55 protein-coding genes (2 of these 55 cut by a window edge) are annotated in these 57,671 nt (G+C 66.9%); 16 read left to right on the forward strand and 39 right to left on the reverse strand.

What is annotated here, in order from left to right:
- The 3 genes in view from AC4ELH_RS00840 to AC4ELH_RS00850 are tightly spaced (at most 13 nt apart) and all read right to left on the reverse strand, a layout consistent with a single transcriptional unit that may run on beyond the window.
- On the reverse strand, positions 1 to 145 hold the beginning of the coding sequence (locus AC4ELH_RS00840; protein ID WP_498882990.1) for a CoA transferase. It extends 1,082 nt beyond the left edge of the window; 145 of the gene's 1,227 nt are visible here — the first part of the coding sequence; its start codon is at positions 143 to 145; its stop codon lies beyond the left edge, outside the window.
- A 13-nt stretch (positions 146 to 158) separates the two neighbouring features.
- Entirely contained in the window at positions 159 to 2,306 is a 2,148-nt protein-coding gene (locus tag AC4ELH_RS00845; RefSeq protein WP_498882991.1) for a thiamine pyrophosphate-dependent enzyme, read from the reverse strand.
- A complete protein-coding gene (locus tag AC4ELH_RS00850) occupies positions 2,307 to 3,080 on the reverse strand; it encodes an HAD-IIA family hydrolase (protein WP_498882992.1) in 774 nt (257 codons plus the stop codon). It lies immediately after the preceding gene.
- Positions 3,081 to 3,185: 105 nt separating this feature from the next.
- Here AC4ELH_RS00850 and AC4ELH_RS00855 point away from each other — a divergent pair, with 105 nt between their 5' ends.
- Positions 3,186 to 3,443 (forward strand): hypothetical protein, encoded by a 258-nt coding sequence (locus AC4ELH_RS00855; protein WP_064886967.1) that lies wholly within the window; start codon positions 3,186 to 3,188, stop codon positions 3,441 to 3,443.
- A gap of 58 nt (positions 3,444 to 3,501) precedes the next feature.
- Here the strand turns inward: AC4ELH_RS00855 and AC4ELH_RS00860 are convergent, their stop codons facing one another.
- Positions 3,502 to 4,887 (reverse strand): aspartate aminotransferase family protein, encoded by a 1,386-nt coding sequence (locus AC4ELH_RS00860; protein ID WP_498882993.1) that lies wholly within the window; start codon positions 4,885 to 4,887, stop codon positions 3,502 to 3,504.
- A 13-nt stretch (positions 4,888 to 4,900) separates the two neighbouring features.
- Positions 4,901 to 6,403: a CoA-acylating methylmalonate-semialdehyde dehydrogenase gene (locus AC4ELH_RS00865; RefSeq protein WP_064959879.1), complete on the reverse strand. Its 1,503-nt coding sequence runs from the start codon at positions 6,401 to 6,403 to the stop codon at positions 4,901 to 4,903.
- A 114-nt stretch (positions 6,404 to 6,517) separates the two neighbouring features.
- Between AC4ELH_RS00865 and AC4ELH_RS00870 the strand changes: the two genes are divergently transcribed.
- The 4 genes from AC4ELH_RS00870 to AC4ELH_RS00885 are packed head-to-tail and all read left to right on the forward strand — an operon-like array spanning position 6,518 to position 10,739.
- Complete coding sequence (locus tag AC4ELH_RS00870; RefSeq protein WP_498882994.1) at positions 6,518 to 8,122, forward strand: PucR family transcriptional regulator; 1,605 nt, start codon at positions 6,518 to 6,520, stop codon at positions 8,120 to 8,122.
- Between the two features lie 27 nt (positions 8,123 to 8,149).
- Positions 8,150 to 8,536 (forward strand): DUF2237 family protein, encoded by a 387-nt coding sequence (locus AC4ELH_RS00875; protein WP_064886971.1) that lies wholly within the window; start codon positions 8,150 to 8,152, stop codon positions 8,534 to 8,536.
- A gap of 19 nt (positions 8,537 to 8,555) precedes the next feature.
- Complete coding sequence (locus AC4ELH_RS00880; protein WP_498882995.1) at positions 8,556 to 10,010, forward strand: protein adenylyltransferase SelO; 1,455 nt, start codon at positions 8,556 to 8,558, stop codon at positions 10,008 to 10,010.
- A 39-nt stretch (positions 10,011 to 10,049) separates the two neighbouring features.
- Positions 10,050 to 10,739 (forward strand): dienelactone hydrolase family protein, encoded by a 690-nt coding sequence (locus tag AC4ELH_RS00885; RefSeq protein ID WP_498883056.1) that lies wholly within the window; start codon positions 10,050 to 10,052, stop codon positions 10,737 to 10,739.
- On the opposite strand, the gene AC4ELH_RS00890 is transcribed toward AC4ELH_RS00885, so the two are convergent.
- The 5 genes from AC4ELH_RS00890 to rplS all read right to left on the reverse strand — a co-directional run bounded on the left by AC4ELH_RS00890 (position 10,726) and on the right by rplS (position 14,421).
- Positions 10,726 to 11,928, reverse strand: a complete 1,203-nt coding sequence (locus tag AC4ELH_RS00890) for an amidohydrolase (protein ID WP_498883057.1) — start codon at positions 11,926 to 11,928, stop codon at positions 10,726 to 10,728. The two genes, AC4ELH_RS00885 and AC4ELH_RS00890, sit on opposite strands and share 14 nt — an antisense overlap.
- 68 nt (positions 11,929 to 11,996) lie before the next feature.
- The gene (locus AC4ELH_RS00895; RefSeq protein WP_003881082.1) at positions 11,997 to 12,302 is read right to left on the reverse strand and encodes a DUF2469 domain-containing protein; all 306 of its coding nucleotides are present in this window, start codon (positions 12,300 to 12,302) and stop codon (positions 11,997 to 11,999) included.
- Complete coding sequence (locus tag AC4ELH_RS00900) at positions 12,299 to 13,111, reverse strand: ribonuclease HII (RefSeq protein WP_498883058.1); 813 nt, start codon at positions 13,109 to 13,111, stop codon at positions 12,299 to 12,301. Before AC4ELH_RS00900 ends, AC4ELH_RS00895 begins: the two co-directional genes overlap by 4 nt.
- A 22-nt stretch (positions 13,112 to 13,133) precedes the next feature.
- On the reverse strand, positions 13,134 to 14,021 hold the full coding sequence (gene lepB, locus AC4ELH_RS00905) for a signal peptidase I (RefSeq protein ID WP_463806732.1): 888 nt from the start codon (positions 14,019 to 14,021) through the stop codon (positions 13,134 to 13,136).
- Positions 14,022 to 14,079: 58 nt separating this feature from the next.
- Positions 14,080 to 14,421: a 50S ribosomal protein L19 gene (gene rplS / locus AC4ELH_RS00910; protein ID WP_029372100.1), complete on the reverse strand. Its 342-nt coding sequence runs from the start codon at positions 14,419 to 14,421 to the stop codon at positions 14,080 to 14,082.
- Between the two features lie 323 nt (positions 14,422 to 14,744).
- Between rplS and AC4ELH_RS00915 the strand changes: the two genes are divergently transcribed.
- Positions 14,745 to 15,704, forward strand: a complete 960-nt coding sequence (locus tag AC4ELH_RS00915) for a serine hydrolase (protein ID WP_498882998.1) — start codon at positions 14,745 to 14,747, stop codon at positions 15,702 to 15,704.
- A gap of 82 nt (positions 15,705 to 15,786) precedes the next feature.
- Here AC4ELH_RS00915 and trmD read toward each other — a convergent pair whose 3' ends face one another.
- From trmD to AC4ELH_RS00945, 6 genes are all read right to left on the reverse strand, one after another.
- Complete coding sequence (gene trmD, locus AC4ELH_RS00920; protein WP_064959873.1) at positions 15,787 to 16,464, reverse strand: tRNA (guanosine(37)-N1)-methyltransferase TrmD; 678 nt, start codon at positions 16,462 to 16,464, stop codon at positions 15,787 to 15,789.
- 11 nt (positions 16,465 to 16,475) lie between these two features.
- Positions 16,476 to 17,003: a ribosome maturation factor RimM gene (gene rimM / locus AC4ELH_RS00925; RefSeq protein ID WP_448446837.1), complete on the reverse strand. Its 528-nt coding sequence runs from the start codon at positions 17,001 to 17,003 to the stop codon at positions 16,476 to 16,478.
- A gap of 10 nt (positions 17,004 to 17,013) precedes the next feature.
- Complete coding sequence (locus AC4ELH_RS00930; RefSeq protein WP_003881089.1) at positions 17,014 to 17,256, reverse strand: RNA-binding protein; 243 nt, start codon at positions 17,254 to 17,256, stop codon at positions 17,014 to 17,016.
- Between the two features lie 8 nt (positions 17,257 to 17,264).
- On the reverse strand, positions 17,265 to 17,732 hold the full coding sequence (gene rpsP, locus AC4ELH_RS00935) for a 30S ribosomal protein S16 (RefSeq protein WP_064881782.1): 468 nt from the start codon (positions 17,730 to 17,732) through the stop codon (positions 17,265 to 17,267).
- 249 nt (positions 17,733 to 17,981) lie between these two features.
- The gene (locus AC4ELH_RS00940) at positions 17,982 to 18,401 is read right to left on the reverse strand and encodes a nuclear transport factor 2 family protein (RefSeq protein WP_055112870.1); all 420 of its coding nucleotides are present in this window, start codon (positions 18,399 to 18,401) and stop codon (positions 17,982 to 17,984) included.
- 19 nt (positions 18,402 to 18,420) lie between these two features.
- The gene (locus tag AC4ELH_RS00945; RefSeq protein WP_064881784.1) at positions 18,421 to 19,656 is read right to left on the reverse strand and encodes an osmoprotectant NAGGN system M42 family peptidase; all 1,236 of its coding nucleotides are present in this window, start codon (positions 19,654 to 19,656) and stop codon (positions 18,421 to 18,423) included.
- 75 nt (positions 19,657 to 19,731) lie between these two features.
- On the opposite strand from AC4ELH_RS00945, the gene AC4ELH_RS00950 reads away from it, so the two are divergent.
- From AC4ELH_RS00950 to AC4ELH_RS00960, 3 genes are all read left to right on the forward strand, one after another.
- Complete coding sequence (locus AC4ELH_RS00950) at positions 19,732 to 20,616, forward strand: D-alanyl-D-alanine carboxypeptidase family protein (RefSeq protein WP_463806734.1); 885 nt, start codon at positions 19,732 to 19,734, stop codon at positions 20,614 to 20,616.
- 86 nt (positions 20,617 to 20,702) lie between these two features.
- A complete protein-coding gene (locus AC4ELH_RS00955) occupies positions 20,703 to 21,518 on the forward strand; it encodes a D-alanyl-D-alanine carboxypeptidase (RefSeq protein ID WP_448446842.1) in 816 nt (271 codons plus the stop codon).
- An 83-nt stretch (positions 21,519 to 21,601) separates the two neighbouring features.
- Positions 21,602 to 23,182: a diflavin oxidoreductase gene (locus tag AC4ELH_RS00960; protein WP_498882999.1), complete on the forward strand. Its 1,581-nt coding sequence runs from the start codon at positions 21,602 to 21,604 to the stop codon at positions 23,180 to 23,182.
- A 75-nt stretch (positions 23,183 to 23,257) separates the two neighbouring features.
- Here AC4ELH_RS00960 and AC4ELH_RS00965 read toward each other — a convergent pair whose 3' ends face one another.
- The 6 genes from AC4ELH_RS00965 to ftsY form a co-directional block, all read right to left on the reverse strand.
- Complete coding sequence (locus tag AC4ELH_RS00965) at positions 23,258 to 24,319, reverse strand: metal-dependent hydrolase family protein (RefSeq protein ID WP_498883000.1); 1,062 nt, start codon at positions 24,317 to 24,319, stop codon at positions 23,258 to 23,260.
- A 3-nt stretch (positions 24,320 to 24,322) separates the two neighbouring features.
- Positions 24,323 to 25,876: a signal recognition particle protein gene (gene ffh / locus AC4ELH_RS00970; RefSeq protein WP_498883001.1), complete on the reverse strand. Its 1,554-nt coding sequence runs from the start codon at positions 25,874 to 25,876 to the stop codon at positions 24,323 to 24,325.
- A gap of 116 nt (positions 25,877 to 25,992) precedes the next feature.
- Entirely contained in the window at positions 25,993 to 28,500 is a 2,508-nt protein-coding gene (locus tag AC4ELH_RS00975; protein WP_498883002.1) for a [protein-PII] uridylyltransferase, read from the reverse strand.
- Between the two features lie 83 nt (positions 28,501 to 28,583).
- Entirely contained in the window at positions 28,584 to 28,922 is a 339-nt protein-coding gene (locus AC4ELH_RS00980) for a P-II family nitrogen regulator (RefSeq protein WP_003881099.1), read from the reverse strand.
- Between the two features lie 6 nt (positions 28,923 to 28,928).
- A complete protein-coding gene (locus tag AC4ELH_RS00985) occupies positions 28,929 to 30,284 on the reverse strand; it encodes an ammonium transporter (RefSeq protein WP_498883003.1) in 1,356 nt (451 codons plus the stop codon).
- 178 nt (positions 30,285 to 30,462) lie between these two features.
- On the reverse strand, positions 30,463 to 31,815 hold the full coding sequence (ftsY, locus tag AC4ELH_RS00990; RefSeq protein WP_498883059.1) for a signal recognition particle-docking protein FtsY: 1,353 nt from the start codon (positions 31,813 to 31,815) through the stop codon (positions 30,463 to 30,465).
- Positions 31,816 to 32,229: 414 nt separating this feature from the next.
- Here ftsY and AC4ELH_RS00995 point away from each other — a divergent pair, with 414 nt between their 5' ends.
- Together AC4ELH_RS00995 and AC4ELH_RS01000 are read left to right on the forward strand one after the other, a co-directional pair.
- The gene (locus tag AC4ELH_RS00995) at positions 32,230 to 33,792 is read left to right on the forward strand and encodes a PE-PPE domain-containing protein (RefSeq protein ID WP_498883004.1); all 1,563 of its coding nucleotides are present in this window, start codon (positions 32,230 to 32,232) and stop codon (positions 33,790 to 33,792) included.
- A 289-nt stretch (positions 33,793 to 34,081) separates the two neighbouring features.
- Positions 34,082 to 34,606 (forward strand): hypothetical protein, encoded by a 525-nt coding sequence (locus tag AC4ELH_RS01000; protein WP_463806739.1) that lies wholly within the window; start codon positions 34,082 to 34,084, stop codon positions 34,604 to 34,606.
- 8 nt (positions 34,607 to 34,614) lie between these two features.
- On the opposite strand, the gene smc is transcribed toward AC4ELH_RS01000, so the two are convergent.
- The 3 genes from smc to AC4ELH_RS01015 are packed head-to-tail and all read right to left on the reverse strand — an operon-like array spanning position 34,615 to position 38,941.
- Positions 34,615 to 38,202, reverse strand: coding sequence for a chromosome segregation protein SMC (gene smc, locus AC4ELH_RS01005; protein WP_448446857.1), 3,588 nt, complete (start codon positions 38,200 to 38,202; stop codon positions 34,615 to 34,617).
- Positions 38,203 to 38,228: 26 nt separating this feature from the next.
- Complete coding sequence (locus AC4ELH_RS01010) at positions 38,229 to 38,537, reverse strand: acylphosphatase (protein WP_498883005.1); 309 nt, start codon at positions 38,535 to 38,537, stop codon at positions 38,229 to 38,231.
- Entirely contained in the window at positions 38,534 to 38,941 is a 408-nt protein-coding gene (locus AC4ELH_RS01015; protein WP_064881813.1) for an OsmC family protein, read from the reverse strand. Before AC4ELH_RS01015 ends, AC4ELH_RS01010 begins: the two co-directional genes overlap by 4 nt.
- Positions 38,942 to 39,078: 137 nt before the next feature.
- Here AC4ELH_RS01015 and AC4ELH_RS01020 point away from each other — a divergent pair, with 137 nt between their 5' ends.
- Positions 39,079 to 39,855, forward strand: coding sequence for an Rv0361 family membrane protein (locus tag AC4ELH_RS01020; protein WP_064881815.1), 777 nt, complete (start codon positions 39,079 to 39,081; stop codon positions 39,853 to 39,855).
- A gap of 22 nt (positions 39,856 to 39,877) precedes the next feature.
- Here AC4ELH_RS01020 and mutM read toward each other — a convergent pair whose 3' ends face one another.
- From mutM to AC4ELH_RS01075, 11 genes are all read right to left on the reverse strand, one after another.
- On the reverse strand, positions 39,878 to 40,744 hold the full coding sequence (gene mutM, locus AC4ELH_RS01025; RefSeq protein ID WP_064881817.1) for a bifunctional DNA-formamidopyrimidine glycosylase/DNA-(apurinic or apyrimidinic site) lyase: 867 nt from the start codon (positions 40,742 to 40,744) through the stop codon (positions 39,878 to 39,880).
- 6 nt (positions 40,745 to 40,750) lie between these two features.
- Complete coding sequence (gene rnc / locus AC4ELH_RS01030; RefSeq protein WP_064960672.1) at positions 40,751 to 41,443, reverse strand: ribonuclease III; 693 nt, start codon at positions 41,441 to 41,443, stop codon at positions 40,751 to 40,753.
- Positions 41,440 to 42,057, reverse strand: coding sequence for a YceD family protein (locus AC4ELH_RS01035; RefSeq protein WP_064960673.1), 618 nt, complete (start codon positions 42,055 to 42,057; stop codon positions 41,440 to 41,442). The genes rnc and AC4ELH_RS01035 overlap by 4 nt, the downstream gene beginning before the upstream one ends.
- A gap of 65 nt (positions 42,058 to 42,122) precedes the next feature.
- Positions 42,123 to 42,860 carry a cell division protein SepIVA gene (gene sepIVA / locus AC4ELH_RS01040; RefSeq protein ID WP_055112803.1) on the reverse strand — a complete coding sequence of 246 codons (738 nt, stop codon included), beginning with the start codon at positions 42,858 to 42,860 and terminating at the stop codon, positions 42,123 to 42,125.
- Between the two features lie 117 nt (positions 42,861 to 42,977).
- Entirely contained in the window at positions 42,978 to 43,544 is a 567-nt protein-coding gene (locus AC4ELH_RS01045; protein ID WP_463790247.1) for a hemerythrin domain-containing protein, read from the reverse strand.
- Positions 43,545 to 43,627: 83 nt separating this feature from the next.
- Complete coding sequence (gene coaD / locus AC4ELH_RS01050; RefSeq protein WP_064960675.1) at positions 43,628 to 44,104, reverse strand: pantetheine-phosphate adenylyltransferase; 477 nt, start codon at positions 44,102 to 44,104, stop codon at positions 43,628 to 43,630.
- 40 nt (positions 44,105 to 44,144) lie between these two features.
- Positions 44,145 to 44,699 (reverse strand): 16S rRNA (guanine(966)-N(2))-methyltransferase RsmD, encoded by a 555-nt coding sequence (rsmD, locus tag AC4ELH_RS01055; RefSeq protein WP_498883060.1) that lies wholly within the window; start codon positions 44,697 to 44,699, stop codon positions 44,145 to 44,147.
- The gene (locus AC4ELH_RS01060; RefSeq protein WP_498883006.1) at positions 44,696 to 48,118 is read right to left on the reverse strand and encodes a pyruvate carboxylase; all 3,423 of its coding nucleotides are present in this window, start codon (positions 48,116 to 48,118) and stop codon (positions 44,696 to 44,698) included. The genes rsmD and AC4ELH_RS01060 overlap by 4 nt, the downstream gene beginning before the upstream one ends.
- 34 nt (positions 48,119 to 48,152) lie before the next feature.
- Complete coding sequence (locus tag AC4ELH_RS01065; protein WP_448446868.1) at positions 48,153 to 48,788, reverse strand: vitamin K epoxide reductase family protein; 636 nt, start codon at positions 48,786 to 48,788, stop codon at positions 48,153 to 48,155.
- On the reverse strand, positions 48,785 to 49,624 hold the full coding sequence (locus AC4ELH_RS01070; protein ID WP_448457044.1) for a DsbA family protein: 840 nt from the start codon (positions 49,622 to 49,624) through the stop codon (positions 48,785 to 48,787). Before AC4ELH_RS01070 ends, AC4ELH_RS01065 begins: the two co-directional genes overlap by 4 nt.
- A 27-nt stretch (positions 49,625 to 49,651) precedes the next feature.
- A complete protein-coding gene (locus AC4ELH_RS01075; RefSeq protein ID WP_448446872.1) occupies positions 49,652 to 50,788 on the reverse strand; it encodes an alpha/beta hydrolase in 1,137 nt (378 codons plus the stop codon).
- A 13-nt stretch (positions 50,789 to 50,801) separates the two neighbouring features.
- On the opposite strand from AC4ELH_RS01075, the gene AC4ELH_RS01080 reads away from it, so the two are divergent.
- On the forward strand, positions 50,802 to 51,629 hold the full coding sequence (locus AC4ELH_RS01080) for an aldo/keto reductase (protein ID WP_498883061.1): 828 nt from the start codon (positions 50,802 to 50,804) through the stop codon (positions 51,627 to 51,629).
- A gap of 5 nt (positions 51,630 to 51,634) precedes the next feature.
- Positions 51,635 to 52,477: an aldo/keto reductase gene (locus AC4ELH_RS01085; RefSeq protein ID WP_498883007.1), complete on the forward strand. Its 843-nt coding sequence runs from the start codon at positions 51,635 to 51,637 to the stop codon at positions 52,475 to 52,477.
- Here AC4ELH_RS01085 and AC4ELH_RS01090 read toward each other — a convergent pair.
- The 3 genes from AC4ELH_RS01090 to AC4ELH_RS01100 are packed head-to-tail and all read right to left on the reverse strand — an operon-like array spanning position 52,474 to position 57,052.
- A complete protein-coding gene (locus AC4ELH_RS01090; protein WP_498883008.1) occupies positions 52,474 to 53,181 on the reverse strand; it encodes an HNH endonuclease family protein in 708 nt (235 codons plus the stop codon). The two genes, AC4ELH_RS01085 and AC4ELH_RS01090, sit on opposite strands and share 4 nt — an antisense overlap.
- The gene (gene recG, locus AC4ELH_RS01095) at positions 53,178 to 55,427 is read right to left on the reverse strand and encodes an ATP-dependent DNA helicase RecG (RefSeq protein WP_463790243.1); all 2,250 of its coding nucleotides are present in this window, start codon (positions 55,425 to 55,427) and stop codon (positions 53,178 to 53,180) included. Before recG ends, AC4ELH_RS01090 begins: the two co-directional genes overlap by 4 nt.
- On the reverse strand, positions 55,427 to 57,052 hold the full coding sequence (locus AC4ELH_RS01100; protein WP_498883009.1) for a DAK2 domain-containing protein: 1,626 nt from the start codon (positions 57,050 to 57,052) through the stop codon (positions 55,427 to 55,429). The genes recG and AC4ELH_RS01100 overlap by 1 nt, the downstream gene beginning before the upstream one ends.
- Before the next feature lie 257 nt (positions 57,053 to 57,309).
- On the opposite strand from AC4ELH_RS01100, the gene rpmB reads away from it, so the two are divergent.
- Positions 57,310 to 57,504, forward strand: a complete 195-nt coding sequence (gene rpmB, locus AC4ELH_RS01105) for a 50S ribosomal protein L28 (RefSeq protein WP_003881125.1) — start codon at positions 57,310 to 57,312, stop codon at positions 57,502 to 57,504.
- 70 nt (positions 57,505 to 57,574) lie between these two features.
- A protein-coding gene (locus tag AC4ELH_RS01110; protein WP_131812738.1) for a hypothetical protein crosses the window boundary here: on the forward strand, positions 57,575 to 57,671 show its 5' end (the start). It continues 266 nt past the right edge of the window; 97 of the gene's 363 nt are visible here — the first part of the coding sequence; it begins with the start codon at positions 57,575 to 57,577; the stop codon falls past the right edge of the window.

Genomic DNA, 57,671 nt, shown 5'->3' on the forward strand with positions numbered 1-57,671 from the left:
CCCCGATGGGATCGACGCGCACCACCTCGGCGCCCAACTGGGCCAGGGTCATGCCGGCCAGCGGCACGGCGACGAAACTGGAGATCTCGACGATCCGTACCCCGGCCAGCGGGCGGGTCGGGTCCGGCGTTACGGATTCGGCCATGGGAGTCAAGCTATCAAGCCGGTTCGCCCACCAGTTTCACCGCGGCGGCCTCGATGGTGTCCTCGGACAACAGCACCTCCAGTGCGGCATCGCCCAGCGGGATGAAGCTGTCGGCACTGGAGACCCGCTGCACCCGCCCGGTGAAGCCGTGGTCAGCGAGTTCGGCCAGCACCCCTTCCCCCACACCCCCGGTGCGGCGGGTCTCGTCGACGATGAGCACCCGTCCGGTCGCGTCCGCCTCGCGCAGCATGTCCTCGACCGGCAGCGGCGACAGCCAGCGCAGGTCGACCACCCGGGCGGCGATCCCGGCGCGCTCCAGGCGCGCCGCGACCCGCAGGCTCATCCACAGTCCGTTGGCGAACGTCAGGATGGTCAGGTCGGCGCCGTCGCCGTACGTGCGGGCCGTACCGACACGGACTGGCTGCTGTGGATAGGCCGCCAGCCACTGCTCGTCACCGTCGGCATAGAGATCCTTGCTGTGGTACAAGGCGATGGGTTCGAGGTAAATGCACACCGCACCAGCAGTTTTCGCGGCGGAAACGCAGGTGTGCAGCATCGCCGCGGCGTCGTCGGGCCGGGCCGGCGAGGCGATCACCACCCCGGGAATGTCGCGGATCGCGGCGACCGAGTCGTCGTTGTGGAAGTGACCGCCGAACCCCTTTTGATACCCGTAGCCCGCGATCCGCACCACCATCGGATTGCGGTACTGCCGGTTGGAGAAGAACTGCAGCGTGGCCCCCTCACCGCGGATCTGATCGGCGGCGTTGTGCAGATAGGCCAGGTACTGGATCTCCGGGATCGGCACCAGCCCCGAGACACCGGCGCCCAGGGCCAGTCCCAAGATGGTCTGTTCGTCGAGCAGGGTGTCGAAGACCCGCGCGGAGCCGGCCGCAGCCGGCAGGCCGCGGGTCACCCCGTAGACACCGCCCTTACGGGCGATGTCCTCGCCGAACACGATCGCCTCCGGATGCGCCTGCAGCACCTCCTGCAGCGCCCGATTGATGGCCAGAGCCAGGGTCAGCGGTGGACCGCCGGGCTCACCCGGCGCGACGGCGGAGACCGACTTGGCCTCGTCCAGTGTTTCGCGCAGCGGTTGCATCACCGCCGTCGCACTGTCCAATCGCGGGCGATCGCTGACCTCGCGCGCCAGGCTCATCACCTCGGCCCGTTTGTCCTCATAGCGTTGCAGCACCTGATCAGGCGTCAGAATGCCATGGGCCACAAGTGTTCTCGCGGTGGTCAGCACGGGGTCAAGCTCATAGTCGGCAACGATGTCGGTAGGCCGCCGGTAGGCCTGCTCATAGTCGGACCCGGCATGACCCATCAGCCGTACCGTGCGCAGGTGTAAGAATGCCGGTTTGCGAACGCGCCGGACCCAATCGGCCGCGGCGCGTGCGGTTTCGACCACATCGACAAGGTCGCACCCGTCGGCGGCGAAGTACTGCAACCCCTTGCGGTCCCCGTAGGCACGGGCGATCCAGCCGCGCGGCGTCGGCGTGCTGATCCCGATGCCGTTGTCCTCGCAGACCAACAGCAGCGGCATCGGCAGGCCCTGGTAGGCGGCGTGCAGGGCGGCATTGACGGCGCCGACGGTCGTCGAATGATTGGCCGAGGCGTCACCGAAACTGCACACGGTGACCGCGTCCTCCGGCCATGGGCAGGCCACACCGAGCTTGCGGGTGCGGGCGATCGAAAACGCCACCCCGACCGACCGCGGCAGATGTGACGCGATGGTGGACGTCTGCGGAATGATGTTCAGGTCCTGACGGCCGAACACCTTGTGCCGCCCGCCGGAGATCGGCTCAGCGGTGGCCGCCACCAACCCCAGCAGCACGTCGCGCAGCGGATCGCAGCCGTCGACCTGCGCGGCGCGGGCCAGGTAGAAGCCGCCCGACCGATAGTGCAGCAACGCCGGATCGCTCGGCCGCAGGGCGGCGGCGACAGCGGCATTACCCTCGTGCCCGGACGATCCGATGGTGTAGAAGCCCTGCCCCTGCGAACGCAGCCACCGGGCGGCCAGGTCCAGATGCCTGCTGCCCAGCTGAGCGTCGAAGAGCGCCAAGGGATTCGGCATATCCAGTGCCGGGGCATCCTCTGAGCCCGGCGCGATGAGCGACGCTACCGTCGCGGTGAAGTACGCGTCGATGGGCTCGATGGTCATTCAGATCAGCTCGGTCGCCTCGGCGATCGACGGCAGCACGCGGCTGGGCCGGAACGGATAACGTTCGATGTCGGAGACCGACGTCGAACCGGTGAGCACCAGGATGGTCTCCAGACCCGCCTCGATCCCGGCCACCACGTCGGTGTCCATCCGGTCCCCCACCATCACGGTGTTCTCCGAATGCGCCTCGATCCGATTGAGCGCACTGCGGAACATCATCGGATTGGGCTTCCCGACGAAGTAGGGGTCGCGGCCGGTGGCCTTGGTGATCATCGCCGCCACCGATCCCGTCGCGGGCAACGGGCCCTCGGCCGACGGACCTGAGACATCGGGGTTGGTGGCGATGAATCGGGCGCCGCCGAGAATCAGTCGGACGGCCTTGGTGATCGCCTCGAAGGAGTAGGTGCGGGTCTCCCCCAACACCACATAGTCGGGATCGATGTCGGTCAGGGTGTAGCCGGCCTCGTGCAGCGCGGTGGTCAGCCCGGCCTCGCCGATCACATACGCCGAGCCGCCCGGCTGCTGATCGGCCAGGAACGCCGCGGTCGCCAGTGCGGAGGTCCAGATCGACGTCTCGGGCACGATCAGCCCCGACCGGGCCAGTCGGGCCGCCAGATCACGCGGGGTGAAGATCGAGTTGTTGGTGAGCACCAGAAACGGCCGTTGTTTGTCGGCCAGAGTCTGCAGGAACTCGGCGGCGCCCGGGAGCGCGTGCTCCTCGCGGACCAGGACGCCGTCCATGTCGGTTAGCCAGCACTGGGCAGGTGAACGCACCGGTCCAGTGTCTCAACTCGCCGTGCGGATCAAGCGGCAACGGAGTTATCCACAAGGTGTGGCGATGGCATGGCGGTGACGCCCCCGCCTCCATACGATGGGGCGATGGCAGCCCTCGAAGACCTCGAAGCGCGGGTGGCAGCGCTGGAGGCCTCCCATTTTGACTATCGCGCGGTGCTTGCGGCAGTCAACGCATTGGGTGCCAATCAGCGTGAGCAGGGCCAACGACTCACCTCCGTCGAGGGGCGGCTCACCTCGGTCGAGCGCGAACTGACGGACTTCCGTCAAGAGACCCGAGCCCGCCTGCGCTCAGTCGACGAGCATCTGGCCGAGATCAAGGACCTCATAACCGGCCGGCGCTGAAAGCAACGGCCCGGTGAGCGGAAACCGCACAGCCGGGCCGTTGACTACTCAGCCGAGATCAGTTGGCGTGCTGATCGGCGACGTCGAGCGCGGAGTCCAGGATCGCCAGACCCTCGCGCGCCTCCTGCTCGGTGACGTTGCACGGCGGCACCACGTGGATGCGGTTGAAGTTGGCGAACGGCAGCAGGCCGTTGGCCTTGCACGCGCCGATCACGGCATTCATCGCCGGGCTGGAGCCACCGTAGGGCGCCAACGGTTCGCGGGTCTGCTGATCCGCCACGAGCTCGACCGCCCAGAACACGCCCGCGCCACGCACCTCGCCGACGCTGCGGTGCTTGGCCGCCAACTCGGCCAGGCCGGGTGCCAGCACCTCGGCACCGATCTTGGCGGCGTTCTCGACCATGCCCTCGTCAGCCATGGCGTTGATGGTGGCGACCGCAGCCGCGGTGGCCAGCGGGTGCCCGGAATAGGTCAGCCCACCCGGGTACGGACGATGCGCGAACGTCTCATAGATGGCCGGGCTGATCGCGACACCACCGAGCGGAACGTAACCGGAGTTCACCCCCTTGGCGAAGGTGAGCAGATCGGGCACCACGTCGAAATGCTCAATGGAGAACCACTTTCCACTACGACCGAAGCCGGCCATCACCTCGTCGGCGATGAACACGATGCCGTAGCGGTCGCAGATCTCGCGCACCCCGGCCATGTACCCCGGCGGCGGGACCATGATGCCCGCGGTACCCGGGATCGACTCCAGGATGATCGCGGCGATGGTGGTCGGACCCTCCATCTGGATCAGCTTGTCGAGGTACTCCAGAGCGCGCTGGGATTCCTGTTCCTCGGTTTCGGCGTGGAACGACGAGCGGTAGAGGAACGGCCCGTTGAAGTGCAGGGTGCCGGAATTGCCGCGGTCGTTGGGCCAGCGCCGCGGGTCACCGGTCAGGTTGATCGCGGTGTCGGTGCCACCGTGGTAGGCGCGGTACCGCGACAGCACCTTGTAGCGGCCGGTGTGCAGTCGGGCCATCCGGACCGCGTGCTCGACCGCGTCGGCGCCGCCGTTGGTGAAGAACACCTTGTTCAGCTCACCGGGGGTGCGCTCGGCGATCAGCCGGGCCGCCTCCGAACGTGCCGCGTTGGCGTATTGCGGAGCCACGGTGCAGAGCTTGGCGGCCTGCTCGGCAATCGCGGCAACAACTTTCGGGTGCTGATGACCGATGTTGGTGTTGACCAGCTGGGAGGAGAAGTCCAGCAGCCGGTTACCGTCGCCGTCCCAGACGTACGAACCCTGGGCGGCGGTGATCGTCATCGGCGAGATCTCCTCCTGCGCCGACCAGGAGTGGAACACGTGTGCACGGTCTAGTTCGTAGGCCCGCGCGGCCTCGGCCTTCGCCGCATCGACGGTCAACCCGTTGGGCAGCGTGGCGGACTCTTGAATCGCAGTCATGAGTTGAATTCTCTCACTTGTTCTCGGGGAAGCCGAGGTTGATGCCACCGTGGCTGGGGTCCAGCCAGCGGGTGGTGATGGCCTTGGTGCGGGTGAAGAAGTGCACGCCTTCGGCGCCGTGCGCATGGCTGTCACCGAACAGCGATGCCTTCCAACCACCAAAGCTGTAGTAGGACATCGGAACCGGGATCGGCACGTTAATGCCGACCATGCCGACCTCGACCTCGTTCTGGAACCGCCGCGCGGCGCCACCGTCGTTGGTGAAGATCGCGGTGCCGTTGCCGTACGGGTTGTTGTTGATCAGCTCAAGCGCCTCGTCGTAGGTCTCGACGCGCAGGACCGACAGCACCGGGCCGAAGATCTCGTCGGTGTAGACGCTCATCTCCGGGGTGACGTTGTCGAGCAGGGTCGGGCCGAGCCAGAAGCCACCCGAATCCCGTTGACCCGCCCCGTCCAGGACCGTACGGCCGTCGACGACGACCTTGGCACCGTCGGCCTCGCCCGCGTCGATGTAGGAGGCCACCTTGTCGCGGTGGGCCTTGGTCACCAGCGGCCCCATGTCCGAATCCTTGGTTCCGTCACCGGTTTTGATGGTGGCGGCACGCTCGGCGATCTTGGCGACCAGCTCGTCGGCGACAGGGCCCACAGCGACGGCGGCCGAGATGGCCATGCAGCGCTCACCGGCGGAACCGAATCCGGCGTTGATCATGGCATCGGCCGCGAGATCCAGATCGGCGTCGGGCAGGATCACCGCGTGGTTCTTGGCCCCACCCAGGGCCTGCACGCGCTTGCCTGCCGCGGTGGCAGTGGCGTACACGTACTGCGCGATCGGGGTGGACCCGACGAAGGACACCGCCTTGATCTTGGGGTTGGTCAGCACCTCGTCGACGGCCGTCTTGTCACCCTGCAGGACGTTGAACACACCCTCGGGCAGTCCGGCCTCGGCCCACAGCTGCGCCATCCACAGCGAGGCGCTCGGGTCTTTCTCCGACGGCTTGAGCACCACGGTGTTACCGGCGGCGATGGCGATCGGGAAGAACCACATCGGCACCATGGCGGGGAAGTTGAACGGCGAGATGATGCCGACCGGTCCCAGCGGCTGCAGCACGGAGTGCACGTCGACGTTGGTCGACGCGTTCTCGCTGAATCCACCCTTGAGCAGATTCGGGATGCCGCAAGCGAACTCGACGACTTCCAGACCACGGCTGACCTCGCCGAGCGCATCGGAGAGCACCTTGCCGTGCTCGCTGGTAATAATCTCTGCGAGTTCGCCCTTCCGCTGGTTGAGCAGCTCGCGGAAGGCGAACAACACCGAGGTGCGCTTGGTCAGGGACGTGTCCCGCCAAGCCGGGAACGCCGCGGCGGCGGCGTCGATCACCGCACGCGCGTCATCCACACTGGCCAGCGCGACCTCGCCGGTGACCGCACCGGTCGCCGGGTTGGTCACCGGGGCGGTGGCGGTCGAAGTGCCGGCAAACACCTTGCCGTCGCGCCAATGCTGGATGACATTGCTCATGGATTCCCGAACCTTCCTGTGGCGATAAGTACTGGTACTACTCTGGGCCACCGTCAATACCAGCGGGACGATCATCTTGTAATCCTGATCAGCCGGTTCATTACACTTTGTAAAATGATCCCGACCGTGCGCGACATCGTCAGCCTGCCGGTGGTGCAGGCCGGCGAGCCCGAGGTGCTCAGCGCACAACAGCTGGACCGGCCGGTGCGCTGGGTCCACGTGAGCGACATGCCGGACCTGGCCGGCCTGCTGCAGGGTGGCGAACTGGTGCTCACCACCGGTGCGGCACTGCGTGACGCGCCCCGCGACTACCTGCGACGGATGCACCGGGCAGGAGTGGTCGGCGTGGTCGTCGAACTGGGCACCCGCATCGAATCACTGCCCGACAGCGTCGGGAAGATGGCGCAGACTCTCGGCCTGGCGCTGGTCGTCCTGCACCGACAGACCAAGTTCGTCGAAGTCACCGAGGCGGTGCACCGCCTCATCGTGGCCGACCAGTACGAGGAACTCGAGTTCGCCCACCGCACCCACAAGACCTTCACCGAGCTGAGCATGAAACGGCCGTCGATGGCCGACATCGTGCGCGCGGCCGCCGAGATGATCGATGAATCGGTGGTGCTGGAGGACCTGTCCCGCCAGGTGCTGGCGATCTCACCGCGCAACGAGCCGGCCACCACCGTGCTCGCCGACTGGCAACAGCGATCCCGAGCGATGACGGAACCGTGGGTCACCACGGCCGTCGGCCCCCGCGCCGAAGAGTGGGGTCGGCTGATCGTCCCGCACGCCCCGGCCGCGCCGGACAAGACGAAGATGGTCCTGGAACGCGCCGCACAGGCGCTCGCCCTGCACCGGATGGCCGAAAGGGGCCGGACCGGTCTCGAGCATCAAGCCCAGAGCGGGTTGATCGACGATGTTCTCGGCGGACGAATTGACGACGACCGCGAGGCCGATGCCCGGGCGCTGGCCCTCGGTCTGCGAGCCGGTGGCACCTACCTGCCGGCCACCGTCCGGGTGGGTGCGCCACCGGACCGGCTCGATCCGGTGGGCACCCAACGCCGCAACATCCGCATCCTCGATGCAGTCACTCACAGCGTGAAAGCCCAAGGGCACAGCGCGATCTGCTCGATCCGGCGAGACGGAGAGATCGGCCTCGTGCTGGCGCTGAATCCGCGGCGCGGTTCCAGCACCGAAGTCACCCTGAGCCGGCTGGCCGAGGGCTGGCGTGAGGCCATCGCCCGTGGCGGCGACGCGGACAAGGTCGTCATCGCCGTCGGTGGTGGCGCCGGAGCGTTCGCCGACGCCGTCCACGGGTTGCGCGAAGCTGCCCACGTCGCCGAAGTCGCGGCGTCGATGCCGGATCTGACCCGGCCGTTCGTGCGGGCCTCCGACGTCCGGCTGCGCGGACTGATCACGCTGCTGCTCGACGATCCGCGCGTCCAGATGTTCGCCGAAACCGAACTCAAGTCCGTTCTGATCCACGACGCCGATCAGGGCAGCGACGATCTGGTCGTGCTCCGCGGTTACCTGGAACTCGCGGGCAACAAGTCCGCACTGGCCAAACGTCTGCACATGAGCCGCCCGGCGCTCTACGGCCGGCTGGCCTCGATCGAACGGAGACTCGGCGTCAACCTCGACGACGGTGAATCGATGACGTCGCTGCACGTGGCGCTGCTGGTGCTGGACGCGCAACGCGGTGCCGCCGCACAGCCGCCACGCTGAGAGCACCTCGGGACTCATACTTGTCCGATGGCAGATCGCAATGTGTTGGGCGGCCGGCTCGAGGAGTGCGGCACCGACCCGCTTACCGGCTTCTACCGCGACGGATGCTGCTCGACGGGCGACGCCGACGCGGGCCGGCACACCATCTGCGCCGTCGTGACCACCGAATTCCTGGACCACCAGCGGTCGATCGGCAACGACCTCTCGACACCGGCACCGCAGTACCGGTTTCCCGGCCTGGTGCCCGGGGACCGCTGGTGCGTCACCGCGGTCAACTGGCTGCGCGCGCACAATGACGGCCAGGCGGCCCCGGTGGTACTGGCCGCCACCCATGAGCGCACCCTCGACGTGGTGCCGCTCGACGTTCTTCGGCAGTACGCGGTTGATGTGCCCGACGACCTGGGCAGCCTCTGAGGCTCCGTAGGCTCGAGCCGTGAGCGTCGCACCCGATACGAGCGTCACCCTGGACAACCGCTTCGCCCGCGCGCTTCCCGAGATGGCCGTCGCGTGGCAGGCCGAGCCGGCCCCCGCACTGCGGTTGCTGGTACTCAACGAGGCGTTGGCGGCCGAACTCGGCCTCGACGGCTCGTGGCTGCGCAGCCCCGACGGCCTCGGCCTGCTGTCGGGCACTGCCGTGCCGGACGGAGCCACCCCGGTGGCCCAGGCATACGCCGGGCACCAGTTCGGCGGGTACGTTCCGCGCCTGGGCGACGGCCGCGCGCTGCTGCTGGGCGAATTCGTCGGCGCCGACGACCGCCCCCGCGACCTGCACCTCAAGGGGTCGGGGCGCACGCCGTTCGCCCGCGGCGGGGACGGTCTGGCCGTCGTCGGGCCCATGTTGCGCGAGTACATCGTCAGCGAAGCGATGCACGCCATGGGCATCCCCACCACCCGTGCCCTCGCTGTGGTGGCCACCGGGCGCGACGTCCGGCGCGAGACGCTGCTGCCCGGGGCGGTACTGGCGAGGGTCGCCGACAGCCATCTGCGGGTCGGCAGTTTCCAGTACGCGAGCGCACAGGCACAGACCGTGGGCGACATCGCGCTGCTGCGGCGGCTGGCCGACCACGCCATCGCCCGGCACCATCCCAGCGCGGCCGATGCCGAGAACCCGTACCTGGCGCTGTACGAGGGTGTCGTCGCGGCGCAGGCCACGCTGCTGGCCCAGTGGATGCTCGTCGGGTTCGTCCACGGCGTGATGAACACCGACAACATGACCATCTCCGGTGAGACCATCGACTACGGGCCGTGTGCGTTCATGGAAATCTTCGATCCGGCAACGGTGTTCAGCTCGATCGATCATGGCGGCCGCTATGCCTACGGGAATCAGCCGACCGTCGCCGCGTGGAACCTGGCCCGCTTCGCCGAAACCCTGTTGCCCCTGCTCGCTGACGACGGTGAGCACGCCGTCGAACTCGCCACCCGGGCACTGCGCGAGTTCGGGCCGCAGTTCGACGCCGCGTGGTCGGCTGGGATGCGCGCCAAGCTCGGACTGCCCGACGATGTCGACGATGAAGTGGCCCGCAGCCTGATCGACGACCTGCTCGCGCTGTTGCAGCAGAACCGAACTGACTACACGTCGTTCTTCCGCGACCTCGCACGTGCCAAGCGCGGAGAAGCCGAGATCGCCGGCGGATTCGACGAGTGGCTGGCACGGTGGCAAGCCCTCGGGCCTGACACCGCTGCCATGGACCGGGTCAATCCCATCTACATTCCCCGCAATCATCTCGTCGAAGAAGCGTTGAACGCCGGGACGAACGGCGACATGGAACCCGTCGAGCACCTGATGGACGCGCTCGCTGCGCCCTTTGACGAACGTCCCGGGCTCGAACGGTATGCCGCACCCGCGCCCGACGACTTCGGTACCTACCGCACGTTCTGCGGAACCTGACGACCAGCCGCTACGGTGGGTCGGGTGACGACGATCACGATGAACACACCCGACGGCCCGATCGACGCTCTGCTCGGCCTCCCCAGCGGGGAGGGTCCGTGGCCCGGAGTGGTGATCATCCATGACGCGATCGGCTACGCACCCGACAACGAGGCGATCTCCGAACGCGTCGCGGCTGCCGGCTATCTCGCGCTCACGCCGAATCTCTACGCGCGCGGCGGTCGGGCGCGGTGCATCACCCGGGTGATGCGGGAGCTGCTGACCCAGCGCGGCCGGGCACTCGACGACGTCCTGGCCGCACGCGACCACCTGCGGGCACACCCGCAGTGCACCGGGGCGGTGGGCATCGCAGGTTTCTGCATGGGCGGACAGTTCGCGCTTGTTCTGGGGCCCAAAGGATTTGGAGCGGCAGCACCGTTCTACGGCACGCCGCTGCCGAAGCGGCTCGACCAGACATTGGACGCCTCATGCCCGCTGGTGGCCAGCTTCGGCCGCCGTGACCCGCTGGGCATCGGTGCGGCGGGTCGGTTGCAGCGCGTCGTCGACGCCAAGAACATCCCGGCCGACATCAAGGTGTACCCCGAAGCCGGCCACAGCTTCGCCAACCAGTTGCCCGCGCAGTCGTTACTGCGGATCACCGGCTTCGGCTACAACGAGGCCGCCACCGCCGATGCCTGGTCACGCGTGTTCGCGTTCTTCGGCGAGCACCTGAGCGCTAAAGCCAACTGAGCCCGGCCACCACCAGCGCTTCGGTGCCGGTGTCCAGCGTCGGCTGGAGCACCGGGCCGAACCGCGGTGAATGGTTCACCGGAATGTCCACGCGAGTGCGATCGGCGGACACCGCCGCGCGGAACGCCTCCTCGTCGATCCCGCCGAAGCCCCAATAGGTGTAGGGCGCGCCCAGCGCAGCCGGAATGTCACTGAAGTCTTCACTGGCCGACCCGGCCGGCATCGTCTGTGCCCGGTCGCCGAAATATTCACTGAAGGCGGCCTCGACGCGAGCCGTAACCGCATCGTCGTTGACGGTCAGCGGAAAGTTGGCGTACAACTCGAATTCCGGGTCGCGCGGCGAGTCGGATGCCTGACACTCGGCGATCACCACGCGCCGGATCGCCGCGAGCACCGCGGTGCGCACCGATTCATCGAAGGTGCGCAGGTTCAGTTCGAGTACCGCGTGATCGCCGATGACATTGCTCTTGGTCCCGGCCTGAATGCTGCCGACCGTCAGGACGACCGTCTGGCTCGGATCAACCTCGCGGGACACAATCGTCTGCAACCGGATGACGATCATCGACGCCAGCACCACCGGATCCACCGTGGCCTGCGGCATCGAACCGTGCCCGCCACGACCGTAGACCGTGATCCTCATGCTGTCGGCCGCAGACAACACCGGCCCGCTACGGGTACGCACCTGTCCCGCGGGCGCCGGAAACACATGCTGGGCCAGCGCCACGTCGACTGGGCCGACCAGATCGGCCAGACCGTCCTCGGCCATCCCCCGGGCGCCATCGCCCACCTCTTCGGCGGGCTGGAAAACCGCAATCATGGTGCCGCGCCAGTGATCTGGCGCCTGGGAGAGCAGTTCGGCAGCGCCCAGTAGACACGTCACGTGCACGTCGTGGCCGCAGGCATGCATGACGCCGTCATGCGCGCTCGCGTAGGGCAGCCCCGTCGCCTCCGTCACCGGCAGCGCGTCCATATCCGCCCGCATCAGTACCCGGGGGCCGTCGCCGTTGCCCAGAACACCGACCACGCCGGTTCCACCGACGCCTTCGTGGACGGTCAGCCCCGACCGACGGAGGCGCTCGGCCACCACGCCGGCAGTGCGTTTTTCCTGATGCGAGAGTTCGGGGTTCTGATGCAGATCGCGGTACAGCGGCTCCTGCCAGGCGCGGACCTCGGGTAACCGCGTGAGCACCGCCTCGGCGCGTCGACGAATATCGTCCCCAGTACTGTCCGCCGCCACCGCCGACCCCCTGTCCGCTGTTACTCCGGCAACCGCAGTTCGGGTTTCTCGACCTCTTCGATATTCACGTCCTTGAACGTGATCACCCGCACCTGCTTGACGAACCGGGCCGGCCGGTACATGTCCCACACCCAGGCGTCGGCGAGCCTCAACTCGAAGTAGACCTCGCCCTCGGAGTTACGCGGAATCAGCTCCACGCTGTTGGCCAGGTAGAACCGCCGCTCGGTCTCGACGACATAGCTGAACTGCCCGACGATGTCCTTGTATTCGCGGTAAAGCGAGAGCTCCATCTCGGTTTCATACTTCTCGAGATCCTCGGCGCTCATCTGGTGTGCTGTCCTTCTCGTTGTGCTGGTGCCCTGTCGACCATCTTTGCGTACGCGGTTTCAGCATGCCGCATTGGTGCCATATCCCGCCGCACGTCTGTCATCTCTGCGGCCCGCCGCACATCTACCGTCTCTGCGGCCCGCCGCACATCTACCGTCTCTGCGGCCCGCCGCACGTTCACATACGAGTAGCGGTGCTCCACACACGGCCCCAACTCCGTCAACGCCGCGGAGTGTGCGGGAGTGCTGTACCCCTTGTGCTCGGCGAACCCGTAGCCGGGATGGTGCTGCTCCATCTCGACCATCAGCCGGTCTCTGCTGACCTTGGCCAGCACGCTGGCCGCTGCGATACAGGCGGCGGCGGCATCTCCCCCGATCACCGGCAAGGAGGGCACTGCCAGGCCCGGAACCCGGAACCCGTCGGACAACACGTATCCGGGCCGCAGGGACAACCCCGCCACCGCGCGCCGCATGCCCTCGATATTGGCCACGTGAACACCGAGCCGGTCCACCTCGTCGGAGGGGATGAACACCACGTGATAGGCGAGTGCGTACCGGCGGATCAGGGGGAACAACCGCTCCCGTTCGCGCTCGCCCAGCTTCTTGGAATCGTCGAGCGAGGCCAGGCTGTCCATCCGGTTGGGGCCCAGTACACAGGCGGCCACCACCAACGGTCCCGCACAGGCCCCGCGCCCCACCTCGTCCACCCCGGCAACCGGCCCGAGTCCGTTGCGATACAGCGCTGATTCCAGGGTGCGCAGGCCGGATGACCTCCGGATCACCGGTCGCGGCGGCCACGACGTCTTCACCACTGGAGGCACAGGGCAGCTCCTAGGAGTCGGTCTGCGGGTTCACGCCATTGATACCGCCCCATCGGGACGGCGGCCAGGCGATGAACCGTGCCTTTCCGATCACATTCTCCACCGGAACGGTGCCGACCGCCGGGTCGCCGGTGCACATCACGCGTTCCTGCACGGGGATTTCCCCGGCGTCGGTACGCGGACTGTCGCAATGCGCGCGCGAGTCGGCCGAGTGGGTCCGATTGTCACCCATCACCCACAGGCGATCGGGCGGGACGGTGACCGGACCGAACTGATTGCCCAGACACGGATAGAGATTGGGGTCGACCATCATGGTGGCCGGGTCCAGGTACGGCTCGTTCAGACGTTTGCCGTCGACCGTCAGACCCGTGTCGGCACGACACTGCACCGTCTGGCCGCCCACGGCGATGACACGCTTGACCAGATCGTTCTCATCCGGCGGCACGAAACCGACGAAGGAGAGGGCGTTCTGCACCCAGCGGATCGCGGTGTTGTCCGAGCGGATCGACTTGTATCCGATGTTCCACGACGGCGGGCCCTTGAACACCACCACGTCGCCGGGTTCCGGCTTGGAGAACCGGTAGGTCACCTTGTCGACCATGATCCGGTCACCGACGCAGCCGGCGCAGCCATGCAGCGTGGGTTCCATGGATTCCGACGGAATCAGATACGGACGTGCGATGAACGTCAGCGTCACGTAGTAGAGCACCAGCGCGATGGTCGCCAAAATGGCGATTTCGCGGGCCGTGGAGTGCTTGCCCTTGGGCGACTCGTCCGGCGATTCGTCCTCGGACGCATCCGAAGGCTGACCTGGATCAGAGTCGACGTCCGAATCGGATTCGGAACTTTCCTCCGAGCGCGCGTTGGCAGAGTCGGTAGGTCCGGTCACAGGCACCACAGTAGCGACGGTCGTGACCGGTCCCGCGACGAGAGCATCGTCAGGCGGAGCAGCGCGCTCAGCGCTTTTCCTTGATCTTCGCCTTCTTGCCACGCAGTTCGCGCAGGTAGTAGAGCTTGGCGCGACGCACGTCACCGCGGGTCACGACATCGATGTGATCGATGTTGGGCGAATGCACCGGGAAGGTGCGCTCGACGCCGACGCCGTAGCTCTCCTTGCGGACGGTGAAGGTCTCGCGGATGCCGCCGCCCTGGCGACGGATCACGACGCCCTTGAAGACCTGGATGCGCTCCTTGGAGCCCTCGATCACCTTCACGTGCACGTTGACGGTGTCGCCGGGGCTGAAGGTCGGGATGTCGTCGCGCAGCGACGCCTGATCGACGAAGTCCAGCGTGTTCATCGGTGACACTTCCTTGTTGTTGGCTGCTCCGGGCAGGCGCATACAGATCGCGCAGCCGAAGCTATTTTCGGGTGTATCGGGTTGCATCTCGCAGCGGAACGCGGACAAGCCGGCCCAGTCCTGCGCAGACAACTGCTCAATTGTGCCAGACGGGTCCCCATACCGTGAAATCCGGCGGGTCGGTCCACCCGATTGCCCCGACTCCTGCACCATACTGCGAGCACTACTGAGCAGCGGGCCACCAGCCGGACAGTTAGGCTTCATCCACCGATGCGCCGGTCCTGCAGAGCCCATCGGGGTTTGTTGACGGTTCAAGGAGGACCATGCGACGGGGGCCGTCGAAGCTGAGGATGGCGAGCGCAGCCAGCGTCACCGCAGTAGTGGCGAGTGCCGTGATAGCCGTCGGTTGCGAAGCCCGGGTGTACGGAACTCCCCCGGCCGCACCCGGAGCACTGCCGCAGCTGACCGTCGTCGTCCCCCAGGGCGGCATGGCTCCGCTGCCCGAGCCATCGCCCGGGGAACCCGCCGCTACCTTCCTGGGCCTCGAGGGCCGCGCACAGCAGGCGACCGAGGACGCTGCCGACGCCGGCGCCGAGATCACCGTGCTCCTCCTCGACCGCAACACCGGCCAACTGGTCTCCAACGGAAACGGGACGACCATCGCCATCGCCTCGGTGGTCAAGCTGTTCATCGCCGACGATCTGCTGCTGCAGGAGGCCAAGGGCCAGACAGTCCTGAGCCCCGAGGACCGCGAAAACCTCGACGTCATGCTGCGATCCTCGGACGACAGCGCCGCCGAAGTGTTCTGGTACCGCAGCGGTGGAAGCGCCATCGTCGATCGGGTGGCGGCCCGCTACGGCTTGAGCTCGACCCAGCGGCCGAACGACGGCCGATGGTGGAACACCATCAGCACCGCGGCCGATCTGGTGCGCTACTACGACATGTTGATGAACGGCAGCGGCGGCCTGCCCGCCGAACAGGCCAACGTCATCCTGTCCAACCTGGCCCAGTCCACCCCGGAGGCCATCGACGGAACGCAACCGGACGGCACGTACCCGCAGCGATTCGGCATTCCTGAGGGCCTTTACGCCGAACCGGTCGCGGTCAAGCAGGGCTGGATGTGCTGTATCGGTTCGGACTGGATGCACCTGTCGACCGGCGTGGTCGGCCCCGACCGTCGGTTCATCATGGTGATCGGCTCGCTGCAGCCGACCAACGCCGCCACTGCACGCGACACCATCACCGACGCCGTCAAGACGATGTTCCCCGGCGGCCGGATCTAGCCCACGTTTCCTCGCGAGCAGACACCTAGGTACCCGTTTTCACGCGATTTTGGGTACCTGCGCGTCTGCTCGTCGAGGAAAATCAGCCCAGCAGGTCCGGTCGGCGCTCGCGCGTGCGCTGTAACGACTGCTCGTGGCGCCACGCCGCGACCTTGGCGTGATCCCCCGACAGCAGCACATCCGGCACGTCCAACCCTCGCCAGCTCTGCGGGCGGGTATAGCTGGGCCCTTCAAGCAGGCCGTCGGAATGCGAATCCTGTTGGTGCGATGCCGGATTACCCAGCACATCGGGCATCAACCGGACCACCGCCTCGATCATGACCAGTGCCGCCGACTCGCCGCCGTTGAGGACGTAATCACCGATGGAAACCTCTTCGACCCGCATCCGGCGGGCCGCATCGTCGGCTACCCGCTGGTCGATCCCCTCGTAGCGTCCACAGGCGAACACCAGATGCGACTCAGCACTCCAGCGCTCGGCAACAGCTTGGGTGAACGGGCGTCCTGCCGGTGTCGGCACGACGAGAAGTGTTTCCTCGGAACATATTTCGTCGAGCGCTTCGCCCCACACGGGCGCTTTCATGACCATTCCCGGACCGCCACCGTACGGCGAATCGTCCACCGACCGGTGCACGTCACGGGTCCAGTTCCGCAGGTCATGCACGGCAACGGAGAGTATTCCGGCGTCTATCGCCTTGCCCGGCAAGGACTGCCGGATCGGATCGAGGTAGGCCGGGAAGATCGTGATGACGTCAATACGCACTGCGCGGCCCGTCAGACCTGGTCCAGGTTCAGCAGACCGTCTGGAGGATCGATGACGACAGTTCCGGTGTCCCGGGACACCGAGGTGACGATGGCGCTGACGAACGGCACCAACACTTCGCGGCCATCCGGTTCGGCCTTGACCGACAGCAACTCGCCGGCGGCGGTGTGCAGCACCTCGCGAATCACGCCCACCGCGGCGCCCTCGACCGTGACGACCCGCAAACCCTCGAGTTCGTGGTCATAGAACTCATCGGGATCGTCGATGGCGGGCAGGTCGGCGGTGTCGACGATGAACACCGTGCCACGCAACTCGTCGGCCGCGTTGCGATCGGTCACACCGGCCAGGCGGATCAGTAACCGACCCGCGTGATCGCGCACGGATTCGACTGAGAAAGTGCGCTCGGCACCCCCCTTGGCGCGGCCCCGAAGGGCCGCACCGGGGGTAAATCGGGCATCCGGGTCGTCGGTACGAATCTCGACGACGAGTTCACCGGTAATGCCGTGAGCTTTGACAACCCGCCCGACAACCAGGTCCATGGATCCGACGCTACTGGTCGGTGTCCACCACGTCGACGCGGATTCCGCGCCCACCGATGCCTGCGACCAGGGTGCGCAGCGCGGTGGCCGTACGGCCGCCGCGACCGATGACCTTGCCCAGGTCATCGGGGTGCACGTGCACCTCGACGGTCCGCCCGCGGCGGCTGGTGACCATGTCGACACGTACGTCGTCGGGATTGTCCACGATGCCGCGGACCAGGTGCTCGACGGCGTCGACCACGACAGAACTCACTGCGATGCTCAGCTCTCGCTTGCGGCGTCGTCGGCAGCGGCCTCGGCAGGTGCCTCAGCGGCGGCCTCGGCAGCGTCATCCTTCTTGGGAGCCTTCTTCTTCTTCGGCGTGACGGCCGCGGCACCGGTGCCGCTCTCGGCCTCGGCCAGCGCCGCATTGAACAGGTCCAGCTTGGACGGCTTGGGCTCCTTGACCTTCAGGGTGCCCTCGGCGCCCGGCAGGCCCTTGAACTTCTGCCAGTCACCGGTGATCTTCAGCAGGGCCAGCACCGGCTCGGTGGGCTGCGCGCCCACACCCAGCCAGTACTGCGCGCGCTCCGAATCGATCTCGATCAGGCTGGGCTCTTCCTTGGGGTGGTAGCGCCCGATGACCTCGATGGAGCGGCCTTCGCGGCGGGTGCGCGCGTCGGCGACGGCGATGCGGTACTGGGGGTTGCGGATCTTGCCAAGCCGGGTGAGCTTGATCTTGACAGCCATGGTTGAGACTTCTCCTCTATGTCACGCTGCAATTCAGCGATGCGGGCGGAATTGCCCGATCCGGTTTTGCCTTACGTGTGTGACCGCCGCGCAGCGCATTGAACGAGTCGCGTGGCAGACAGCGCCCAATTGTGCCAGAACGATGCCGACCAGCCCAAATCCAGCTCGAATGGCCAGTTATTGCACAACGTGCCGCCGGTTGCGTGTCACAACCGGCCACTCGCGCGTGAGGCGCTCGGGTTGCGACGGTCAGACGACCTTGTCGAAACACTTGGTCTCGACACGGCGGCTCATCCGCCAGCCGTCGGCCGTCCGGACGAACTCGTCCTCGTACCACAGTCCGCAGAACAACACCTGTTGCTCCAGCCCCGGCAGCACCATCGGGTTGAAGCAGATGGTGCGGGACGACGCTTTGTCACCGTCGATCCGGACATCGAAGTTGCCGAGCATGTGGGCGTAGGCCGGGAAGTTCGGCAGCACCTCGGCCAGCCAGGCCTTGACCTCGGGATAACGACCGTCGATGCCCCCCATCGCCCGGTAGTCGATGTAGGCATCGGAGGTGAACACCGCATCGAGGTCATCGAATAGTCGACGGTCTATCGCCGTGGAGTAGTCGATCAACAACTGCTGGATCTCCAGACGGTCCGAAATCTCGGCCAGGCTCAACATGTCTCGATTCAACACCAGGTCAGGATTGAGGGCCCTCCGACGGCGGCCAGTGCGCGCCCGGCGAGGCGTCCCCCGGCTCGGTGAAGTGGCCGCGGGACAACGGCACCCACTGCTCACTGGGAGCCGGCTGCTTCGAGGACGGGAAGTCACGCAGTGCACCGGTCGGGCTGGAATCCCAGGCCTCAAACGTCAACGGTGTCTGCAGCCAAGCGTTGAGCAACAGATAGGTGGCCTCCAACGAGTCCAGGTGGGTCCGTTCCCAACCGTGGCTCCCGTCGAGGCCGAACCCCAGCAGTGCCGCGCGGGTACCCGCGCCGGCCTCGATGGCGGCTGCCGCGTCGGACCGGTAGTAGCGGAACACGTCCCGCGCGAACGGGATGCCCTGTCCCTCGGCCAGGCGGCAGAGCTTGCGGGTCAAGTGATAGTCGAACGGGCCGTGCAGGTCGGCCATCGGGATCGTCACGCCGTGTTCGATCGAGTGCTGTCCGGGGGCGCAGACCGCGTTATCCACCGAAACCAACTCGGCCACATCGGGCGGAAGCCCGTGACTGGCACCGTGCCCCACTTCCTCGGTGATGGTCACCATGAGAGTGGCGCGGTGCGGAAGCACGATCTTTTGCTCCGAGATGGTCTTGGCCAGGGCCAGCGCGACCGCCACCCCAGCCTTCCCGTCGAGGTGGCGCGACACCACGAAGCCGTCCTCGGTGAGTTCGGGGCTGGCGATCAGCGCGACGAAGTCACCCACGTTCAGACCCAGCCGTTCCAGATCCGCACGTGTCGACACATTTCGGTCCACCCGTACCTCGACGTGGTCCCAGTCGGTGGGCTGGGTGTCGATCTCGTCGCCGTAGGCATGCCCGCTGGCCTTGAGCGGCATGATCGTGCCCGTGAAGAACTCGTCGGGGTCGTCGGAGAAGATCCGCACCCGCGCGCCCGCAGCGAACCGTGCGGAGAATGTGCCGACGGGGACCAATTCGAGCCGGCCGTTGTCCTTCAGATTCCTGACCATGCAGCCGATGGTGTCGGCGTGCACCACCAGCGCTCGGTCGATCGTGGGCGACTCACCAGGCAGCTCGGCGGTCAGCGCACCGCGCCGGGTCAACGTGAACGGCACGCCCAGATCGTTGAGGATATCGCCGATCAACTGCATCACGGCATCGGTGCGTCCCGACGGACTCGGAGTCTGCAGCAACGACAGCAGCGTGTCGATCATCCACTTACGTTCGGCCTCCGGCATGGCGGCGGTCTCGGCCACGTTTTCTCACCTCGTATTCGTCGGATCTTCCTCACACGCCGATGCCCGCGGATTGTGCCACTAGGGTCAGTGGACATGGTCAGGCTCGTCGGTGCGATCTCGCTCTGTCTCGCAGCACTTCTCCCAACAGCTCTACCAGGCTCCCCCACGGCCTCCGCCGACACCAGCGTGCAGCAGGTGGGCGCGACACCCATCCCGGCCGGCCCCGCCCCGGCCTGGATCGTCGCCGACATGGATACCGGCCAGATCCTGGCCGGCCGGGATCAGCACGCCCCGCACGCACCCGCCAGCACCATCAAGACTCTGCTGGCGCTGGTGGCCCTCGACGAGATTCCGTTGGATGCAACCGTCGTCGCCGACGAAGCCGATGCCAAGGTCGAGTGCACCTGCGTCGGGATCAAGGCCGGACGCACCTACACCATGCGGCAGCTGCTGGATGCGGCACTGCTGGTGTCCGGCAACGACGCCGCCAACACACTGGCACACATGCTCGGCGGGACCGACGCCGCGGTGGCCAAGATGAACGCCAAGGCCGCCGCGCTCGGCGCGAACGCCACCCATGCCGGGTCCCCATCGGGTCTGAACGGCCCCGGCATCGACGGGGCCACCACACCGCGGGACCTGGCCGTGATCTTCCGCGCCGCGCTGGCGAATCCGATGTTCGCGGCGATCACGTCATCTCCGTCGGCGTCCTTTCCAGGTGCCACGGGACCGGTCACGTTGGTCAACCAAGACGAGATGCTGGGCCGCTATCCAGGCATGCTCGGCGGTAAGACCGGTTTCACCGACGTGGCTCGCAAGACGTTCGTCGGCGCTGCACAGCGCGACGGCCGCCGGTTGGTGGTCGCCATGATGTACGGGTTGGTCAAGGAAGGTGGCCCGACCTACTGGGACCAGGCCACCAGCCTGTTGGACTGGGGATTCGCTCAGGACCACTCAGCAGGCATCGGCCAGCTCTAACGGGCTGATCCGTACCTCCGCGCCGCAACCATACGGAGACCTGATCGCGCGCTGAGCGAGTCCTGTGATCCGTAGCGTCAAGCTCCGTGCGACGACGTTTCGCGGCCACCGTGCTCGCCCTCGGCGCGGTGCTCGCGGTCACGCCCTCCGCGTACGCGCAGCCCGGCGTCCAGCCGGCAGGCGCCCAGATTCCCGACGGACCCGCCAAGGCCTGGCTGGTTGCGGACATGGACACCGGCCAGGTACTGGCGTCCAAGGACCCCAACGGCTCGTATGCCCCGGCCAGCACCATCAAACCCCTGTTGGCGATGGTGGTGCTCGATCATCTCCGGCCCGATAATTTCGCCCGGGCCAACGCATCCCATACCAAGGTCGAATGTTCATGTGTGGGCTTGAAACCGGGTCAGCCGTACACCACCCGCCAGCTACTCGAGGCACTGCTCATGGTGTCGGGCAACGACGCGGCGAACATGCTCGCCGACATGCTCGGCGGCCGTCCCGCCACCGTCGCGGCAATGACGCGCAAGGCGGCCACAGTCGGCGCTCGCAACACCCGCGCCGGCTCACCGTCCGGCCTCGACGGCCCCGGCTGGGAAACCGTGACCACTCCTCACGACCTGGCGGTGATCCTGCGCGCCGCGCTGACGTACCCACTGATCGCGCAGATCATGCGCCAGCCCTCGGCCCAGTTCCCCGGCAAGACCCTGACCAACCAGAACGAACTGCTTGCGCGCTACCCCGGCGACATCGCCGGCAAGACCGGCTACACGGACCTGGCCCGCAAGACGTATGTCGGTGCCGCGCAACGGGGTAACCGTCGTCTGATCGTGGTCCAGATGTACGGCACCGGCGATCTGTACGGACAGGCGATCGATTTGTTCGATTACGGTTTCTCGCACTGACCTTCGACGCTAAGAGGTAGGGCCCCACCGGGACTCACACCCAACTAAGGTAACCCTAAATTCGTGTGGAGTGCCCGCGCGCGATGAGGGGAGCCGATGTGTCCGACCGTGAGTTCTCGTTGGTGGTCGCCTATGGCACCGACATGGGCAACGCCGAAGACGCTGCCATGTCGTTCGCCGAGGCCACCACCGCCGCCGGAATTCCTGCCGAGGCCGTCGAGCTCAACCAAGTCGAACTCAGCCAGCTCAGTACCGCAACGCATTTCATCGTGGTGACATCGACTTTCGGCGACGGCGAGTTCCCCGACACCGCCACGCTGTTCTGGGAGGCGATCAGCGCCTCGACCGAACGTCTGGAACACATGAGCTTCGCAATCCTGGCCCTCGGCGACACCTCGTACGAATTGTTCTGCAACGCAGGAAAACTCCTCGATGCCCGGCTGGAGGAGTTGGGCGCCACCCGGCTCGCCGACCGCGTGGACGTCGACGGATACTACGAAGAACCGGCCGCGGCCTGGACCACCGACCTGGTCAAGCAACTCATCGCCGCCCAGTCCGGCCCCGCCGCTGCCGTCTCCGGCGTCGAGGCCATCGAGGCCATCGAGGCCGTCGCGGCCGAACCCCCGCTTCGCGGCCAGGAACGCAACCGCCCCTTCGCGGCTCCCCTGGCCGTCAATCGACTGCTCACGGCGGCAGAATCCGACAAGGAGGTCCGCCACTACGAGCTGGACCTCACCGGCTCCGGGATCGCCTATCAGGCCGGCGACTCGCTGGCCGTCCACCCGGTCAACGATCCCGACCTGGTGGCGGCGATCCTGGCCGAACTCCAGGTCGGCCCCGAGCATCGCGTCGGCGACTCGGAGGAGACTCTGGGCGTCCTGCTCACCGAACACCTGGAGATCCGGACCCCCTCGCGAGCGCTGCAGGAGCTGGCGGGTTCCGCCGCCTACGGTGAGGACGTCCTCGATCTGATCCGGCGCACCGACCTCACTGTCGACGAGGTGGTAGATACCTTGCGCCCGTTACAGTTCCGCGACTACTCGATCGCCTCGAGTCCGCTGACGCACCCCGATCACGTGCACCTGACCGTGGCCACCGTGCGCTACCCCGGCGCCGACCGCCGCCACGGTGGCGTCGCCTCGACCTACCTGGCCGAGCGCACCGCGACGGTGCAGGTTCACCTGCGGCCCAACCACCATTTCCGGCTGCCCGCAGGCGATGTGCCGATCATCATGATCGGCCCTGGTACCGGCATCGCCCCGTTCCGGGCGTTCCTGCAGGAGCGGCAGGCCGCCGCCGCGCCCGGCCGCTCCTGGCTGTTCTTCGGAGACCGTCGCCGGTCCACCGACTTCCTCTACGGCGAGGAGTTGACGGAATTCGTCGAGTCCGGCACGCTGACCCGGCTCGATCTGGCCTTCTCCCGCGACCAGGACACGAAAGTGTATGTGCAGCACCGTATGCGGGAGCACTCCGCCGAGTTGTTCGCGTGGCTGCAGGATGGTGCGCACCTCTACGTGTGCGGTGACGCCGACCAGATGGCCAAGGACGTGGATGCCACTCTGCACGAGATCGTCGCCGAGAGCGGGGGCATGGACGCGGACACCGCGCACGCCTATGTCAACGACCTGATCAAGACCCACCGCTACCTGCGTGACGTGTACTGATTTTCCCCGCGAGCAGACGCAAACTCGTACATTTCCGGTCGAATTCATGCGAGTTTGCGTCTGCTCGGCGGAGAGTCAGAACACCCGCCCGCGCAGGATCACCAGATCCGGGTGGCTGACCCCGCCATGGCGTGGGTCCTCGGTGTAACAGACCAGGTCTGCGGATGCACCGTCCTCCAACGCGGGCCGCCCCAGCCACGCCCTAGCGTCCCAACTGGCCGCACCCAGGGCGGCGGTGGGGCTCATCCCGATGCCCTTGAGCGCCTCGATCTCGTCGGCGATGCGGCCGTGCGCGATCATGCCGCCGGCGTCGGTGCCCGCGAAGATCGGTACGCCGGCCTCGTAGGCCGCACCGACCCGGGAGCGACAGGACCCGTACAGGTCACGCATGTGCTTGGCATACTGCGGATACTTGCCCGCCGCGTCGGCGATGCCGGGGAAATTGTCGATGTTGATCAGGGTCGGCACCAGCGCGGTGCCGTGTTGGAGCATCAATTCGATTGTGTCATCGGTGATCCCGGTGCCGTGCTCGATGCAGTCGATTCCGGCCTTGATGAGTCCGGGCAGCGCATCCTCACCGAAGACGTGCGCGGTGACCCGCGCTCCCTCGGCGTGGGCGGCGTCGATCGCGGCTTTGAGGATCTCGTCGGACCACAACGGGGCCAGGTCCCCGACCCCTCGGTCGATCCAGTCGCCGACCAGCTTCACCCAGCCGTCACCCCACCGGGCCTGCTCGGCCACGGCAGCGGGCAGTTGCGACTCGTCCTCGATATCGATCGGCAAGCCGGGTGAATAACGCTTGGGTCGGGCCAGATGGCGTCCGGCTCGAATGATGCGCGGCAGGTCGTCGCGGTCGTCGAAGCTTCGGGTGTCCACCGGGGAGCCGGCGTCCCGCAACAACAGTGCGCCCGCGTTCCGTTCGGTTTCGGCCTGCGTCACCGCCTCGTCCAGCTCGACGGCGCCATGAGGGCCGAGGCCCACGTGGCAGTGCGCGTCGACCAGGCCCGGAATGATCCAGCCACCGTCAAAGACAGTGTCGGCGTTGGCGATCGGCTCAGCCGACAGCACACCCTGGTGGATCCACCACTGCACTTCTTCGTCGTCGGGAAGTCCGCGACCACGAACGTGCAGCGCCATCGGTTACTTCTGGCCCGGGAACTTCAGCTTCGACAGGTCGAAATCGGCCAGACCCGGTGGCAATTCGTCCAGGCCCTTGGGCATGTTGGACAGGTCCGGGAAGCCGGCGGGCATCCCGGCGCCGAACGGGTTCTTCGGCGGGGTCGGACCCCGGCCCTTCTTCTTACCGGCCTGCTTGTTCTTGCCCTTGGCGGCCTTGCGCGGGGAGTTCTTGCGCCCGAACGGCATTCCCATCTGGCCGGCCATCGACGACATCATCTTGCGGGCGTCGAAGAACCGGTCCACGAGCTGGTTGACCTCGGATACCTCGACCCCGGAGCCATTGGCGATACGCAGCCGGCGCGAGGCGTTGATGATCTTCGGATCGGCCCGCTCGGCCGGCGTCATGCCACGGATGATCGCCTGCACCCGGTCCAGCTGCTTGTCATCGACGGCGGCCAACGCGTCCTTCATCTGGCCGGCCCCGGGCAGCATGCCAAGCAGGTTGCCGATCGGGCCCATCTTGCGGATCGCCAGCATCTGCTCGAGGAAGTCCTCCAGCGTCAGCTCGCCGGAGCCGATCTTGGCGGCGGCCTCCTCGGCCTTCTGCTGGTCGAAGACCTGCTCGGCCTGCTCGATGAGGGTGAGCACGTCGCCCATGCCCAGGATGCGGCTGGCCATCCGGTCGGGGTGGAAGACGTCGAAGTCTTCGAGCTTCTCCCCGGCCGAGGCGAACAGGATCGGCACGCCGGTGATCTCACGCACCGACAGCGCGGCACCACCGCGCGCGTCACCGTCGAGCTTCGTCAGCACGACACCGGTGAAACCGACGCCCTCGCGGAACGCCTCGGCGGTGGCGACGGCATCCTGACCGATCATCGCGTCGAGCACGAAGAGGGTCTCGTCGGGCTTCACGGCGTCGCGGATCGCCGCGGCCTGGCCCATCAGCTCCTCGTCGATGCCCAGCCGGCCGGCGGTGTCGACGATCACCACGTCGAAATGCTTGGCCCGGGCCTCGGCCATACCGGCCGTCGCGACCGCCACCGGATCACCGTGGCCACCGATCTCCAGGCCATCGGGCGATGTACCCGGGTGCGGCGCGAAGGACGCCACACCGGCGCGCTCGGCCACGATCTGAAGCTGGCTGACCGCACCTGGCCGCTGCAGGTCACATGCGACGAGCAGCGGGGTGTGGCCCAGACCCTTGAGCCATTTCGCCAGCTTGCCGGCCAGCGTGGTCTTACCGGCACCTTGCAGACCGGCGAGCATGATCACCGTCGGCGGGGTCTTCGCGAAGGCCAACTGGCGGGTCTCGCCGCCGAGGATGCCGATCAGCTCCTCGTTGACGATCTTGACCACCTGCTGCGCGGGATTCAGCGCGGCGGAGACCTCGGCGCCCTTGGCGCGATCCTTGATGCGTGCCACGAAGGCACGCACCACAGGCAGCGAGACGTCGGCCTCCAGGAGGGCCAACCGGATCTCGCGCGCCGTGGCGTCGATATCGGCGTCGGTCAACCGCCCCTTGCCGCGTAGGCCCTGCAGGGCTCCGGTCAACCGGTCAGACAGGCTCTCAAACACGTGGTAAGCCTAGCGGCCCGGGATTTGTGGCGTGGTTGGCCGCCGCGAGGCGGAAGCTATCGCGTCGATCGCCCAACAGATCAGGCAGGACAGTACGAAGGCAACCGACGCGTGGATCAGCTGGCGTGCTCCGCCGGTTTGGTCGGTTTGGCCGGCGGCGCAGGCAGGATCGCGAGCAAGTCGCGCTCCAGCTCGGCGCGTACCACGGCCCGTTGCGCTTCGTCGCCGGCCAGTGCCGGGGCGGTGATGCAGAAGACGTCGACGACGGATGAGCCCAGTGTGGTCACCTTGGCCCACGCAACATCCAAGCCGTCGCGCTCGAACACCGCCGTCAGCCGGGCCAACAGGCCGGCCCGGTCGATCGTGCGAATCTGGACGATCAGGTCTTCGGCTGCCGTGCCGGGTGACCACAGGATGCGCGGCGGGGCGGGCACGTGGTTGGCCGGCACCGACGCCAGGATCTCGCCGGCCCGGGTGGTCGGATGCTGGGCCGCCTCCTGGTCTCGGCGTTCCAGCGCGCCGACCACATCCAGCTCGCCGTCGAGCGCCAGGATGAACTGCTGGCGCAGCAGTTGAGCAGGTGGTGGTGAACCGAAGTGCGGAGACACCGCGAAGGTGTTGATCGCCGAACCCTCATGACTGTTGACCGACGCCGAGTGCACCCGCAGGGAGTTCAGCGCCAGCACGCCGGCCGCCTTGGACAACAGGCCGCGCCGGTCCGCGCCGATCATCGTCACGTTGTAGATGTGTGGGCTGTCACCCAGGGAGAGCTCGACGTGGACACCGCCGTCGGCGGCCAACGCCACGAACCGCGAGTCGACCGGATCGGGTTCGGGCAACGGTTCACCGGCCATCACCAGCCGGCACCGTCGCACCAGATCGCCGATCAGCGATGCCTTCCAGTCCCCCCACACCCCGGGGCCGGTGGCCAGGGAGTCGGCTTCGGCCAACACATGGAGCAGCTCCAGCAGCACCATGTCCCCACCGAGCGCGTCGGCTACCGCGTCAATGGTCTTGGGGTCCTGAAGGTCTCGCCGCGTCGCGGTCTCGGGCAACAACAGGTGGTACCGGACGATCTTCGACAGCACATCGATGTCAGACGGCCACAGACCCAGCCGGGTTCCGATCTGAGTGGCCAACTCGGCACCGATCACGCTGTGGTCGCCGCCCCGCCCCTTGCCGATGTCGTGGCACAGCGCACCCAGCAGCAGCAGATCGGGACGTGATACGCGGGTGGTGAAAGCACTTGCCCGCGAGACAGTCTCGACCAGATGTCGGTCAACTGTCCAGGTGTGCACGACATCCCGCGGGGGCAGGTCCCGCACTGCACCCCACTCCGGGAACAACCGACCCCACAGGCCGGTGCGGTCCAGGGCTTCGATGGTGGCGACCGCCGCGGGACCCGACGCCAGCAACACCAGGAGGTCCTTGAGCGCCTGACGCGGCCACGGCGTACGCAGTTCGGGCGCCGTCTCCGCCAGCCTGCTCAGTGTGGACACCGCCATCGGCAGGCCGGTGGCGGCGGACGCCGCGGCGACCCGCAGGATCAGACCCGGATCGCGTTCCGGCCGTGCATCGCGGGCCAGGATCACCTCGCCGGCGAACTCGATCACGCCCTCGTCGAGCGGGCGGCGCACCGGGCGGCGAAGCGCGGCGAAACCGCGCCGGGGTAACGCATTGGCGGCGGTACGGATACCCGAGTCGACGTAGTAGCTCACGGTCCGGGCCGCATCCGACAGGGTGCGGGCCAGGTCGAATCGATCACCGATCCGCAGCGCCGCGCCGATCTCATCGGCATGTTGGGCCAACAGCAGTTCCCGGCCACGGCCCGACGCGCGGTGCAGTTCGGTGCGCACATTCAGCAGCGACAGGTGGGCACCGCCGAGTGTTCCGGTCGGTGAGGCCAGCGCATGACTCGGATAAACATCGGCCAGTTGCGCTATCGCCAGCGCGTTGAGCAGTTGTACGTCCCGCAGGCCGCCGCGGCCCGACTTCAGGTCCGGTTCGGCACGGTGCGCGATCTGGCCGCTGCGTTGCCAGCGCGCCTGCGCATGCTCGACGAGTTCGTCGAATCGCGAGCCGATTCCGATCCGCCACTGCCGTCGCGCCCCGCCGACCAGTAGCGCCGACAGGTCGGCGTCACCGGCCATATGACGGGCGTCCAGCATCGCGAGACCTACCGCGATGTCCTCACCCGCCACCTTGAGGGCCTCGGGAACCGTGCGCACACTGTGGTCGATCCGGATGTTGGCGTCCCACAGCGGATACCAGAGCTTCTCGGCCACTTCAGAGACGAGCTCGACAGGCATGTTGTCATGCAGCAGCATGAGATCGAGATCGGAATACGGCAACATCTCGCCGCGGCCCAGACCACCGGTGGCCACGATGGCGAACCCACTGGTGGCCGTGATCCCGATCTCGGCAGCCTTTGTGGTGAGCCAGAATTCGTGCAGATCGAGTAATGCATCCCGCAGGGCGGCCGCATCCAGTTGACGGGATCCCCCGGCCAGCAATTGCTGGCTGGCCGCCGCCAGATCGGTGGCCGGCCGCGGCGAGCCGACCGGACCCTCCTGTCCGGAGGTCCCGGCCGGCTCGTGGATGGAATCTGGCTGCTGCTCTGTCATTTGGACTCCTCCCCCGGTCAACTACCTGCCACCGCACTTCCTGACCGGGGGACTCGGTCGTCTACCTCGACGACCGGCCACCGCTACAGGGCGTCGGCGCCCCGCTCCCCGGTACGGACACGGACAACGGTGTCGACCGGGCTGACCCAGACCTTCCCATCGCCGATCTTGCCGGTACGGGCGGCCTGCACGATGACGTCCACGACCTTGTCGACCGCGGAATCGTCGACGACAACTTCCACCCGGACCTTCGGTACGAAGTCGACCGAGTACTCGGCACCGCGGTAAACCTCGGTGTGGCCCTTCTGCCGGCCGTAGCCCTGTACCTCGCTGACCGTCATCCCCAGGATGCCCGTCTGCTCCAGGCCGGTCTTGACATCCTCCAGCGTGAACGGCTTGACGATCGCAGTGATCAGCTTCATATTCCCTTATTCCTCCCCGCCGTGACGACCAAGAACAGAACCGGTTCCGACAGCGACGAAGTCGTAAGCGCTCTCAGCGTGCTCGGACTCGTCGATACCGGAAGCCTCCTCTTCTTTGTCCAGGCGCAGGCCCACGGTGTATTTGACAATCAACGCCAAGATAGCGGTACCCACCGCCGAATAGAGCAGAACAGCACCGGCCCCGACCGCCTGTCGCCACAGTTGATCGAACCCACCACCGTAGAACAGACCGGCAATGCCGGCAGGTGCTTCCTTGGTGGCCACCAGGCCGACCAGCAACGTACCGACGATACCGCCGACCAGGTGGACACCCACCACGTCGAGAGAGTCGTCGAATCCGAACTTGAACTTCAAGCCCACCGCCAGGGCACACAGTGCGCCTGCGGCAACACCGATCACGAGCGCGCCCACGACGTTCACCGAGGAGCAGGACGGGGTGATCGCGACCAGCCCGGCGACGATGCCCGATGCGGCGCCCAGTGACGTCGCGTGCCCGTCACGGATCCGCTCGGTGAGCAGCCAGGCCAGCATGGCAGCGGCAGTCGCCACCGTCGTGGTGACGAAGGTCGACCCGGCAACTCCGTTGGCCGACACCGCAGAACCGGCGTTGAAGCCGTACCAGCCGAACCACAGCAAGCCGGCGCCGAGCATCACGAAAGGAAGGTTGTGCGGGCGCATCGGCGTACCCGGCCAGCCGAGCCGCTTGCCGAGGATGATGGCCAGGACCAGGCCCGCGGTACCGGCGTTGATGTGCACCGCGGTGCCACCGGCGAAGTCAATTGCCTTGAGCTGGTTGGCAATCCATCCCCCATGGTGGATCACCGTCTCACCATCGGCGCCCTTGACGTCGAAGTCGAAGACCCAGTGCGCCACCGGGAAGTAGACAACGGTCGCCCACAGCGCGGCGAACAGCAGCCAGCCGCCGAACTTGATGCGGTCGGCGACGGCACCGGAGATCAGGGCGACGGTGATGATCGCGAACATCAGCTGGAAACCCACGAACACGGTGGCCGGGATGGTGCCGACCAGCGCGATGGGCGCATCGGCCGAACCGTTCGTTCCGATCAGACCCTTGAGGCCGAAGAATTGCCCGGGGTCGCCGATGACGCCTGCGGTGTTGTCACCGAACGCGACCGAGTAGCCGTACAGCGCCCACAGCACTGTCACGACACCCATCGCGCTGACGCTCATCATGATCATGTTGAGCACGCCCTTGGCCCGCACCATGCCGCCGTAGAAGAAGGCCAGCCCCGGCGTCATCAACAGCACAAGCGCAGCGGCGGCCAGCATCCATGCTGTGTCACCGGTGTCCGGCGCACCCAATATCGGGAATTGCTCCACTCGCAGTTTCCTCCTTCACCACGCCACGGCCGCAAGGATTTACGGACCGTTGACCTGGTCAAGACAATGCTGAGTGGATGTTTCGGCTACGACGCCGCTGCGTTTCGCTCGTGTGAACGGATAGCCGGGCTGCGTTTCGCCGGTGTTACACCGTGGGTTTTCGCGGGTTTTCGGGCGGTCAGCCCAGCAGCGCGTCGACGAATGCCGCGGGCTCGAACGGTGCGAGATCATCGGGTCCCTCGCCGAGTCCGACGAGTTTGACCGGGACGCCGAGTTCCTGCTGGACGCGGAAGACGATGCCACCCTTGGCGGTGCCGTCGAGCTTGGTCAGGACCACGCCGGTGATGTCGACAACCTCGGCGAACACCTTGGCCTGCGGCAGGCTGTTCTGTCCGATGGTGGCATCGAGCACCAACAGCACCTCGTCCACCGCGGCGCGCTTCTCCACCACCCGCTTGACCTTGCCGAGCTCGTCCATCAGGCCGGTCTTGGTGTGCAGGCGGCCCGCGGTGTCGACGACGACAACGTCGGCGCCGGCCTTGATACCCTCGTCGACGGCGTCGAACGCCACCGATGCCGGATCGGCGCCTTCGGGCCCGCGCACCACCTCCGCGCCGACGCGTGCGGCCCAGGTCTGCAGTTGGTCGGCGGCCGCGGCGCGGAACGTGTCGGCCGCGCCCAGCACGACACGACGGCCGTCGGCGACCAGAACCCGCGCCAGCTTGCCCACCGTGGTGGTCTTGCCCGTGCCGTTCACCCCGACCACCAACAACACAGACGGCTTGTCGGCATGCGGCAGAGCCTTGATCGAACGGTCCAGCTCGGGCCGCAGCTCCGACATCAGCACCTCACGCAGCACCGCGCGGGCGTCGGCTTCGCTGCGCACGTTCTTACTTGCCATCCGCTCACGCAATGCCGCGACCACGGATTCGGTCACCACCGGGCCGAGGTCAGCGATCAGCAGGGTGTCCTCGACGGCCTCCCACGAGTCCTCATCCAGATCGCCACCGCCGAGCAACCCGAGCATGCTGCGGCCCAAGGCGTTCTGGGACTTGGCAAGGCGGCCACGCAGCCGATCCATGCGACCTTCGGCCGGGGCGATGTCCTCCACGGCGGCGGCGACGGCGTCGGGAGCCGCTTCCGGCGCGGCCGGCTCCTCGGGGATGACCGGGGCGCCGACAGAATCTGTCGGCTCAACGGGCACAGGTGGCGCCTCGGGCGCCGCAGTCTCGATCGGCGGCTCCGGCAACTGCACATCGGAGATGGTGCGTTTGGGCGCATCCCGCGGAATCGTGGCGTCATCGCCGACGGCAGGGAGTCCGCCGGTGTCGATGCGGTCGAGCGTCGGCGTACCCGACTTGCTGAACGTGATACCCGAGGACGCCGTATATCCGCCGGAGCGGTCGATCGGTTTCGAGGAGTCTCGTTCCGACAGGCTGATCCGCCGCCGCCGGTACCGCACCAGCCCCACGGTGATAGCGACGATCACGAGAGCAGCGACGACCGCGATAGCGATCCACAGACCCAACAACGCACCTTGTGTCACGCCGCCATTGTCTCAGGGCGGCCGCGTACGAACGATCGGCCCCGTTCCGCGGACTCAGCACGGCCCATCCCGCCCATGAGAACCGGTCAGAACATCGACGTACAGGATTGCTGAAAATAGTGGTACATGAACGTACCGACGCGGTATATTCCGTTCACCCACGCGAGCTGAAGAACATGACCAGGCAAGCCGCAGAATTCATCTGTGGCTTAGCTGCCGTGTTGGCCGAAATCATCAAACTATCGCGCTCAACTGTTGGTTTCGTTTATTCATTCCAGTTATTTGAATTCGCTGACAGCAGGTCTCGACGTGGTTCACGATCCACATGGGTCGGGAATGGCTTCAGCGTCGGTGAGCATGTGGTCTTTCCCTTGGAATTTGTCGAGAGGGAGGACGGGAATGCACATTCGTGTGCTTCGGGGGGTAGCACTGACGCTGGTCGCGCTGATCGGCACCGTCGGGCTGGTCGTGACAGCGACCATGTCCACGCTGGTTCAGCTGGCTGCCACGGCGCTCATCATGGGCGGAACGGGGATGAAGGCGCTGGGTGATCCGCATCAATGGGGAGCCGGCACGTACGTGGACCAGGTCAACAGCACCTACCTGTCCGGCCACCACCTCGATGAGGACGACTTGAAGTGGGTGTCGACACCTGAGCAGTTCTGGCCCGCGACCAGCCTGACCGACGTCAGCTTCGACACCTCGGTGGCTCGCGGCGTGCTGAGCCTCAACAACGCTGTGCAGACCACGCCGGGTGAGAAGATTGTCGTCGGCTACTCGCAGAGCGCCAACATCGCCACCCGGGAGAAGCGCAATCTGGCCGAGCTTCGGGCGCAGGGCGCGGCGGTGCCCACGCCGGACGAGTTGTCTTTCGTCTTCGTGGCCAATCCCAACCGGCCCAACGGCGGAATCCTCGCCAGGTTCGAAGGCCTCTACATACCGATCCTCGGCGTCAGCTTCGACGGTGCCACCCCGGACGACGAATACCGGACAATCGACGTGGCCCGCCAGTACGACCTGATCGCCGACTTCCCCAAATATCCACTCAATCTGCTGGCCGATCTCAATGCCCTGATGGGCTACGTCTACCTACATCCGAACTACGGCTCATCGGTGGTCAACCTGAACGACCCGAGCACATATGAGTCCTATACCTCCGGCAACACCACCTATTACCTGGTGCACACCGAGCACCTTCCGCTGCTGCAACCGTTTCGCGGCATCGGAATTCTTGCGCCGGTGCTCGACCTGGTCGAGCCGACCCTGCGCGTGCTGATCGAACTCGGTTATGACCGCACGCCGGAGAACATGGGGGTGCCGACCCGGGCCGGACTGATCCCCCACATCGACCTCGGCAAGCTTGCGTCGGATCTGCGGGCAGCAGCCAGGGAGGGCGTACGCAACGCGCTCTCCGACCTGGGCATCGACACCGGTGATGCCCTTGGCAGCCACACCGAAGGTGTTGCCGCACTCGCCAAGTCGGATACCGAAAGAGTTGGGCTCAAACTGCCGGCGACCATCGGGTCGCCGGACCGCATGCGGCTGCGTCAGACCGGCACCGACTCCACGGGTCGAGCCGGAACCCTCACCCGCGCTACCGACGCTCCGCCGTCCGAGCCCGAGGCGCAGAAGGCCGAGGTGGAAACCAGCACCGGAACTGACACCGAGACCCGTTCCGACACAGCACTTCAGCAGAAACAGCAACAGAAGCAGGCAAATCCGGGAGCTGAACGCATCCGGCAGTCGCTACGACAGGCATTCTCGCCCAAGAGGCCGTCCGATGACGCGACCGACACCGACGCTGCGCCACAAGACAACCCACGCCCACAGCGCGCGCCGCAACGTCAAGTCGGCCAAACCACGTCGGTCCAGTCGAAATCCAACTCCACGGACACGAAAACCAGCGACACCAAACAGAAGCCGCGCGCCAACCATCGTTCCGGACACTCCGACGCGGCGTAGGTGCGCACCGTTCGAGCGTGCGGGTCACACCCGGATCCACGGGGGAACCCGGGCCTGACCCGCACGCTCGGCACAGCTTCTTCGGCAATACCGGGACATTCGAGTAGTCCACTACGCATGCGTTGCCCGTGATCATGGCGTGATCATTTCCGTATGTCAGCCGACAACCGTCGGCGGACAGTCGCACAACCAACAAGGCACGGCCATGACTACGAACTCACCAGCCGTCGGCACCACGACGCAGTCGCGCCCGAAACGCCGTCGCTCAAGCAGTAGCAAGAAGCCCGCGTTGACCGCGGCCATCATCGGACTGATCGGCACCCTTGGCACGGCAGCGATTACGCAGCTGCCGGATCTCGTGGGCAAGGCCGGCACCATACCGTCGATGCCCATCACCGAAGTCCAGCCCTCCGAACGCGTTTCCGTCGACAACGCGAAGCTCAGCGACTCGCGTACAGCACTCGCGCTCTGGGGCACCGCGAGTCCGTACGTGGAGCAAGTACGCGTGACGGTCAGCGCGCCGAACGCGAAGGAAGCGCTATTCGATGATGTAACAAATGTGACCGACGGCAAATGGAGTCTGGTCGCCACCAGCGATCGGCAAATCCCGGAGGAATACGAAGTCATGGCGTTCGACAAAAAGCCGACTTTCACGTCCAGCGCAGTTCACAAGACGTCGCGCATCACGTTCAAGCTCGACCCACCGACGCCGACCACTCAACCCGGGCAGGACAGTGGTTGCCCGCCGCAGTCGATCGGCGGTTGCTTTGCCGATCCCAACTGGGGACCGCCGGCGATCTACCGATCGGAGTAACAGCCGGATCAGCCTGAGCTGGCGGCCAGTTCCTGACCCCGCATGCGCTGCGAGATCACGGTGGTGATGCCGTCACCACGCATGGTCACACCGTAGAGGGCGTCAGCCACTTCCATGGTCGGCTTCTGGTGGGTGATCACGATCAGCTGGGATTTCTCCCTCAGCTGCTCGAACAGGCTGATCAGCCGGCGCAGGTTCACGTCGTCGAGCGCGGCCTCGACCTCGTCCATTACGTAGAACGGGGACGGGCGAGCCCGGAAGATCGCCACCAGCATGGCTACCGCGGTCAACGACTTCTCACCACCGGACAGCAGCGAGAGTCGCTTGATCTTCTTGCCCGGCGGCCTGGCCTCGACTTCGATTCCCGTGGTGAGCATGTCGGCGGGATTGGTGAGCAGAAGGCGTCCCTCACCACCGGGGAACAGGGTGGAGAACACCTGCTCGAACTCGCGCTCCACATCCACGTAGGCCTCGGTGAACACCTGCAGAATCCGGGTGTCGACATCGGCGATCACATCGAGCAGATCGCTGCGCGCGGCCTTGACGTCCTCAAGTTGCGTCGAGAGGAAGTTGTAGCGTTCTTCGAGCGCGGCAAACTCTTCCAGGGCAAGCGGATTCACGCGGCCCAGCTCCGAGAGCTCACGTTCGGCCTTCTTGGCCCGCCGCTCCTGGGTGGGCCGGTCGAACGGCATCGGCGCGGGCGCCATGACCTGCTCGCCACGCTCACGGGCCTGCTCGTACTCTGCCATCTCCAAGTCGCTGGGCGGCAACGCGATCTGCGGACCGTACTCGGCGATCAGATCCGCCGCCGGCATCCCGAACTGCTCGAGCACCTGCGCCTCAAGCTGCTCGATACGAAGTGACGCTTGCGCTTTGGCCATCTCGTCGCGGTGCAAGGCGTCGGTGAGCCGGGTGATCTTCGCGTTGAGTTCGGTGACCGTCTCGCGCACCTGGGACAGCGACGTGGCACGCAGCTGACGCTCGGTCGCCAGTTCGTCACGCATCCGCGACGCCACCGCCACGACCGCGCTCAACCGTTGGGCCACAACGCGTCCCGACTCGGACACCGCGGCGGCCACCCGCGCCGCATGTTCACGGGCCTCACGCGCACGCTGCGCCCGCACCCGGGCCTCGCGCTCGGCAGCGGCGGCCCGGCGCAGTGAATCAGCCCGACCGCGAACCGCATTCGCGCGCTCCTCGGCGGTACGAACCGACAGTCGGGCCTCCACCTCGACCGAACGAGCCGCCTCGGCGGCGGCCATCGAGGCCTGACGGTCCACCGGCTCGGCCTCGAACATCGGAAGCTGTTCGGCATTGTGCAGCCGCGACTCAAGTTCGGTGAGTTCCTCGACCGTCTTGGTGCGCCCAGCTTCAAGCTCGTCGCGTTGGCGGATCAACCGCTGCCACTCATCACCGGCGCCGCGGGCATCCTGCCCCAGGCGGCCCAGCTGCTCGTAGATAGCGGAGATGGCGGTGTCGGATTCGTTGAGCGCGGCCATCGCCTCTTCGGCCGCCTCCTGTCGGGCTGCCTGCTCGGTCAGCGCACCCGACAAGGCGGCCTCCAGCTCGCCGGTCTGCCGCTCGACGACCTCCAGTTCGCGTCGGGCCTTGTCGATCTCGGAACTGATCTCAAGTGTGGAGGGCTTGCGGTCGGACCCACCGCTGATCCAGCCGGCACCGACCAGGTCACCCTCGGCGGTCACCGCGCGCAGGTCCGGACGCGCCGAAACCAGTTGCACCCCGGCGGGCAGATCGCTGACCACTGCCACCCCGGCCAGCATCGCGGTGATCGCCCCACGCAGCCGGTCCGGGACGCTGACCACGTCGTTGGCCCAGATCGCGCCGTCGGGAAGCGTTCCCGACGGGGCCGAGCCGTTGACCTTCCAGTCCCCAAGCAACAGAGCGGCCCGCCCGCCGTCGGACTCCTTGAGCGCGGCGACGGCGGCGGCCGCGACACCGAAATCCTCGGCGGCCAACGCGTCGGCAGCCGCCCCGAGCACCGTGGCCACTGCCACCTCGTGGCCCGGCTGAACTTTCAGGTATTCCCCGATGGTGCCGAAAAGCCCTGAGCCACTGTGGTTCTTCTGCAACCAGGCGGCACCGTCGCGCCGGTCGAGGCTGACGGAGAGAGCCTCGATGCGGGCCCGCAGCGAGGCGACCTGACGTTCGGCGGCACGCTCGGCCGACTGCAGTTCGGCCACCCGTTCGTCGGCGATCCGCAGGGCTGCCACCGAGCGGTCGTGTTGCTCGTCCAGGCCCACTTCTCCGGCATCGAGTTCGCTCACCCGGCTCTGCACAGTCTCGAATTCGGCCTGTGCCAGTTGGGCTTTGGTGGCAGCTTCCTCGATGTTGACCGACATCCGCATCACCCCGTCGTCGATCGACTCGACCCGGGTGCGCATGGTGTCGACCTGTCCGGCCAACCGGGCCAGCCCTTCGCGGCGGTCGGCTTCGGCCCGCGCCGCGGCCAGATGCGCCCGTTCGGCCTCTGCGGCGAGTTGCTCACGCTCGGCGAGCTCGGCCCGGGCGCTCTCCAAGACGATGCGCGACTCCTCGAGCTCACCGAGCAGCTCCATCTCGAGCTCGGCAACCTCGTCGGCCTCGGCCTCCAGGGCCTCGGGGTCCTGCCCCGTGGAAACCTCCGTCTCGGCTTCGAACAGCTGCGCCCGGTCGGTCGCGATCCGCACGGTGGCACTCACCCGTTCGGCCAGTGCCGAGGCCCGGAACCAGGTCTGCTGGGCGGCCTCGGCGCGGCGGGTCAGTTCGGCCACCGCGGCCTCGTGTGCCTGCAGTTCGACGGTCGAGGTTTCCAGCTGGACCGTCGCCTCGTCGTGCTCGCGACGCAGTGTGGTCTCGGCCTGGTTCGTGTTGTGGAACTCGACCTGCCGTCTGACCAGGTCGTCGGCGGCCAGGCGCAGGCGGGCGTCGCGCAGGTCGGCCTGGATCGTCGCCGCCCGCCGCGCCATCTCGGCCTGACGGCCCAGCGGCTTGAGCTGACGGCGCAACTCCGTGGTCAGGTCGGTCAGCCGGGCCAGGTTCGCGGCCATCGAGTCGAGCTTGCGGACCGCCTTTTCCTTGCGCTTGCGGTGCTTGAGAACCCCGGCAGCCTCCTCGATGAAGGCGCGGCGATCCTCGGGCCGCGATTCCAGGATCTCGGCGAGCTTGCCCTGGCCGACGATCACGTGCATCTCGCGGCCGATGCCGGAGTCGCTCAGCAGCTCCTGCACGTCCATCAATCGGCAACTGCTGCCGTTGATCTCGTATTCGCCTGCGCCGTCACGGAACACCCGGCGGGTGATCGACACCTCGGAGTATTCGATCGGCAGCGCGTTGTCGGAGTTGTCGATGGTCAGCGTCACCTCGGCGCGACCCAGCGGCGCCCGTGAGGACGTGCCGGCGAAGATGACGTCCTCCATCTTGCCGCCGCGCAGCGTCTTGGCGCCCTGCTCTCCCATAACCCAGGTCAAGGCGTCGACCACGTTCGACTTACCCGATCCATTGGGGCCGACAACGCAGGTGATCCCGGGTTCGAAGCGCAGAGTCGTCGGCGAGGCGAAAGACTTGAAGCCTTTCAGCGTCAGACTCTTGAGGTGCACGGAGTCAAACCCTACCGCCGACCCGGCTACCGTTCGATGAACCCCGCCATCGGGGCGTCGGCATCCGCCCAATCTGCGACGACGTGATCCACCGACCCCGGGGTTTCCCCGCTCCGGAGCAGCTCAAGCAATCGCTGACATTTCCCGCGTGGCCCCTGCGCCACCACATGCACCCGGCCGTCGGGCCGATTCGAAGCAAACCCGGTCAGGCCGAGTTCCAGCGCGCGCGACCGGGTCCACCACCGGAATCCCACGCCCTGCACCTGGCCATGCACCCAGGCGCTCAGGCGCACCTCGGTGTCGGGCCCGGCCTCAGGCGGGTGTGGTTCCGTCACGAAGTGGCGACCTCGAATTTCACCTCGGTGCCGGATTTGAGGGTGCGTCCCACCGTGCAGACCTGGTCGATGGCGCGCTCGACGACGGTCAACACGCGGGCCACCTCGGCCTCCGAAAGGCCCGACACGTCGATTTCGAGCTTCTCCTCCAGCAGCGGGTAGCGCTCCTGCTCCCGGTCGGGCGGTCCCGACACCCGAATCGTCGCCGGATAGTCGTCACCCAGGCGCCGGCGCAGGGGCTGGTCGCTGGACATCCCGCTGCACGCTGCCAGGGCGATCTTCATCAGCTCACCCGGGGTGAACACGCCCTCGACGTCCTCACTGCCCACGAGTACCTCTGCACCGCGCGAACTGCGTCCGACGTACCTGCGCACACCGGTGCGGTCAACCCAAAGTTCGGTCATGCGGTATTTCTACACGCCGCGATACGCGGTTATTCCAGGGGTAATGGCCGTCGGATCGGTCACCTGCCCCCGTTGGACACGGCGGCGACTCAGGCAGCGACGATAGACTCGGCCCACCGACATCGCTGAGGAGCACTGTGACCTATCCGCCGAGCAATCCGCCCACCCCGCCGTCGGGAGCGCCCGGGCCGTGGCAGCCGCCGTACCAGCAGCCGGGCGGGCCGGAGGGATATCCGAACACTGCCGGAAACCCCGAGCAGCCGCCGTACGGCTCCCCTTACGGGGCACCTCAGCAACAGCCTTACGGCTCGCCGTATGGAGCGCCGCAACAGCCCCAACCTCCGTACGGCGCGCCCTACGGAGCACCCCAGCCGTACGGGGCGCCCTACGGGCAGCCGTACGGGGCGCCGCAGTCGCCGTACGGGTACCCCACCCCGCAGCCGTCGGGCGGCGGCAACCGTATGTGGTTGGCGATCGGCGGCGCCGTACTGGCCGTGGTGGTCATTGTCGGCGGCGTCCTGATCTTCGCGTTGAACGGCGATTCGGGCTCGAGTGGCGGCCGCAGCAGCGCGGGCTCGTCGCAGTCCTCCGGTTCCAGCGATGCCGAGAAAGAGGTGCGGGCGTTCCTCGATGAGGTGATGTCGAGCTCCGGCGACCTCAAAGAGGCCCTGCCCTACTTCTGCCAGGCCGATCAGGACCTGTTCAAAAAGATCGGCGGCCTGGATGCGATCGACATTCCGAAGACGACCGACAGCAGCGGGTCGGCGGAGATCACCAAAATCACGGTGAACGGCAGCAAGGCTGTCGTCGACATCTCGAGCACCGCGGGCCCCGGCAAGCTGTACCTGCGCAAGGAAAGTGGATCGTGGAAGATCTGCATGTCCGACATGCCGGGCATGCCCAGCATGCCCTGATCTGCTGCGGACGAGGCTCGGGTCAGCCCCGTGGACGGGGCTGACACTTCGGGCAGTAGAACGACGACCGGTTCATGAACTTGTCGCGGCGCATGACCGCGCCGCACCGTCGGCACGGCTCCCCCTCGCGGCCGTAGGCATCCAAAGACCGCTCGAAATAACCGGATTCGCCGTTGACATTCACGTACAGCGAATCGAACGACGTGCCGCCCTGGCTCAACGCATCGGTCATCACGTCCGCGGCTGCATCGAGTAGCTCCCCCAGCCGACGCCGCGTCAGCAGCGCAGCGGTCCTGGCGCCGTTGACCTTCGTCCGCCACAGCGCCTCGTCGGCGTAGATGTTGCCGATACCGGACACCACGGTCTGGTCGAGCAGCTGACGCTTGATCTCAGAGTGCTTGCGCCGCAACACGGTAACCACACTGTCCCGATCGAACAGCGGGTCGAGCGGATCGCGCGCGATGTGAGCGACAGGCTCGGGCAACGCGGCGCCGTCGACCGTCACCAGATCGGCCAGCTGCCAGCCGCCGAACGTACGCTGGTCGACGAAACTCAGCGCGGTGCCGTCGTCGAGCAGCGCGGCGATCCGCAGATGCCGGTCGTCGCGCAGCGGCCCCAGCAGCATCTGGCCGCTCATCCCCAGATGCACCACCAGCGCATCGGTCGCGTTTTCGCTGCCGTCCTCACCCAGCGTCAGCCAGAGGTACTTACCGCGCCGTCCCGTTCCGGTGATGCGGGCCCCCAGCAGACGGGCGGTCAGGTCGGCGGGGCCGGCCTCGTGCCGGCGGACGGCACGCGGATGATGCACGCGTACCGCCGAAATTGTTTTGCCCGCAACATGTTCCTGCAGCCCACGGCGGACGACCTCTACCTCGGGTAGCTCGGGCATCGGTGCTCACGCATTGTCGAGTGCGGTCCACGCCGCGGCCGCGGCCTTGAGCTCGGCCTCTTTCTTGTTGCGCCCCACGCCCCTGCCGTATTCGACGTCGGCCACCACCACGGCAGCCGAGAATTCCTTGTCGTGGTCGGGCCCGGTGGAGGTCACCACATAGGTGGGCGCACCGAGCCCGCGCGAGGCGGTCAACTCCTGCAGGCTGCTCTTCCAGTCCAACCCGGCTCCGAGTGTCGGCGCTGTATCGAGCAACTCGCCGAACAACCGCAGGATGACCTCCCGGGCAGTGGTCAGGCCGTGCTCCAGATAAATTGCGCCGAGCAGGGATTCGACACCGTCGGCGAGGATGCTGGACTTGTCGGCCCCGCCGGAGTTCTCTTCGCCCTTGCCCAGGAACAGGTGGCTGCCCAGCCCGTCTTCGGTGAGCCCACGGCCGACATCGGCCAGTGCCTGGGTGTTGACGATGCTGGCACGAAGCTTGGCCAGATCACCCTCGGAGCGTTCGGGGTGGCGGTGGTAGAGCTCCTCGGTGACCGTCAACCCCAGTACGGCATCTCCGAGGAACTCCAACCGCTCGTTGGTGGGAAGGCCGCCGTTCTCGTAGGAGTAACTGCGATGCGTCAACGCGATGGTGAGCAGTTCGGCGGGGATGTCGACGCCCAGCGCCGCCAGCAGCGCTGCGTGCGAATCGGTCACTTCTCGCCCCCGGGCTGCTCGTCGTCGGGCAGCATGGCGGCCAGTTTGGCCCAGCGGGGATCGATCTTGTCGTGATGATGCCCCGGCTCTGCGGTGGCCAGCGCGACGCCGCAGTCGGGGCACAGGCCCGGGCAGTCCGGACGGCACAACGGGGAGAACGGCAGCGCCAACCCGACGGCATCGATGATCGGCTGTTCCAGGTCGACGGTGTCGGCCTGTCCCGAGGCGCCCACCCGGCCCATTTCGTCGGCCTCGGTGGTCTCGTCGGTGGTGCTGTCCGGGTACGCGTACAGCTCGGTGAGGTCGATCTCGACATCGCCGGTGAGCTTGGTGAGGCAACGGGCGCACTCACCGACCGTGGGCGCCGATACGGTCCCACTGACCAGCACACCTTCCGACACCGACTGCAGCTGCAGGTCGAGATCGAGCGGCGCGCCCTTCTCGATGGCAACCAGCTCGGCCCCGATCCGCACGGGACTCGGCACCGTCTCTTGGTGTGCCAGGAACGAACCCGGTCGCCGGCCGAGTCGCAAGACGTCGATCACCAGCGGCGATCGGGAACCTCCGCGCCGTTCAGGCCCTCCCCGCCCAGCCGATTTCGCATGCGTCGCCATGCATCGATCCTACGGCGGGGTCAGACCAAACCACGACGCAGTGCGCCGACCGTCACCCACGGCCGTCAGCGGGTCGCGTAGTCGTGCGTTCCCGCGGTCGTGCGTAGCTGGTGACGTCCGCGGCCGACGGAGCGCAGCGTGCCGTTGAGGAAGTCCTCGAACTCGGCAAGTTTGCTGTCGACATAGATATCGCACTCGCCGCGCAGTCGGTCGGCTTCGGCATGTGCCGCGTCGATGAGCCGGGTGGCCTCCGCGGTGGCGGTCGAGACGATCTCGGTCTGCGACACCAGACGCTGCTGCTCCTTGATGCCCTCCTGCACGGCCTTCTCGTAGGAGATGTTGCCGTTCTCGGTCAGGCGATCGGCCTCGGCCTTGGCCCGGCCGGTGCTCGCGTCGTACTCGCGCTTCGCCGCGGCCGCGAGCCGCGCTGCCTCTTCGCGTGCCTCCCCGACCATGCGCTCGCTGTGCTGACGGGCTTCGGCGACCATCCGGTCGGCCTGCGCCTTCGCGTCGGCCAGCAACCGGTCGGCCTCGCCCCTGGCGTGATTGAGCATGCCGTCGGCGTCGGCGTTCGACTTGCCCATCACCGACTCGCAGTGTTCCTTGGCCTCGCGCAGCAGCGAATCACGCGCATCCAGCACGTCCTGTGCGTCGTCGAGCTCACCGGGGATCGCGTCCTTGATGTCGTCGATCAGCTCGAGGACATCACCGCGGGGTACCACGCAGCCGGCCGTCATCGGCACACCACGCGCTTCTTCGACGATCGCGCCGAGCTCGTCGAGCGCTTCAAAAACTCGGTACACGGCAAAACCCTCCAGGTCGTCGTTGTCGGTTACCAGTGTGCCTGGTGTTACGCCTGTGACTAGGGAACACAATCGGTGTGTCGCCGCGAGGTATCGCCTGCCGTGGATGCAGCAAAGTCACCGCATCGCCGCGGCGATCAGGTCGCGCGCACGGTCGAGCATCGATGCGAACGGTCCGACGGCGAAGTTGAGCCCGGCCGACTCCACCCCTGGATGGGGGCGGGTGGGCGCGATCGCCTCCGCCGCCTGCACGGCCTTGACCAGCCTTTCGAGTTCATCGGCGTCGAGCTTGCGGTGCAGCTTGTCGAACTCTTCGTGCTCCTCGTGGTCGGCATGGTCGACCACGGCGTCGCGGAACTTGGCGAGCTCGGCCAGGAATTCGGCGGAGTCGAAGTCCATGCTTTCGAGCTTCGACAGCTGCTCCTTGGCTGCGTGTTCCTCATGCAGGCGTGCATCGACGATCTCGTCGCCGTCGGCGACCTCTCGACGCACCCGTGGATGCACGACCATCTCCTCGGCGGTCTCGTGCACCGCCAGCAGCTGCCGCAATTCGACGAATGCCTTTTCTCGGGCCTCGACCGTGGAGGCGGAGAAAACCTCCTCAAACAAGTCCTTGATCAGATTGTGTTGATCCTTGAGGAACTTCACGACATCGTCGGTGGATTGAACGAATGTGTTGGGCACAGCGGGACCTCCGCGAATCGGGTGACAAGTCTGGGCGCATGGGCTGAGCGCCACGCGAACCAGATACCCGTCGGCGCGGTGAGCTAACCGCCCAGTTTGGCCTGCAGCCTGCGATTGACCGGCTCGGGCAGCAGCGCCGAGACATCGCCGCCCAAGGAGGCAACCTCCTTGGCCAGCGACGACGACACGAACGAGTACTGCGGAGTGGTGGCCACGAAGAAGGTGTCGACGCCCGCCACGTGCTTGTTCATCTGCGCCATCTGCAGCTCGTATTCGAAGTCGGTGCCGGTGCGCAGGCCCTTGACGATCGCGGTCAGCCCGCGATTCTTGACGAAGTCGACCACCAGTCCCTGACCGGACTCGACCCGAAGGTTGGGCAGGTGTGTGGTCGACTCGGTGATCATCGCCATTCGCTCGTCGAGGTCGAACATTCCCTTTTTGTTGGGATTCACCAGAATCGCCACCACGACCTCGTCGAACTGCGCCGCCGCACGCTCGAAGATGTCGATATGGCCAAGGGTCACCGGGTCGAAGGAGCCGGGACATACCGCGCCACTCATGGGTGACGACGCTACAGGCCCCCTCGCTGCGACCGACCTGCTAGCCCACTTCGGCGAGTTCGACGCGGGTGTCACCGTAGCGGCGGGCACTCAACGCATCCCAGCCTTCCGGCCAGCTCACCGGCCGGCTCGACGACCGCCGCTCCACCAGGACGAGGGTGCCCGCGGCGACCCACCCGGCAGCGGCCAACGTTGTCAGCATCGCGTCGACCGCGGCGTCGCCGAGGTCGTACGGCGGGTCGGCGAACACCAGATCGACCGGTCGCGTGGCACCCCCGGCCAACACCGTGTCGACGTTGCCCCGGCGCACCGCCGCGTTGCGCACGCCCAGCGCGGTGATGTTCTCGGCGATGACCGCGGCCGCCCGCGCATCCGCCTCGACAAAGGTGGCGGAGGTTGCACCACGCGAAAGCGCTTCCAGCCCAAGCGCTCCCGAGCCGGCATACAAATCCAGCACCGATAGTCCGGCGAAATCCAGCCGCGCCGTCAAGGCGTTGAACACGGCTTCGCGGACCCGATCTGAAGTCGGCCGGGTGCCGCTGCGGGGCACCGCAATCCGGCGGCCGCCGAGCGCCCCCGCGATGATGCGGGTCAGCTCGATTCCCCGGCTGCTTCGCCCTTGCCCGCCGAGCCGGTCACCACGACCAGCAGGTCGCCACCCTCGACCTGGGCGGTGGCGGCCACCGCGACACGTTCGACGGTGCCGGCCTTGGGGGCGGTGATGGCGGCTTCCATCTTCATCGCCTCGATGGTGGCAATGGTCGCACCGGCCTCGACCGTGTCACCTGCGGCCACACCGACGGTGACCACACCGGCGAACGGCGCCGCGACATGATCGGGGTTGTTGCGGTCGGCCTTCTCGGCGGCCGGAACCTCGCTGGCGATGCTGCGGTCGCGCACCGTGATCGGACGGAGTTGCCCGTTGAGGATGCACATCACCGTGCGCATGCCGCGCTCGTCGGCATCGGAGATCGCCTCCAGACCGATCAGCAACTGCACACCGCGCTCCAGCTCGACCCGATGCTCCTCGCCGTAGCGCAGCCCGTAGAAGAACTGATTGGCGCTCAGACCGGAGGTGTCACCGTAGGTCTCGCGGTGTGTCTCGAACTCCTTGGTCGGCGCCGGGAACAGCAACCGGTTCAACGCCGCCTGACGTTTCGGTCCGGGCGCAGCCAACAGTTCCTCGTCCTCGACCGAGAGTTCCTGAATCGGCTTGGCCGGCCCCCGGCCCTCAAGAGCCTTGGTGCGCAACGGCTCCGGCCAACCACCCGGCGGGTCACCGAGCTCGCCGCGCAGGAATCCGATCACGCTGTCGGGGATGTCGTATTTGGCGGGATCCGCGGCGAACTCCTGCGCACCGACCCCGGCCCCCACCAACGCCAACGCCAGGTCGCCGACCACCTTGCTCGACGGGGTCACCTTCACCAATCGGCCCAGCACCCGATCGGCCGCGGCATAGGCGGTCTCGATCTCCTCGAACCGATCCCCCAACCCCAGCGCGATCGCCTGCTGGCGCAGATTGCTCAGCTGCCCGCCGGGGATCTCGTGGGTGTAGACGCGTCCCGTCGGCGCCGGAAGACCGGATTCGAACGGCGCGTACACCTTGCGCAGCGCCTCCCAATAGGGCTCGAGATCGCAGACAGCGCTCAGCGACAACCCGGTGTCGAACGACGTGTGCGCCGCGGCAGCCACGATCGAGGACAACGCCGGCTGGCTGGTGGTGCCGGCCAACGGCGCCGCGGCACCATCGACCGCGCTCGCGCCGGCCTGCCAGGCCGCCAGATACGTCGCCAACTGCCCACCCGGGGTGTCATGGGTGTGCACATGCACCGGCAGATCGAAACGCGACCGCAACGCGCCTACCAGAAGGTGCGCGGAATGCGGACGCAACAGCCCGGCCATGTCCTTGATCGCCAGCACATGCGCACCGGCGTCGACGATCTGCTCGGCCAGCTTCAGGTAGTAATCCAGCGTGTACAGGTTCTCGCCCGGGTCAGACAGGTCCCCGGTGTAGGACATCGCGACTTCGGCGATGGCCGTGCCGGTCTCGCGGACCGCGTCGATCGCCGGACGCATCGACTCGATGTTGTTGAGCGCGTCGAAGATCCGGAAAATATCGATCCCGGTGCGCGTGGCTTCGTCTACAAACGCCTCAGTCACCAGTTCCGGATACGGCGTGTATCCCACGGTGTTTCGGCCCCGCAGCAGCATCTGCAGACAGATGTTGGGCACCGCCTCACGCAGGGCGGCCAGCCGCTCCCACGGATCTTCCTTCAAAAAACGAAGCGCCACATCGTAAGTCGCGCCACCCCAACACTCGATGGACAACAACTGCGGCATCATCCGCGCCACATACGGCGCGACCTTGAGCAACCCCGTCGACCGCAGCCGGGTGGCCAACAACGACTGATGCGCATCGCGGAACGTCGTATCGGTGACCCCGAGAGCCTTGCTGTCGCGCATCCACGCCGCGAACCCCTCGGGTCCCAACTCGATCAGACGCTGCTTGGACCCCGCCGCCGGCACCGTCGACAGATCCAACGCAGGCAACTTGTCCTGCGGGTACACGGCCGAGGGCCGCTCGCCGTTGGGCTTGTTCACCGTGACATCGGCCAGGTAATTCAAGATCTTCGTACCGCGGTCAGCAGGTGTGTGCGCGGTCAGAAGCTGCGGACGGTCATCGATGAACGACGTGTTGACCCGTCCGGCCCGGAAATCGGGATCCTCGATCACGGCCTGCAGGAACGGAATGTTCGTCGACACCCCGCGGATGCGGAACTCTGCCAGCGCGCGGCGGGCACGGGCCACCGCCGTGGAGAAGTCACGCCCGCGACAGGTCAGCTTGACCAGCATCGAGTCGAAGTGCGCCAGCACCTCGGCTCCGACATTGGTGCCGCCATCCAGGCGGACACCCGCACCCCCGGGTGACCGGTAGGCGGTGATCCGGCCGGTGTCAGGACGGAATCCGTTGGCCGGATCCTCGGTCGTGATCCGGCACTGCATCGCCGCCCCGCGAATGACGAGCGAGTCCTGGCTCAGACCCAGATCGGCCAGCGTCTCCCCCGCCGCGATCCGCAGCTGCGAACCGACCAGGTCCACATCGGTGATCTCCTCGGTCACCGTGTGCTCCACCTGAATTCGTGGATTGCACTCGATGAACACGTGATGCCCACGCTCGTCGAGCAGGAACTCCATGGTGCCCGCACAGCTGTAACCGATCTGGCGGGCCAGAGCCACCGCATCCGCGCAAATCCGCTCGCGCAACTCCGGATCCAGGTTCGGCGCCGGCGCCAGCTCGATCACCTTCTGGTGGCGCCGCTGCACACTGCAATCCCGCTCGAACAGGTGCATGACGTTGCCCTGTGTATCGGCCAGGATCTGCACCTCGATGTGGCGCGGGTTGATGACGGCCTGCTCCAGGTACACCTCGGGGTCGCCGAACGCCGACTCGGCCTCGCGCGAAGCCGCCTCCACCGCCTCGGGCAGCGCCTCGGGATCGGTCACCCGGCGCATACCGCGCCCACCGCCACCGGACACCGCCTTGACGAACAGCGGGAACTCCATATCCCGTGCCGCAGCGACCAACTCATCCACCGACGACGACGGCGCCGAGGACGCCAGCACCGGCAGGCCCGCTGCCCGCGCGGCGTCGATGGCCCGCGCCTTGTTACCGGTCAATTCCAGAACCTGCGCCGAGGGGCCCACAAACGTGATGCCCGCCTCCGCACACGCCGAAGCCAATTCCGGATTCTCCGACAGGAACCCGTAACCCGGATACACCGCATCCGCACCGGAATGCTTGGCGACCCTGATGATCTCCTCAACAGACAGGTACGCCCGTACCGGATGACCGATCTCACCGATCTGATACGACTCGTCGGCCTTCAGGCGGTGCAGCGAATTGCGGTCCTCATACGGATACACCGCCACCGTCGCGATGCCCATCTCATAAGCAGCGCGAAACGCACGGATCGCGATCTCGCCACGATTGGCGACTAACAGCTTGGAAATCACGGGTAGACCTAACCGACAAGTTATTTCGGAAGTGTTACAGCAGCGTTGACCAGTATTCCCAGAAACGCACCAAGATCAACAGCACAAGTGAGGTGAACCAGAGCGCCACCAGCGACCACCGCCACTGGTAGATCGCCCGGGCGACCGCGTTGGTGTGCAGCGGTCGAAGCGCGATGGAACTCGTGACCACCAACAGCGGGATCGTCACCGACCACACGACCATGCAGTACGGGCACAGCGCCCCGATGCGGTAGAGGCTCTGGAAGATCAGCCAGTGCACCATGACCGCACCGAGCAGGCTGCCAGCCGCCAGCCCGGCCCAGTACCACCGCGGCAACCGAACGCCCGCGATCGCCAGCACACCCGTGACCAGGGTGACCGTGAACGCGACCACCCCGATCAGCGAATTGGGGAACCCGAAGACCGATGCCTGCCAGGTGGTCATCACCGAGCCACAGGAGATGACCGGGTTGATGCTGCACGACGGTACGTAACTCGGATCGATCAGCAGCTCGATCTTCTCGACCGTCAGTGCCAGTGCCGCCGCCAGCCCGAGGACACCGGCGATCAGTATCCAGATCGCAGCGGGCTTGCCGACGGCGATTCCGGGGGCCTTCTCGGCCCCGGAGTCGCCGAGTTCGTCGAGCTCGGGCGCTGCGGCGTCACTCATGGGTGGGCCGGTGCGGGGGCTGCCGGTGCGCCGGGCGCCGGTGCAGGAGCGGGGGCGGCCGGTGCGCCGGGCGCAGGAGCGGGCGCAGCCGGTGCGGGAGCGGGGGCGTTCAGCGCCGGGAGGTCACCGACGACCTCCTTGACCTTGGCGATCAGCTCGTCAGGTGTGGTGGGGCTGTAGTCCTCACCGTTGAACTTGACGGTCGGAGTCGAGTGGATTTCGGTGGCCGCGGCCATGCCCTGCACCATCTCCACGTAGCGACCCTTGGTGATGCAGTCGGGGACATCACCGGCGGCGCCGGCCTGGCGGGCGAGCTCGATGATCCGGGCGTTGTCGGGGTAGACGCCGCTGCCCTCCTCCGGCTGGATTCCGGGAGTGAAGAGCGCGGAGTGGAAACGGCGGAATGCGTCGACGGACTCGTCGGCGACGCAGTAGGCAGCACCGCCTGCGCGTGACGAGTAGCCGTTGCCCGCCTTGTCCAGGATCGCCACCATGTGGTAGTCGACAGCCACTGCGCCGCTGTCGATGAGCTTGTTGATGGTCGGGCCGAACTGCTGTTCCAGATGACCGCATGCGGGGCACAGGAAGTCCTCGTAGAGGCTCAGCGTCACCTTGGGCTCAGATGTGCCCTCTTTGGTGATCACGCTGGGCGCCGCCACGTGCACGGCCCGGGCCTCCCCGGAGGCCGGACGCTTGTGGCCGGTCGTCACGATGTAGAGCACCAGGCCGACGGCGAACAGCACCACAACGGCTGTCAGCCCGATCTGAATGAACAGGTTGCGCTTGCGGTCAGCCGCCTTGAGGTCGTACTTCGCGGTCTTCTTCGGTTTGGCCACGTCGACAAGCGTACCGGCGCCGACAGGTCAGCTTTCGGCGTGGCTGAGATGTGCGCGCAGGGCCGAGATCATTGCGCTCGTCGCAGTGTCACTGCCGCCGCCCAGCGGGAAGAAGTTGGCGAACGCGTGGATCATCGACCGTTCTTCGCGCAGGTCCACGACCACCCCGGCGTCCTGCATGGCCCTCGCATACCGGTTCCCCTCGTCCCGCAGTGGGTCGAACCCGGCCGTGACCACCAGCGCGGGCGGCAGGCCGGTGAGATCTTCGCTCAGCAGCGGTGACACTGTTGGATCGTCGGCGGCCACCTCGGCGCCATCGAGGTAGTGCGCGGCAAACCAGTCCATGTCGCGTTTCTGCAGGAAGAAGCCGTCGGAGAACAGCGTCTTGGATCTCGTCTCGCTCGACCAGTCGGTGACGGGGTAGAGCAGCAGTTGCAGAGCGGGCAGCGGCAGTTCCGAGTCGCGGGCCTGTTGGGTCACCACCGCAGCCAGGTTGCCGCCGGCACTGTCTCCTCCGACGAGGATGCGCGTGGCCCCCAGACCCGCGGCATGGTCGAGCGCCCAGCGGTAGGCCGCGTAGGCGTCGTCGACGGCCGCCGGCGCCTTGTGCTCGGGCGCGAGGCGGTAGTCGACGGAGATGACCTGGATTCCACCGTCCCGGCAGATCAGCCGGCACAGATTGTCGTGGGTGTCGAGGTCACCGATGACAAAGCCGCCGCCGTGGAAGTACAGCAACAACGCCGACGTGCCTGGAGACCCGGTGCCGTCCGGGACGTAACGTCGCGCCGGGATGGGCCCGGCCGGACCGGGAATCGACATCTCGGTCACATCCGCGCGGATCCGTGCCGTCATCATGGCTGCGGTGGCCCGCAGCGCGGCTCGCGAAACCGCGACGCCGGACTCCGCGCTGTAATCGGCGACCAGGCCTCCGACCCCGGCCGCACGCTGCGCGGCCAGGGTGAATTGGAGCGTGGTGTCCAGGGTGTTGCCGTCGACCACCACCGAACGTCCGCCCAGCAGCAGTCGCTTGGTCCGGTCGGAAATCCGCGGGATCGCGGCCAGGGTGAACTTGGTCGCCCGCTCGAGCACCGCCTGTCTGACCGTGTCCCGGCTGTGGCCACCAGGTCCACCCTGGGCCGGCCCGCCTGGCAGACTTTCAGTCATGGCTGCTCCCTCTGTGAGTCCTCGTGTCACGCTGAACGACGGTAATTCGGTACCGCAAGTCGGGTTGGGGGTTTGGCAGACCCCTGCCGAGGAGACCGTGCGCGCGGTGAGCGCGGCCCTGCAGGCAGGCTATCGGCACATCGACACCGCAGCCGCGTACCGCAACGAGGCCGAAACCGGCCGGGGCCTGGTTGACTCCGGGGTCCCCCGCGAAGACGTGTTCCTGGTGACCAAGCTGTGGAACAGCGATCAGGGATACGACTCGACGCTGGCCGCGTTCGACGCGAGCCTGGAGCGGCTCGGCGTCGACTACCTCGACCTTTATCTGATCCACTGGCCGGTACCGGCCAACAATGCCTACGTCGACACCTTCAAGACCTTCGCACACCTGCGTGATCAGGGCCGGATCCGGTCAATCGGGGTGAGCAACTTCGCCCCCGAACATCTGGACGTGCTGATCGACGCCACCGGCATCGTGCCCGCGGTCAATCAGATCGAGTTGCACCCGCTGCTACCGCAACACGAGCTGCGCGAGGTACACGCCAGATTGGGCATCGCCACCGAGGCGTGGAGCCCGCTGGGCCAGGGTTCACTGCTCACCGATCCGGTGATCACCGGCATCGCCGAACGGCATGGTAAAACGCCCGCACAGGTACTGATTAGGTGGCATATACATCTGGGTAATATCGTCATCCCCAAGTCGGTGAACCCCGAGCGGATTGTGAGCAATTTCGACGTGTTCGATTTCGATCTGAACGAGTCGGATATGTCGGCCATCGCCTCGCTGGAGACGGACACTCGCCTGGGACCCGACCCCCGAACCTTCAACTTCACAGGATAGGTGCCATGACCTCCTCCGACGGGGCTGCGATTCCCACCGTCACGCTCAACGACGACCGCACGATCCCGGTTGTCGGCCTGGGTGTCGGCGGACTCTCGGATTCCGAGGCGGAGCGCGTGGTGTCGGCGGCCCTTGAGGCCGGTCACCGCCTGATCGACACCGCGGCCGCCTATGGCAATGAGGCAGGCGTCGGCCGGGCCATCGCGGCCTCGGGGATTCCGCGCGAGGAGATCTCGGTCACCACCAAGCTGGCCATCACGGATCACGGCTTCACGTCGTCCCAGGACGCCGGGCGGGCCAGCCTGGAGCGGCTCGGCCTGGATTACGTGGACCTGTACCTGATTCATTGGCCGGGCAACGACGTCGGCAAGTACGTCGACAGCTGGGGTGGGCTGATGGCGCTCAAGCAGGCCGGGCTGGCCCGTTCCACCGGTGTCTCCAACTTCAGCCCCGAGAACCTGTCGACGATCGTCGACCTGACCTTCGTCGCTCCTGCGGTCAACCAGATCGAGCTGCACCCGCTGCTCAACCAGAGTGCCTGGCGTGCCGCCAACGCCCAGTACAACGTCACCACGCAGGCCTACAGCCCGTTGGGCGTCGGCAACCTGCTCGACAACCCGGCCGTCACGGCCATCGCCGAGGCACACGGCAGGACGCCGGCGCAGGTGCTGATCCGCTGGAGCATCCAGTTGGGCAACAGCGTGATCTCGCGCTCGACCGACCCCGAGCGGATCGCCTCCAATCTCGACGTGTTCGGCTTCGAGTTGACCGCCGAGCAGATGGACAGCCTCAGCAGCCTCGATAATGGCACCCGGTTCCGGCCCGACCCGGCGACCTTCACGGGCTAGCCCGTGGGGCAGGTCCCGGCGGCCTCACGCAAGACCCCGGCCGAAGCGGTGTCGACCGCCAGCGCGTAGCCGCGCAACACCTCGACGAACTGCACCGCGTACTGACACCAGAACGCCCGATTGGGCGGCATCCAGTGGGCCGGTTCCTGATCGCTCTTGTCCTGGTTGGGTTTACCCGCTACCGCCAGCAGGTTCGCCGGGTCGTTGGCGAACCGCAGCCGAAGGTCGTCGGGCCAGTCCCGCGCGCCCAGGTCCCAGGCCAACGCCAGCGGCACGATGTGATCGATCTGCACCGAGGCCCCGGTCTGATTGCCACGGACGAAGGACACCACCGCGTTCGTGTACGGGTCGTGCAGCGTGCCGGTCGCCACGGCGGTCGGACACCGTTTGATCGCGACGAACGTCTTGTCGACGAGGTCGCGATTGAGAATGTCGTTGCGGGTGTCGCAGCCGTTGTGGCCACCGGGCGCGCTGTTGTCGTCGTCCCACGACTCGCCGAATGCCGCGCGGCGATAGTCGTTGCCACGCACCCGTACCGGTACTTCGGGCACTCCGGCCAACAGATCGACCCCGGCGGCCACGCTGGGCGGTTGCGCCTGAGCGGTGAACCGGGCGGAGCGTTGCGTTGCCAAGGTCACCTGGATGGCGACGACCACCGCGAGTGCGACGGCTGCAGCCAGCCACCACATCCGGCGGCGGGTCATGCCTTGTCCAGGTACTCGACGCGATCGGTGTTCACGAATTGCGCTGCCAGCAGGTCCATCCCGGGATCATGCGGATTCTGTGCGTAACGCTGCTCAGCGAATGCCCGGGCCTCCTGGATCACTTCGAGATGGTCCCGCAGGGACAGGAAACGCAGATTGATGGTGCGCCCGGACTGGTTGAGGCCCAGCACATCTCCCTCGCGTCGCTCGTCGAGATCCAGATCAGCCAGGGCGAATCCGTCCAAGGTCGCCGCAACGGCCTTGATCCGTTCACCGGCCTTGGACGTCTCCGGCAACCGGGTGGCCAGCAGGCACAAGCTGGGGTGCTGCCCGCGGCCGATGCGGCCGCGCAGCTGATGAAGCTGGCTGATGCCGAACCGGTCGGCGTCCATCACCACCATCATCGTGGAGTTGGGCACGTCGACGCCGACCTCGATGACGGTGGTACACACCAGCACGTCGATCTCGCCGGCCCGGAACAGGCCCATCACCGCATCCTTCTCGTCACCGGACAGCCGGCCGTGCATCAGGCCGAGCCGCAATCCGGACAGCGGGCCCGCGCTCAGGCGGTCGAAGAGGTCGACCACCGTGACCGGCGGCGGCCCGCCGCGCCCTTCGCCCTTGTCGCCGGGCTTGTCGGACTCGTCGATGCGTGAGGCGACCACATAGGCCTGGCGCCCCGCGGCCACCTCCTCCCGGATACGGGCCCAGGCCCGGTCCAGCCAGGAAGGCTTCTGCGAGATGAAAATCGTGTTGGTGGTGATGGGTTGACGGCCCCGGGGCAGCTCGCGCAGCGTCGAGGTCTCCAGATCGCCGTACACCGTGAGCGCGACGGTACGGGGAATCGGTGTGGCCGTCATCACCAGAAGGTGCGGCGTCAGCCCGTCACGAGCCTTGGCGCGCAACGTATCCCGCTGCTCGACCCCGAACCGGTGCTGCTCGTCGACGACCACCATGCCCAAATTGTGAAACTCGACCGCCTCCTGCAGCAGGGCGTGGGTGCCGACGACGATGCCGGCTCGCCCGGACGCCACCTCTTCGCGCACGGCACGCTTCTGCGGCGCCGTCATGGAGCCGGTGAGCAGCGCGACCCCGGTCGCACCCTCGGCGCCACCGAGTTGACCCGCCATGGCCAGCGGCCCGAGCACGTCACGTATCGATCGGGCATGTTGGGCGGCAAGCACTTCGGTGGGTGCCAGTAGCGCGCACTGATAGCCCGCGTCGACCATCTGCAGCATCGCCAGGACCGACACGATGGTCTTGCCCGAGCCCACCTCGCCCTGCAACATCCGGTTCATGGGCCGCGTCGAGGCCAGTTCGTCAGAGATCACCTCCAACACCTCGGACTGTCCGGTGGTCAGCTCGAACGGCAGCCTATTGCGCAGGGCGGCCGCCAGTCCGCCGTCGGTTCGCGGTGCGGCAGGACCGGATTCACTCAGCTCGCTGTAGCGCCGGGCCACCAGCCCCCACTGCAGCCCGATCGCTTCGTCGTAAGTCAGCCGCTCGCTGGCACGCTCGCGCGCAGTCGTGTTCTCGGCCAGGTGAATGGCCCGCAACGCCTCATCCTCGGACATCAGATTGTGTTGGCGGACAAAGTCTTCCGGCAAAGGATCCGGGACCGGGTCGAGCATGTCGAGGGTCTGGCGCACGCACGCGTAGATGTCCCAGCTCTGCACCTTGGCCGACGCGGGATAGATCGGGAAGAAGTCCCGCTCGAACTCGGCCAGCATCTCCTCACCGCTGGCACCCGATGCCGACGCGATGGTGGTCAGCGACTTGGTGCCGATCTGCTTGCCGGGCGGCGGATTGAGCACCAGGAAGGCGGGATGGTTCAACTGGAGGGTGTTGCGGAAGTACTTGACCTCGCCGGACAGCATCAGGCGGGTGTCCTTCTCCACCTTGTCCACCATCCAACCGGCGTTGAAGAAGGTGGCTGTCACCGCCGGCCGATGATTCCCCAGGGCCACCCGCAGGTACTTGGCCCGCCGGGTGCCGCCGGATTTGGTGCGCACGGTCGACCGCATCTCACCGATCTCCGCCTTCGTCACCACGTCGATGAAGGTGACGTGCTCACCCTCTTCCAGATCGAGCGCCTCCCCCTCCCCACGCACCGTCATCCCGTCGCTGTACTTGCGCGGGTAATGACGCAGCAGGTCGTTGACCGTGCGGAGACCGAAATTGGCATTGAGCTTGTCCGCGTTCTTCTTTCCGATCACGAACTCGAGGCGTTCGCCGAGACCGACCACTACTCGACCCCGATCAGCAGGGCGTCACCGCGGTGGCCCGTGTGATACGTCACCAACTCCGCGCCGAGGTGCGCGCGGTGGACGTGGGCCTGCAGCGCCTTCCCGACCTCATCGTCCACACCGTCGCCGGTCAGCACCGTGATCAGCTCTCCGCCGGCCACCATCATCAGATCGATCAACCCTGCGGCCGCGGAGGTGAGATCAGACCCGACGATCAGGACCTCGTCGCCGGCGATGCCGAGCCCGTCACCCGGCTTGCAGGTGCCCGCCCAGGTCAACGCCTCCTCGGTGGCGATCCGCACCGCACCGTGCCGCGCCCCAGCAGCGGCACGCGCCATGGTGTACCCGTCGTCGACGGCTTGCCGTCCCTCGTCGTGGACGGCCAGCGCCGCCAACCCCTGCACCATCGAACCGGCCGGCACCGGCACCACGTCGATGCCCCAACCGATCGCGGCGGTGCAGCCCGCCACGAGCTCCTCGGCGGCGACATACCCGTTGGGCAACACCATCACCTGGGCCGCCCCCACATCGATCAGGGCACGCAACAGCTGCTGCGCATTGATCGGCTCGCCCGCTTCGGGCCGCAACACCTGCGCACCCTCACCGGCGAACAGTTCGACGCCGCCGTCCCCGTCCACAACGGCCAGCACAGCCCGCTCGCGGGTCCATCCACCGGCGGGCCTGGCGCCCGCAGCGACGGTCAGCGCGGTGATCTGAATGCGGTTCAGCGACCCCACCGCCAACCCGGCCTCGACCGCGGCGCCGGCATCGTCGAGGTGGACGTGCACCGAGTACTGATCGCTGCCGGATGTGGCGATGGCGACCGACTCACCCATCTGTTCCAACGCTGCCCGCAGCCCCTCGACTGCAGACGCGCCGCACCCACTCAGGAGATACATCACCTCGAACTGCGGTGGTGCCGCCGCGGCCGCCAGCGCCACCTGCGGCGAGGCCGGGGTGTAGACCGGCCGGCGCGGCGCGTGGCCGGCCAGGGTGGTTGTCATCGCGTCGAGCAGCACGAGCAGGCCCCGACCTCCGGAATCGACCACGCCTGCCTTGGCGAGCACGTCGAGCTGTTCCGGGGTGCGGTCGAGGGCTGCCGAGGCGGCCTCGCCGGCGGCGGCCGCCACATCGGCGACGTCGCCGCCGGTAGCCGCGCAGTGCTCGCCGGCCTCGGCGGCCGCCTGCAGGACGGACACGATGGTCCCCGGCACGGGCTCACCCATCGAGGTGACGGCCAGGACGGCGGCATGGCGCAACGCCTCCCCGAGCAGCGCGCCGTCCACCGCGGAGAGGGCACCGTCACGCCGGGCCGCGGCGGTGGTGATGACCTCGGCCAGGCCGAGCAGAATCTGGGACAGGATCACCCCGGAGTTGCCGCGGGCCCCCTGCAGCGCTCCGGCCGCCAACGCGCTCGCCACTGCCGTGATGTCGGCATCGGCCGGCTCGCCGTCTACGTGCGCCCACGCCGAACGCATCGTGAACAGCATGTTTGTGCCGGTATCGGCATCAGCCACCGGGAACACGTTGAGCCGGTTGATCTCATCGGTGTGGACGATCAGCTCATCGACGGCGGTATGCGCCCAAGCCCGCAGAGCGGGGGCATCCAACCGCCGAGCCGACATCGGACCTCCCAATCCCCATCAGATCCGCACAGATTCCCCCGTGCGGCGCCGTCACCGCCGTGGTCACCAGCCTATCCAGTGACAGCGACAAACCCGATCAGAGCATCGCCGGCTGTGGACAACCTGGAGCCGTGTTCACGAGCCGTTTTGGCGATCCTCTGGCCTCCCGGTATTCTGATCAGGTTGTCGGGTCGAGCCCCGCCGTTTGCGGCGAGCGGGCCCAGCCCCCCAAGTACTGATTTCGAGGAGTTGTTGATATGGCTGCCGTGTGCGATATCTGCGGAAAGGCCCCGGGCTTCGGCAAGTCGGTGTCGCACTCGCATCGGCGGACCAGCCGGCGCTGGGATCCGAACATCCAGTCGGTGCGTGCCGTGGCACGTCCGGGTGGCAACAAGCAGCGCGTGAACGCCTGCACCTCCTGCATCAAGGCCGGCAAGGTCTCGCGCGGCTAGTCACGCGCGCCTGATCCGGTGCGCGACGCTGTTGTTTATCTGAGGACACGGCAGGGTACCTCCTGTCGTCATGACCTCTTGTCGCGCATCGCGCTCACCGCTCTGTGCATTTGCGGCCGCAGTCGCGGCCGGTCTCGTGCTGTCCGCGTGCGGCGGCACCAGTTCCG

It is taken from the genome of Mycobacterium shunyiense (assembly GCF_058270075.1).

What these genes read in the sequence shown, in the direction of transcription:
- AC4ELH_RS00865 (WP_064959879.1), bottom strand. Translation starts at nt 6,403, where the DNA reads ATGAGCAATGTCATCCAGCATTGGCGCGACGGCAAGGTGTTTGCCGGC.
- rpmB (WP_003881125.1), top strand. Translation starts at nt 57,310, where the DNA reads ATGGCTGCCGTGTGCGATATCTGCGGAAAGGCCCCGGGCTTCGGCAAG.
- AC4ELH_RS01075 (WP_448446872.1), bottom strand. Translation starts at nt 50,788, where the DNA reads ATGACTGAAAGTCTGCCAGGCGGGCCGGCCCAGGGTGGACCTGGTGGC.
- AC4ELH_RS00915 (WP_498882998.1), top strand. Translation starts at nt 14,745, where the DNA reads ATGCGACGGGGGCCGTCGAAGCTGAGGATGGCGAGCGCAGCCAGCGTC.
- AC4ELH_RS00895 (WP_003881082.1), bottom strand. Translation starts at nt 12,302, where the DNA reads ATGAGCGCCGAGGATCTCGAGAAGTATGAAACCGAGATGGAGCTCTCG.
- AC4ELH_RS00960 (WP_498882999.1), top strand. Translation starts at nt 21,602, where the DNA reads ATGAGGGGAGCCGATGTGTCCGACCGTGAGTTCTCGTTGGTGGTCGCC.
- AC4ELH_RS00870 (WP_498882994.1), top strand. Translation starts at nt 6,518, where the DNA reads ATGATCCCGACCGTGCGCGACATCGTCAGCCTGCCGGTGGTGCAGGCC.
- AC4ELH_RS00980 (WP_003881099.1), bottom strand. Translation starts at nt 28,922, where the DNA reads ATGAAGCTGATCACTGCGATCGTCAAGCCGTTCACGCTGGAGGATGTC.
- AC4ELH_RS00855 (WP_064886967.1), top strand. Translation starts at nt 3,186, where the DNA reads ATGGCAGCCCTCGAAGACCTCGAAGCGCGGGTGGCAGCGCTGGAGGCC.
- AC4ELH_RS00965 (WP_498883000.1), bottom strand. Translation starts at nt 24,319, where the DNA reads ATGGCGCTGCACGTTCGTGGTCGCGGACTTCCCGACGACGAAGAAGTG.
- AC4ELH_RS01015 (WP_064881813.1), bottom strand. Translation starts at nt 38,941, where the DNA reads ATGACCGAACTTTGGGTTGACCGCACCGGTGTGCGCAGGTACGTCGGA.
- AC4ELH_RS01035 (WP_064960673.1), bottom strand. Translation starts at nt 42,057, where the DNA reads ATGGCGACGCATGCGAAATCGGCTGGGCGGGGAGGGCCTGAACGGCGC.
- AC4ELH_RS00885 (WP_498883056.1), top strand. Translation starts at nt 10,050, where the DNA reads ATGAACACACCCGACGGCCCGATCGACGCTCTGCTCGGCCTCCCCAGC.
- AC4ELH_RS00845 (WP_498882991.1), bottom strand. Translation starts at nt 2,306, where the DNA reads ATGACCATCGAGCCCATCGACGCGTACTTCACCGCGACGGTAGCGTCG.
- AC4ELH_RS00940 (WP_055112870.1), bottom strand. Translation starts at nt 18,401, where the DNA reads ATGTTGAGCCTGGCCGAGATTTCGGACCGTCTGGAGATCCAGCAGTTG.
- AC4ELH_RS00875 (WP_064886971.1), top strand. Translation starts at nt 8,150, where the DNA reads ATGGCAGATCGCAATGTGTTGGGCGGCCGGCTCGAGGAGTGCGGCACC.
- AC4ELH_RS00860 (WP_498882993.1), bottom strand. Translation starts at nt 4,887, where the DNA reads ATGACTGCGATTCAAGAGTCCGCCACGCTGCCCAACGGGTTGACCGTC.
- AC4ELH_RS00950 (WP_463806734.1), top strand. Translation starts at nt 19,732, where the DNA reads ATGGTCAGGCTCGTCGGTGCGATCTCGCTCTGTCTCGCAGCACTTCTC.
- coaD (WP_064960675.1), bottom strand. Translation starts at nt 44,104, where the DNA reads ATGAGTGGCGCGGTATGTCCCGGCTCCTTCGACCCGGTGACCCTTGGC.
- rimM (WP_448446837.1), bottom strand. Translation starts at nt 17,003, where the DNA reads ATGGACCTGGTTGTCGGGCGGGTTGTCAAAGCTCACGGCATTACCGGT.
- rplS (WP_029372100.1), bottom strand. Translation starts at nt 14,421, where the DNA reads ATGAACACGCTGGACTTCGTCGATCAGGCGTCGCTGCGCGACGACATC.
- AC4ELH_RS01100 (WP_498883009.1), bottom strand. Translation starts at nt 57,052, where the DNA reads ATGTCGGCTCGGCGGTTGGATGCCCCCGCTCTGCGGGCTTGGGCGCAT.
- AC4ELH_RS01085 (WP_498883007.1), top strand. Translation starts at nt 51,635, where the DNA reads ATGACCTCCTCCGACGGGGCTGCGATTCCCACCGTCACGCTCAACGAC.
- AC4ELH_RS01065 (WP_448446868.1), bottom strand. Translation starts at nt 48,788, where the DNA reads ATGAGTGACGCCGCAGCGCCCGAGCTCGACGAACTCGGCGACTCCGGG.
- AC4ELH_RS00995 (WP_498883004.1), top strand. Translation starts at nt 32,230, where the DNA reads ATGCACATTCGTGTGCTTCGGGGGGTAGCACTGACGCTGGTCGCGCTG.
- mutM (WP_064881817.1), bottom strand. Translation starts at nt 40,744, where the DNA reads ATGCCCGAGCTACCCGAGGTAGAGGTCGTCCGCCGTGGGCTGCAGGAA.
- AC4ELH_RS00975 (WP_498883002.1), bottom strand. Translation starts at nt 28,500, where the DNA reads ATGACAGAGCAGCAGCCAGATTCCATCCACGAGCCGGCCGGGACCTCC.
- rpsP (WP_064881782.1), bottom strand. Translation starts at nt 17,732, where the DNA reads ATGGCTGTCAAGATCAAGCTCACCCGGCTTGGCAAGATCCGCAACCCC.
- AC4ELH_RS01090 (WP_498883008.1), bottom strand. Translation starts at nt 53,181, where the DNA reads ATGACCCGCCGCCGGATGTGGTGGCTGGCTGCAGCCGTCGCACTCGCG.